This window comes from Gelidibacter salicanalis (assembly GCF_016469035.1).
GTDB classification, from domain to species: domain Bacteria; phylum Bacteroidota; class Bacteroidia; order Flavobacteriales; family Flavobacteriaceae; genus Gelidibacter; species Gelidibacter salicanalis_A.
In genome coordinates this window covers 1-57671 of the sequence record NZ_JAEHJZ010000042.1, presented here as the reverse complement: position 1 = coordinate 57671, position 57671 = coordinate 1, and the positions used below count along the sequence as shown (strand labels likewise).

At 36.8% G+C, this 57671-nt stretch carries 47 protein-coding genes; 27 read left to right on the top strand and 20 right to left on the bottom strand.

Annotated elements, in window-relative coordinates; translation table 11 throughout:
- Nucleotides 1-59 precede the first annotated feature (59 nt).
- Genes bioD through JEM65_RS16800 form a run of 3 tightly spaced genes read right to left on the bottom strand, consistent with a single transcriptional unit; the run spans nt 60 to nt 2223 of the window.
- On the bottom strand, nt 60-668 hold the full coding sequence (gene bioD / locus JEM65_RS16810; protein WP_199602128.1) for a dethiobiotin synthase: 609 nt from the start codon (nt 666-668) through the stop codon (nt 60-62).
- Nucleotides 665-1081, bottom strand: a complete 417-nt coding sequence (locus tag JEM65_RS16805; protein WP_199602126.1) for a DUF2007 domain-containing protein — start codon at nt 1079-1081, stop codon at nt 665-667. The genes bioD and JEM65_RS16805 overlap by 4 nt, the downstream gene beginning before the upstream one ends.
- Nucleotides 1078-2223 carry an aminotransferase class I/II-fold pyridoxal phosphate-dependent enzyme gene (locus JEM65_RS16800; RefSeq protein WP_199602124.1) on the bottom strand — a complete coding sequence of 382 codons (1146 nt, stop codon included), beginning with the start codon at nt 2221-2223 and terminating at the stop codon, nt 1078-1080. Before JEM65_RS16800 ends, JEM65_RS16805 begins: the two co-directional genes overlap by 4 nt.
- Nucleotides 2224-2350: 127 nt before the next feature.
- On the opposite strand from JEM65_RS16800, the gene JEM65_RS16795 reads away from it, so the two are divergent.
- Nucleotides 2351-4138: a M61 family metallopeptidase gene (locus tag JEM65_RS16795; protein WP_199602115.1), complete on the top strand. Its 1788-nt coding sequence runs from the start codon at nt 2351-2353 to the stop codon at nt 4136-4138.
- A gap of 59 nt (nt 4139-4197) precedes the next feature.
- On the opposite strand, the gene JEM65_RS16790 is transcribed toward JEM65_RS16795, so the two are convergent.
- The 7 genes from JEM65_RS16790 to JEM65_RS16760 all read right to left on the bottom strand — a co-directional run bounded on the left by JEM65_RS16790 (nt 4198) and on the right by JEM65_RS16760 (nt 15172).
- Complete coding sequence (locus tag JEM65_RS16790; protein WP_199602113.1) at nt 4198-4473, bottom strand: F0F1 ATP synthase subunit epsilon; 276 nt, start codon at nt 4471-4473, stop codon at nt 4198-4200.
- 95 nt (nt 4474-4568) lie between these two features.
- Nucleotides 4569-6077, bottom strand: a complete 1509-nt coding sequence (gene atpD / locus JEM65_RS16785; protein WP_199602111.1) for a F0F1 ATP synthase subunit beta — start codon at nt 6075-6077, stop codon at nt 4569-4571.
- Between the two features lie 189 nt (nt 6078-6266).
- Complete coding sequence (locus tag JEM65_RS16780) at nt 6267-7883, bottom strand: G-D-S-L family lipolytic protein (RefSeq protein WP_199602109.1); 1617 nt, start codon at nt 7881-7883, stop codon at nt 6267-6269.
- Nucleotides 7884-7894: 11 nt separating this feature from the next.
- Nucleotides 7895-10645, bottom strand: a complete 2751-nt coding sequence (locus tag JEM65_RS16775) for a TonB-dependent receptor (protein WP_199602107.1) — start codon at nt 10643-10645, stop codon at nt 7895-7897.
- A gap of 202 nt (nt 10646-10847) precedes the next feature.
- Complete coding sequence (gene glmS / locus JEM65_RS16770) at nt 10848-12695, bottom strand: glutamine--fructose-6-phosphate transaminase (isomerizing) (RefSeq protein WP_199602105.1); 1848 nt, start codon at nt 12693-12695, stop codon at nt 10848-10850.
- 4 nt (nt 12696-12699) lie between these two features.
- On the bottom strand, nt 12700-14313 hold the full coding sequence (locus JEM65_RS16765) for a DUF4270 domain-containing protein (protein ID WP_199602103.1): 1614 nt from the start codon (nt 14311-14313) through the stop codon (nt 12700-12702).
- A gap of 49 nt (nt 14314-14362) precedes the next feature.
- Complete coding sequence (locus JEM65_RS16760; RefSeq protein WP_199602101.1) at nt 14363-15172, bottom strand: glycogen/starch synthase; 810 nt, start codon at nt 15170-15172, stop codon at nt 14363-14365.
- 111 nt (nt 15173-15283) lie between these two features.
- Between JEM65_RS16760 and panC the strand changes: the two genes are divergently transcribed.
- From panC to JEM65_RS16710, 10 genes are all read left to right on the top strand, one after another.
- Nucleotides 15284-16132 (top strand): pantoate--beta-alanine ligase, encoded by an 849-nt coding sequence (gene panC / locus JEM65_RS16755; protein WP_199602099.1) that lies wholly within the window; start codon nt 15284-15286, stop codon nt 16130-16132.
- A 13-nt stretch (nt 16133-16145) separates the two neighbouring features.
- A complete protein-coding gene (panD, locus tag JEM65_RS16750; protein ID WP_066438671.1) occupies nt 16146-16496 on the top strand; it encodes an aspartate 1-decarboxylase in 351 nt (116 codons plus the stop codon).
- A 2-nt stretch (nt 16497-16498) separates the two neighbouring features.
- The gene (locus tag JEM65_RS16745; protein WP_199602097.1) at nt 16499-17464 is read left to right on the top strand and encodes a lysylphosphatidylglycerol synthase transmembrane domain-containing protein; all 966 of its coding nucleotides are present in this window, start codon (nt 16499-16501) and stop codon (nt 17462-17464) included.
- Nucleotides 17465-17550: 86 nt separating this feature from the next.
- Entirely contained in the window at nt 17551-18690 is a 1140-nt protein-coding gene (locus JEM65_RS16740) for an alpha/beta hydrolase (RefSeq protein WP_199602095.1), read from the top strand.
- 650 nt (nt 18691-19340) lie between these two features.
- Nucleotides 19341-20699 carry a DNA repair protein RadA gene (radA, locus tag JEM65_RS16735; protein WP_199602093.1) on the top strand — a complete coding sequence of 453 codons (1359 nt, stop codon included), beginning with the start codon at nt 19341-19343 and terminating at the stop codon, nt 20697-20699.
- A 908-nt stretch (nt 20700-21607) separates the two neighbouring features.
- Nucleotides 21608-25231, top strand: a complete 3624-nt coding sequence (locus JEM65_RS16730) for a LamG-like jellyroll fold domain-containing protein (protein WP_199602091.1) — start codon at nt 21608-21610, stop codon at nt 25229-25231.
- Nucleotides 25232-25305: 74 nt separating this feature from the next.
- Nucleotides 25306-25761, top strand: coding sequence for a hypothetical protein (locus JEM65_RS16725; protein ID WP_199602087.1), 456 nt, complete (start codon nt 25306-25308; stop codon nt 25759-25761).
- A 151-nt stretch (nt 25762-25912) separates the two neighbouring features.
- A complete protein-coding gene (gene ileS / locus JEM65_RS16720; protein WP_199602085.1) occupies nt 25913-29407 on the top strand; it encodes an isoleucine--tRNA ligase in 3495 nt (1164 codons plus the stop codon).
- 4 nt (nt 29408-29411) lie between these two features.
- Nucleotides 29412-29795, top strand: coding sequence for a TraR/DksA family transcriptional regulator (locus tag JEM65_RS16715; protein WP_199602079.1), 384 nt, complete (start codon nt 29412-29414; stop codon nt 29793-29795).
- 234 nt (nt 29796-30029) lie between these two features.
- Nucleotides 30030-30695, top strand: a complete 666-nt coding sequence (locus JEM65_RS16710; protein ID WP_199602077.1) for a lipoprotein signal peptidase — start codon at nt 30030-30032, stop codon at nt 30693-30695.
- On the opposite strand, the gene JEM65_RS16705 is transcribed toward JEM65_RS16710, so the two are convergent.
- From JEM65_RS16705 to JEM65_RS16690, 4 genes are all read right to left on the bottom strand, one after another.
- A complete protein-coding gene (locus tag JEM65_RS16705; RefSeq protein ID WP_199602075.1) occupies nt 30671-31240 on the bottom strand; it encodes a 5-formyltetrahydrofolate cyclo-ligase in 570 nt (189 codons plus the stop codon). The two genes, JEM65_RS16710 and JEM65_RS16705, sit on opposite strands and share 25 nt — an antisense overlap.
- Nucleotides 31241-31655: 415 nt before the next feature.
- Nucleotides 31656-32630 (bottom strand): succinylglutamate desuccinylase/aspartoacylase family protein, encoded by a 975-nt coding sequence (locus JEM65_RS16700; protein ID WP_199602073.1) that lies wholly within the window; start codon nt 32628-32630, stop codon nt 31656-31658.
- An 8-nt stretch (nt 32631-32638) separates the two neighbouring features.
- Nucleotides 32639-33511: a 30S ribosomal protein S6--L-glutamate ligase gene (rimK, locus tag JEM65_RS16695; protein WP_199602071.1), complete on the bottom strand. Its 873-nt coding sequence runs from the start codon at nt 33509-33511 to the stop codon at nt 32639-32641.
- Nucleotides 33512-33581: 70 nt separating this feature from the next.
- Complete coding sequence (locus tag JEM65_RS16690; protein ID WP_199602069.1) at nt 33582-34013, bottom strand: ATP-dependent zinc protease family protein; 432 nt, start codon at nt 34011-34013, stop codon at nt 33582-33584.
- A gap of 138 nt (nt 34014-34151) precedes the next feature.
- Between JEM65_RS16690 and uvrC the strand changes: the two genes are divergently transcribed.
- From uvrC to JEM65_RS16635, 11 genes are all read left to right on the top strand, one after another.
- A complete protein-coding gene (uvrC, locus tag JEM65_RS16685; protein WP_199602067.1) occupies nt 34152-35942 on the top strand; it encodes an excinuclease ABC subunit UvrC in 1791 nt (596 codons plus the stop codon).
- Between the two features lie 59 nt (nt 35943-36001).
- Nucleotides 36002-38245, top strand: coding sequence for a patatin-like phospholipase family protein (locus JEM65_RS16680; RefSeq protein WP_233530706.1), 2244 nt, complete (start codon nt 36002-36004; stop codon nt 38243-38245).
- Nucleotides 38246-38679: 434 nt separating this feature from the next.
- Nucleotides 38680-39834 carry a homogentisate 1,2-dioxygenase gene (locus tag JEM65_RS16675; protein WP_199602058.1) on the top strand — a complete coding sequence of 385 codons (1155 nt, stop codon included), beginning with the start codon at nt 38680-38682 and terminating at the stop codon, nt 39832-39834.
- Between the two features lie 539 nt (nt 39835-40373).
- Nucleotides 40374-40700 carry a four helix bundle protein gene (locus JEM65_RS16670; protein ID WP_199602056.1) on the top strand — a complete coding sequence of 109 codons (327 nt, stop codon included), beginning with the start codon at nt 40374-40376 and terminating at the stop codon, nt 40698-40700.
- Nucleotides 40701-41105: 405 nt separating this feature from the next.
- Nucleotides 41106-41465 carry a four helix bundle protein gene (locus JEM65_RS16665; protein WP_199602054.1) on the top strand — a complete coding sequence of 120 codons (360 nt, stop codon included), beginning with the start codon at nt 41106-41108 and terminating at the stop codon, nt 41463-41465.
- 369 nt (nt 41466-41834) lie between these two features.
- Nucleotides 41835-42995, top strand: a complete 1161-nt coding sequence (gene hppD / locus JEM65_RS16660) for a 4-hydroxyphenylpyruvate dioxygenase (RefSeq protein WP_199602052.1) — start codon at nt 41835-41837, stop codon at nt 42993-42995.
- A 160-nt stretch (nt 42996-43155) separates the two neighbouring features.
- Nucleotides 43156-43932 (top strand): DUF3108 domain-containing protein, encoded by a 777-nt coding sequence (locus tag JEM65_RS16655; protein ID WP_199602050.1) that lies wholly within the window; start codon nt 43156-43158, stop codon nt 43930-43932.
- A 3-nt stretch (nt 43933-43935) separates the two neighbouring features.
- Nucleotides 43936-44868: a tryptophan 2,3-dioxygenase family protein gene (locus tag JEM65_RS16650; protein ID WP_199602048.1), complete on the top strand. Its 933-nt coding sequence runs from the start codon at nt 43936-43938 to the stop codon at nt 44866-44868.
- 16 nt (nt 44869-44884) lie between these two features.
- Nucleotides 44885-46168 carry a peptidoglycan DD-metalloendopeptidase family protein gene (locus tag JEM65_RS16645; protein ID WP_199602046.1) on the top strand — a complete coding sequence of 428 codons (1284 nt, stop codon included), beginning with the start codon at nt 44885-44887 and terminating at the stop codon, nt 46166-46168.
- Between the two features lie 3 nt (nt 46169-46171).
- Nucleotides 46172-47818 (top strand): glucose-6-phosphate isomerase, encoded by a 1647-nt coding sequence (gene pgi / locus JEM65_RS16640; protein ID WP_199602044.1) that lies wholly within the window; start codon nt 46172-46174, stop codon nt 47816-47818.
- Nucleotides 47819-47982: 164 nt separating this feature from the next.
- A complete protein-coding gene (locus tag JEM65_RS16635) occupies nt 47983-50634 on the top strand; it encodes a TonB-dependent receptor (RefSeq protein ID WP_199602042.1) in 2652 nt (883 codons plus the stop codon).
- Nucleotides 50635-51001: 367 nt separating this feature from the next.
- Here the strand turns inward: JEM65_RS16635 and JEM65_RS16630 are convergent, their stop codons facing one another.
- The 5 genes from JEM65_RS16630 to rplM form a co-directional block, all read right to left on the bottom strand.
- The gene (locus JEM65_RS16630; RefSeq protein ID WP_199602038.1) at nt 51002-51292 is read right to left on the bottom strand and encodes a hypothetical protein; all 291 of its coding nucleotides are present in this window, start codon (nt 51290-51292) and stop codon (nt 51002-51004) included.
- Nucleotides 51293-51535: 243 nt separating this feature from the next.
- Complete coding sequence (gene tsf, locus JEM65_RS16625; protein ID WP_199602036.1) at nt 51536-52501, bottom strand: translation elongation factor Ts; 966 nt, start codon at nt 52499-52501, stop codon at nt 51536-51538.
- Between the two features lie 92 nt (nt 52502-52593).
- Entirely contained in the window at nt 52594-53439 is an 846-nt protein-coding gene (gene rpsB, locus JEM65_RS16620; RefSeq protein ID WP_199602034.1) for a 30S ribosomal protein S2, read from the bottom strand.
- A gap of 237 nt (nt 53440-53676) precedes the next feature.
- A complete protein-coding gene (rpsI, locus tag JEM65_RS16615; protein WP_199602032.1) occupies nt 53677-54063 on the bottom strand; it encodes a 30S ribosomal protein S9 in 387 nt (128 codons plus the stop codon).
- Entirely contained in the window at nt 54064-54519 is a 456-nt protein-coding gene (gene rplM / locus JEM65_RS16610; RefSeq protein ID WP_199602029.1) for a 50S ribosomal protein L13, read from the bottom strand.
- Nucleotides 54520-55112: 593 nt separating this feature from the next.
- On the opposite strand from rplM, the gene JEM65_RS16605 reads away from it, so the two are divergent.
- From JEM65_RS16605 to JEM65_RS16585, 5 genes are all read left to right on the top strand, one after another.
- Nucleotides 55113-55352, top strand: a complete 240-nt coding sequence (locus JEM65_RS16605; RefSeq protein ID WP_199602021.1) for a hypothetical protein — start codon at nt 55113-55115, stop codon at nt 55350-55352.
- 68 nt (nt 55353-55420) lie between these two features.
- Nucleotides 55421-55663, top strand: a complete 243-nt coding sequence (locus JEM65_RS16600; protein WP_199602019.1) for a hypothetical protein — start codon at nt 55421-55423, stop codon at nt 55661-55663.
- Nucleotides 55664-55811: 148 nt separating this feature from the next.
- Nucleotides 55812-56267, top strand: a complete 456-nt coding sequence (locus JEM65_RS16595; RefSeq protein WP_199602017.1) for a DNA cytosine methyltransferase — start codon at nt 55812-55814, stop codon at nt 56265-56267.
- Nucleotides 56267-57028, top strand: a complete 762-nt coding sequence (locus JEM65_RS16590) for an HNH endonuclease (protein WP_199602015.1) — start codon at nt 56267-56269, stop codon at nt 57026-57028. Before JEM65_RS16595 ends, JEM65_RS16590 begins: the two co-directional genes overlap by 1 nt.
- Nucleotides 57015-57464, top strand: a complete 450-nt coding sequence (locus JEM65_RS16585) for an HpaII family restriction endonuclease (protein ID WP_199602013.1) — start codon at nt 57015-57017, stop codon at nt 57462-57464. Before JEM65_RS16590 ends, JEM65_RS16585 begins: the two co-directional genes overlap by 14 nt.
- On the opposite strand, the gene JEM65_RS16580 is transcribed toward JEM65_RS16585, so the two are convergent.
- A partial coding sequence (locus JEM65_RS16580; RefSeq protein WP_199602004.1) for an IS66 family transposase occupies nt 57445-57671 on the bottom strand: 227 nt, incomplete at its 5' end. The genes JEM65_RS16585 and JEM65_RS16580 overlap by 20 nt on opposite strands.

The window sequence follows — 57671 nt, the reverse complement described above, 5'->3', positions numbered from 1 at the left end:
CATTGAGCGCAGTCGAACTGTTGTTGATTGTTTGACTTCTCAAGATATATTGCATAGAATTATAAATTCTCTTTAAATTTTTCAGCATATTCCAAAACCACATTCTTATCAAAGTACGGTTCTTCATCAATCCTTCCAATCACTGGAACTTGGGTCATTTTTTGAATAATTGATTCCGTTGAGGGGTGTCTCTCACCGCTAAAAATAAGCGCCACATCAAATCCTTTTGATTTTAAAAGGTTCACCGTTAAGAGCGTATGGTTGATACTTCCTAAATAATGTCTTGAAACCACAATAACTTTATAATCAGTTTTGATCAGATCCATAATGGTTTCAGAATCATTGATGGGCACCAAGAGGCCACCAGCACCTTCAATAACCAGATTCTTTTTGGTTTTTGGCGCTTTTATGGATTTAGCTGACAGGGCAATACTGTCAATTTCTGCGGCAGCATGCGGACTCATGGGCGTATTCAGTAAAAAACTGCTCTTATGAAACTTTGATTTTTTATGGGATACTAAGCGCTGCACTTTATGGGTGTCTGTATTATCCAGATCTCCTGCTTGGATTGGTTTCCAATAATCTGCACTGAGGGCTTCTACCAAAATAGCTGAAGCGATGGTTTTTCCAACATCTGTTGAAATTCCGGTAACGAAATATGTGTTCATTTTAAATCAAATTCGGTTCCACACACCTCGCACTTATAGTTATGTTTGGTATAAAATGGAAGTGATGAAAATAAGAACCCAAAAATAAACCAGAAAAAGGATTTTAGGTCTTTAATTGTAGAGAATAATTCGATATGGGTGCTCTGGCAAGTAGGACATTTAAGAGCATTTCCGTCATCGTCCATCGCATAGGGCTGAATGGAATCCAGAATCTGCTTGGCTTCAACAACTTGAGTAGAGCGTACCTTCAATTTTACACCACCAATAGCGTTGCTAACCAAGGGGTCGGTATCAATAGTAAGATTGTCAGCAAGAAAAACTTCAATGCCGTCAGATTCCAGTCTGCCTTTAATAATTTGTGCTTCCGAAGAATATTGAAATACCGCAACGGTGCTAAAAATTTCATTTTTCATTGTAGAAAGGTAGCTAAGAGTGTCAAGACTTTTAACATTTCGTCTTCTGTATTATAGGCATGAATACAAAACCGCAGGCGTTCTTCACCTTTTGGTACGGTGGGAGAAACGATCGGCTTCACATCAAAACCATGAGTCTTGAAATATTGGGCAGCGGTTTTAACCCTATCATTTCCTGGGAGAATGCAACATTGAATGGCAGAATCACTGTTTATAAAGCATTTTTGTAATTGGTGTTCAGCGGTCTGCTCTTTAAAATACTTGATATTTTCGTGTAAGATATCTATGGCATGGGTTTGTTGCAACGCTTTATAAGCTGCTTTTATCGTCATTAAGGAGTGGGGCGGAAGAGCCGTGGTGTAAATAAAGGGTCTTGAAAAATTAACAAGATAATCAGTGAGTTGCTGACTCCCTAAAATTGCGGCACCATGACAGCCTAGCGCTTTCCCGAACGTAATGAGGCGTGCAAAAACGGCGGTATCAATTCCTAAACTATGAATCAAACCAATCCCTTTTTGACCAAAAATACCAACAGCATGGGCTTCGTCAACTACTAATTTGAAGTGGTTTGCTGTACAAAATTCGGCTATGGCTTTTAAATCCGGCGTATCACCGTCCATAGAAAATACAGATTCCGTCACAATATAAACTTCATAATTTTCAGCATTTTTTTCAGTGTGGGACTGACTTTTGCGCTTTAAATCGTCCAGGTCATTGTGCTTAAATTTATACGCTTGGGCATGACCCATGGTAATTCCGTCACGGATTGACGCATGGATCAATTCATCATAAAAAACAACATCGCCACGTTGGGGTACACAGGAGAAAAACCCCAGGTTGGCATCATAACCTGAATTAAAAATCAGAGCACTTTCTGAATAATGTATTTTACAGATCAAGTCTTCCAGATCTTTGTAAAGTTCATGATTGCCGGTCAATAAACGCGACCCACGGGAACCGTTTTGAAAAATGAATGCTTCCTGTAGATAATGATGGGTATGATCAAAAATATCTTTCGACATGGAAAATCCCAAATAGTCGTTGGACGCAAAATCGACCAACTGATGGGGTTGGCTTAATTGGCGAAAGGTATTATCCACCTTTCGTGCCTCTATTTTGGCTTGGAGTTTTTTGGGAATCATCAGGTAAAGATACAAAGACCTCGTAGATTTCTACTCTTCCAACGAACCTTCGGCAAAGCAGGAAAACCTGTGAGGTCTAAGAAAGGAATTTAAAACATTGTATATTTGAGAATCAAAATTCCAAAATATGGTTCGTATTATTTTTTGTCTGACGTTTTTCTTGTCGTCATTCGTTTTTCAAGCGCAAATTTCTTCAAAGTATATCATTTCTTTTGAGAGCGCCATGCATCATGAAGCAACAATTCAAGCAACCTTTACAAATTTAAAATCTGATATTACAACGTTCCGGATGAGTCGGTCTTCGCCAGGACGCTATGCGCTGCATGAGTTTGCAAAAAACGTTTATAACGTGAAGGTTATTGATGGTCAGGGCAAGGCACTTGAAGCTACACGACCTGATCCATATTCTTGGGAAGTAAAAGGTCATGATGGCAGTATTACTGTGAGCTATACCTTATTTGCGAACCATGGTGATGGCACTTATGCGCAGGTTGATGAGACCCATGCACATTTAAATGCGCCCGCAACCTTTATGTACGTGTCTGAACTTGAAGCTCAAGAAATAGAGGTGACCTTTAAGGTTCGTGAAGATTTAGATTGGAAAATTGCTACTCAATTAAGGCATCAGCAAAACAATACTTACTACGCTAAAGACCTCCAATATTTTATGGATAGTCCTATAGAAATTGCCAATTTTAGAGAGCGTTCTTTTGACGTGAAAGGGCAAAAAATTATTTTGGTCCTGCATGATGATGCAGCTTCAGAAGCTCAATTAGATACCTATTTTGAAAAGGTAAAAAAAGTAGTTTTAGAACAGATGATGGTGTTTGGAGAACTGCCAAATTTTGATTATGCTGAATATAGGTTTCTGGCCTGCTACATGCCTAATGCTACCGGCGATGGGATGGAGCATCGAAACTCAACGTCTATTCCAAGTTCCAGAAGTTTGTCACAAGGTGGCTTGGAAGGTAATATTGGCACAGTAGCGCATGAGTTTTTCCATTGTTGGAATGTGGAGCGCATACGACCAAAATCTTTGGAACCATTTGATTTTTCAAAAGCCAATATGAGTGGCGAATTGTGGTTTGCCGAAGGATTTACTAGCTATTACGATGATTTGTCTTTAGTAAGATCAGGCATCATGAGTCAGGAAAACTATATTCAAGGACTCGTCAGAACGTTCAACTACGTGTGGACATCTCCTGGAAGACAGTTTTTCAATCCGATAGAAATGAGCTACCAGGCGCCTTTTGTGGATGCTGCGAAATCTGTTGATGAAACCAATAGAGGGAACACCTTTATTTCTTATTATTCTTATGGGAGCATGTTGGGCCTGACTTTAGATTTATCCTTAAGAGAACAGAATCTGACGCTTGATACGTATATGACTTTAGTTTGGAATACCTATGGAAAAACTGAGATGGGTTATACGGTGGAGAACTTACATCAAAGCCTGGTGAGCTTCGCTGGCAAACAATTTGCGGATGATTTTTTTGGAAATTACATTTATAAAAGTGGGATGCCAGATTATGAACGCTTACTAAAAAATGTAGGGGTGACTTTAGAAACGAAACATAATATTGACTTTGGTGCGATGGTCAGAAACCAAACCATAACAAACAATCCTAAGATTGGATCTTCAGCTTATAACGCCGGTTTTCAGAAAGGGGATAAGATACTTCAAATTGGCGACCTGGAGATTGAGGGCGGGGTCAGTGTCAATTCGGTTTTAAATAGCCTTAAAATAGGGCAGATGGTGCCCGTTAAGTTGGAGCGGTACGGGAATCAGAAAGAATTGGACTTAACCATTGGTACCGATGTATCTTATGACTTAAGGTTGATGGATGCGACATCAAAAGAATTCACTAAAAAGATAAAAGAGAAGCAATCAGGCTGGTTGGCTTCTAAAGTATGAACCAAAAAAAATCACGCTTTTTAGCGTGATTTTTTTTTCTCTAAGGATTGCTAAATTAGTTAGTCGACTAATACAATCACATTATTATCTTTCATTTCTACCGTTCCACTGTTAATTTGCATCACCCATTGGCCATCTTCCTTTGTAAAGTTTTTTTCCTGTCCATCAGCAATGGTAGCATCTCCTTTAAACTTTACTTTCCCTTTAACAAGGATAGCAACAATTGCGGCGTGATTATTCAACATTTGGAACTCTCCTTCTACACTTGGCACAGTCACACTTTCTACATTGCCACTTACTAAGGATGCTTCTGGGGATACGATTTCTAAATACATAGTAAAACTTGTTATACTTCTCCCTTAAAAAAAAGGGAATCTAATTGTTTTAACTGAGACCCTTCGACTGCGCTCAGGGTGACATTTGATTATTTTTAAGCTTCAGCAAGCATTTTCTCTCCAGACTCGATTGCTTCTTCAATGGTTCCTTTAAGGTTGAAAGCCGCTTCTGGTAAGTGATCTAATTCACCTTCCATAATCATGTTGAAACCTTTGATAGTTTCTTTAATGTCAACCAATACTCCTGGAATCCCTGTAAATTGCTCAGCAACATGGAATGGTTGAGATAAGAAACGTTGTACACGTCTTGCTCTATTTACAGCTAATTTATCTTCTTCAGATAATTCTTCCATACCTAATATGGCAATAATATCTTGTAGTTCTTTATAGCGTTGTAATAATTCTTTTACGCGAGTTGCGCAGTTGTAATGCTCACTACCTAAAATATCTGCCGATAAAATTCTTGATGTAGAATCTAATGGATCTACCGCAGGATAAATACCTAGCTCAGCAATTTTACGTGATAATACGGTTGTGGCATCTAAATGGGCAAATGTTGTTGCCGGTGCAGGATCCGTTAAATCATCGGCAGGTACGTAAACAGCTTGTACAGATGTAATAGAGCCTCTTTTTGTTGAGGTAATACGCTCCTGCATCGCACCCATTTCAGTTGCCAATGTTGGTTGGTAACCTACTGCAGAAGGCATACGGCCTAATAATGCAGATACTTCAGAACCCGCTTGTGTAAAACGGAATATATTGTCAACGAAGAATAAGACGTCTTTACCTTGGGCTTCACCAGCACCATCACGGAAATATTCTGCAATAGTTAAACCTGATAATGCGACACGAGCACGAGCTCCAGGAGGCTCATTCATTTGACCAAAAACGAAAGTCGCTTTTGATTCTTTCATCACAGATTTATCAACTTTAGATAAATCCCATCCGCCTTCTTCCATAGAGTGCATAAAGTCATCACCGTATCTGATAATTCCTGACTCTAGCATCTCTCTCAAAAGGTCATTTCCTTCACGAGTTCTTTCTCCAACTCCAGCAAATACTGAAAGTCCACCGTGACCTTTTGCAATATTGTTTATCAACTCCTGAATCAATACTGTTTTACCAACACCAGCACCACCAAATAAACCAATTTTACCACCTTTTGCGTAAGGCTCAATTAAATCGATTACTTTGATACCTGTAAATAAAACTTCTGTTGAAGTTGATAGATCTTCAAATTTAGGAGCTTGTCTGTGGATCGGTAAACCGGCATCGCCAGCTTTAGGCAAATCGCCCAGTCCATCAATGGCATCTCCGATAACATTAAATAATCGTCCGTAAACATCCACGCCAACTGGCATTTGAATAGGAGCGCCGGTTGCTACAACTTCAGTGCCTCTGCTGAGTCCATCAGAAGAATCCATAGCGATAGTACGAACGGTGTGTTCACCAATATGCGATTGAACTTCTAGTACCAATAAAGAACCGTCAGGTCTTATAATTTCTAAAGAATCATAGATTTTTGGAAGGCTTGAACCCGCTTTAAAGGCTACGTCGATAACTGGACCAACGATTTGTGCAACTTTACCTGTAACTTTTGACATTACTTATATGTTTAATGTTGAATTGAAATATTTTGCAAAAATATTGTCACCCAATCAAATTGGATACTTTGTTTTTCGCGCTGCAAAGATATAGTTTTTTACCTAATTATAAACCCCTTTTATTGGCTTTTTTAGCATAAAAAAACACCTTCTTCGCAAAGGTGTTTGGTATCTAAAGTTTAGTCTTAATTATCTTAAGTCTTTATTGTAATTTGTTGGATAATCTCCAGGGTTAGCCTTTACTCCGGCAGCAATAAAATTGGAGCCATACTGAGCATCAATAGCTTTCAAAAATTCATTTGCCATAAGCGCATAGCCTCTTGAGGTTAAATGTACGCCATCTAAACTAATTAATCCGCCAGATACTAGTTTGGTGGTAAAGATGAAATCGCCATCTGCAAATCCTGTCGATGAGGCTGTCTGTAAGATGCTCTTAAAATCAACCATAGCCAAATTGTATTGCGCCGCAACAGCTGCAATAGATTGGTTATAAGCATCTGTAGCAGTCTTAATGTTTTCTTGTTCACTCGGGATAAGAACCCATTTATCTTCTAAAGGTAAAGTAACGCCTTCAACAGAAAATTGACCAGCCAGAGCTTGCGATACCCCTTGCGCCATTAATGCTTGAACGACTGCCATATTAACTGTTCCTATGGTATTCATGCTTGGCAGCACTAATAAATCGTTTGCAGTAGCTTGTCTTGCCTGACCGTATGTGTTTGCTAAAAGTTTAGCAACTAACGGTGCAGCTTCAGCCGGTAAACCAAACTGTGCAATAAAGGCCGGGAATGTTGGACTTGCGTTTAATGCACCTTCAATTATAGGTGCAATGTTTGTTAAACTTTCATCGTGAATAACCACAGCACTTGCTGCTGTTGTAGAAAAAACAATTTGTCTACTCGGATCAACTTGGGCAAAAATTTGGTTTAAAGCTCCAAAAATGTTGTTCAATAATGGAATTTGAGGACCGAATGCTGGATTTGCTGGACTTAGCGGTTTGTGAGGTACTGTTGTAAAATGAGCTAGGTTGGTAATATAAGGCACATTGGCAACAGCGCCTTTAGCGCCATTACTTGTAAGCGCTTTAACTGTAGCTTCAAAAGATGCTGCAAACACATTAGGATCAGTAATATCATTACCGCCATAAGTAGCAGGGTTAAAGTTGCCTACTTGGTTCATGCCGATTCCACCAGAAGTGGCATAGGACAACACATCATTACCGCCAATTTCAGACAATGTAAAGAATGTGGCATTTTGAGCTACCGCATCACCAATAACTGATGCTGTCGCACTAGATGCCATACGTCCGAAATAAGGATTTAAAGAGCCATAGCCTTGAATCCCTAAATGGAAACTTTTAGCCCCAGGAATACCATAGTTATTAAAAGGTCCTGATAACACATCTGTAAGTTGCGTTGTTGGAGTTGCGTTCAATAATTTAGGTGCAGGGCTTGATCCAGATAAATCGAGATAGAGTCTTGGTGCCGCAACAACGGTTGAGCCTAAAATAAGCCCTCCAATATTATCTTTCATTAAAGGTTGTGAGAACGCACCACCACCTACTTTTGCAAATTGCTGCGCTAGAATATTAGGGAAAGAGTTTTCTTGCCCTTTAATAAAAAGAGCGTTATCCGTAAAACCAGCTGAAAATGACGCGCCTACAGCCACATATTTTGAGAAGTCTGCCGTGCCAGCGGTTAACTCGGGAAGTGGTTCTGGCGCGGGGTTATAATCGTAGTCATCTTCACTACACGCTGTAAAACCAACTAATATAGCAGACAGCAATAAATATTTTATAGTTTTCATTGTTTAATTTTTTATAAGTTGTTGATCGTCCAGGAGATGTAATACATTGATCCTATAGAACCTGTACCAATTGCAGTAAAGTATTCTTCACCAAGAACATTAGTTGCACCTGCTTTAAAAGTAGATTTCAAAGACGGTACTGTGTAATTGATTTGTGCGTCCAGGGCGTGATAAGCTGGGATTTGGCCGTCACCAAATGTGGCCTGCCAGAAGTAATTATCGCTCCATCTCCAAGCGGTGTTAAATCCAAAATTTTTGAATAAGTTGGCATTTCCGAAGTTGATTTTTGTTTTATGTTCTGGAGTGTTAAAACTCGTTTTGAAATCAGGAAATGCTGCTTGATCAAAATCCTGTTTAGTGTAGGTGTAACTACCACCTAAGTCAAAATCGCCGAATATTTTTGTGGATAATCCAATAGAGCCGCCATAAGAGTTAACATCAGCTTTACTATTGGTATATGTTTGATACGCTTTATAATCGCCGTTGGCAATAGCAGCTATAGACAATGCATTGTCGCCTACAGTTCCATAAAGTGGTGCTACCACAACTTCCCCAGAAATAAAATCTTGGTATTTATTGTAATATACACTCATATCAACAATCACTTTATTTAGTTTACCTCTATAGCCAACTTCTGCAGTTGTAATTTTTTCAGGAGTCACCAAGGCAGAGTTTCCAATCTCTAAATCGGCAGGATTTTCAGATTGTGCAAAGGCTCTAACGGAAGATGCTAAGTAAGAATTAGTATACGCAGCGCCACCCGTTTGGGTTATTTGTGCTGGTTGACCGAACCCAGCTTGTCCAGCGGCACTCACATTATAAGAACGGGAATATCGGTCTAGATTTGAAGGTGCTGAACCAACTAAAATTGCTCTCCCGGCATCAAGTCCAATAAATAAATCCTGTGTTGTAGGGTTTCTAAAACCTGTCTGTACAGAAGCTCTAATATTATGATTTTGGTTTACTGTAAACCCTGCAGAAATTCTTGGAGATAAGAATCCGTCAAAAAATTCTGATTTGTCATAACGTGCAGAAGCGGTCAATTTTAAGTTCATTGCTTCACCTAGGTCAAATACTTTTTGCATTTGTGTGTATACACCATACTCTGAATATGGGATGGATCCGTCATAATCGGTATAGATGGTACCAGAAGAATTTAAGTCATATTTTCTGTAAGAACCACCCAATTGGATATCGATGACGTCCCATAAGTGACTGAAATTATAATTCCCATCAACATGAGTGTATTTAGATTGATCCTTAAATTGAGAACCTTGAGAAAAGTCAGGATCTGAAATAATTCTATCGAAAGCATTCTTGAATTCAGGAGTGCCTGGTTGAAATCTGCCTGTTTCTGCTACTTGTCTTGCTGCAGCATGCGCTTGTGCATCTGTTGCTCCGCTGAACGTTGCCCCAGCATAGGTTTGAATATACTCACCAAACCACTGTGTGTCTGATTTCCAAGCACGGTTAATATTGATTCCAGTGAAAACCATATCATAAGAATCTCCAGCATTATCAGAAACTACATAACCCCTTAGGAAGAAATTGTTATTCTTAACCTCAATTTTATGTTGTTGCTGTGTGAAATCAGTAATGGCATATCTATTGGTGCCTTGGTAAATAGTAGAACCTGTACCAACTTTACCAACATATTGAATTTCAAAATCATTAGCCCACGGACGGAAATAGAGTCCCCAATCAGCTTTTATACTTTCTGCGTTATAATCAGTTAAATCGCGTTCTTCATATCCGGTTCTACTAACAACTACATCAGGAACAACTCCTAATCCGCCAGAAGCAGCTCTAATATTCGTGGATACTTCATCCCCGTATATATTGTAGCCGTCATAGTCTATACTCGCTCTAGTATTACCAGTGCCTGGTTTTCCATCATAATTATTGGCCGTCCAATCGGTTCCTTTCAACCAGCCAAAATTGACTTTTGCGGCAAAATGATCAGTAAATTTATAAGCCATTCTTAGTCCAGAATCTCTATAGGTATTATCTCCACTTGCATCCTGTGAGGTAATTCCTTGTTTGTGGTAGCCACTAATGCCCTGAAAATCGAAAGGATTCTTACTACGCATAAAGAGAATTCCGTTAAATGCATTAGCTCCGTACAAAGCGGAAGCGGCACCTGGTAATAACTCAACACTTAAGACATCTGTTTCATTCATACCCACTAAATTTCCGATTGGGAAGTTTAGTGCAGGTGAGGAGTTGTCCATACCATCTACCAATTGCATAAAACGCGTATTTGCAAACGTTGCGAAGCCTCTAGTGTTAATAGATTTAAAGGTTAAACTATTAGTGTTCACATCGACACCTTTAAGGTTCTCTAATCCGTCATAAAATCCCGCAGAGGCAGTGTTTTTAATTTCTTTAAGACCAAATCTTTCAACAGTTACGGGCGATTCAAAGACACGTTCCGGTGTTCTGGAAGCAGAAATAACCACTTCATCTAACGATGTTCCTTCGGTTAATTTGAAATCGATAGTCTGATTTGCTGAGGTAACTTCCTTGGTAACAGTATCAAAACCAACACTACTAACCCGAATAGAAAAAGGAGGCGTTTGAGAGGTGTTTAAAACGTAATTACCATCAAAATCCGATATTGTCCCAGTGCTTGTGCCTACAACAATGACGTTAGCGCCTGGCAGTGGTTGGCCATTTGCGTCGGTTACTTTTCCAGTGACTGTTGTTTGCGAATATGTAAGCGCCACGCAGAACAGCATCATAATCTTAAGAATTGTTTTCATTTTGGGAAATTAGTTAATTTGGATACCAATATAAATAATAAAATAATACTTTGAATTGATTTTTTCAAAAATTATGCATGCATAGTATTATTTCGCAACAAAACGTCTTAAAATATGAGGAATTCTTTAAAAAAAAGGCCAAAAACTAAAATTTAATAGTTTTTGGCCTTTTTACAAATGATATATTGTAAACCTAACAATCTTATTCCACTGTTACTGATTTAGCTAGGTTTCGCGGTTGGTCTACGTTTTTACCTAACATAACCGCAATGTGGTAGGAGAGAAGTTGTAAAGGGATAGTTGTTAATAACGGCGATAGATTTTCTAAAGTTTCCGGAATTTCTATCACGTGATCAGCAAGTTCTCTTACACTAACATCTCCTTGGGTAACAATACCGATAATTTTACCTTTTCTCGCCTTAATCTCTTGGATGTTACTGACTACTTTTTCGTAATGCCCCTTCTTAGTGGCAATAACTATAACCGGCATATTTTCATCAATTAATGCAATAGGCCCGTGTTTCATTTCTGCAGCAGGGTAACCTTCCGCATGGATATAGGAGATTTCCTTGAGTTTTAGAGCACCTTCTAAAGCCACAGGAAAATTGTAACCTCTACCAAGATAAAGCATGTTGCGCGAATCTTTGTATGTTTCAGCAATGGCCTGGATGTGCTTATCAGCTTTTAAAGCCTCGGTAACTTTTTCTGGAATTAATTCTAACTCTTGTAATTGTCTGCGATAGTCAGAGCTGGACATGGTGCCTTTAGCGCGGGCAAGACGTAGGGCTATTAAGGTTAAAATTGTAATTTGTGTGGTGAATGCTTTTGTGGAAGCTACACCAATTTCTGGTCCAGCGTGCGTATAAGCACCTGCATCTGTTTCTCTCGCTATCGAAGATCCAACAACGTTGCACACTCCAAATACAAAAGCGCCTTTCGATTTGGCTAATTTAATAGCAGCCAAAGTATCTGCAGTTTCACCCGATTGTGAGATGGCAATCACAACATCTTTTTCTGTAATAACTGGATTTCTATATCTAAATTCTGATGCGTATTCTACCTCAACAGGAATTCGGGCTAAGTCTTCAAAAATATATTCGGCAACCAATCCTGCATGCCATGAGGTACCACATGCCACAATGATAATACGATCAGCATTTAAAAATCGTTTCATATTGTCTTCAACACCAGACAATTTTATGATGGCTTCATTAACCAATAAACGGCCTCTGTAAGTATCTTTAATTGCTAAGGGTTGCTCGTAGATTTCTTTAAGCATGAAATGATCGTAACCACCTTTTTCTATCTGTTCAAGATTGAGTTGTAATTTTTGGATGTAAGGATTAACCAAAGAGTCATCTGCAATCTTTCTGATTTTAATGTCTTTATCAAGTCTGAGAATGGCCATTTCTTCATCTTCAAGATAGATGGCATTGTCAGTAAACTCTATAAAAGGAGATGCATCACTGGCCACAAAAAATTCACCATCACCAATACCAATGGCCAGCGGGCTACCCAGCTTAGCAACTACAACTTCTTTTGGTCTTGTTTTATCAAACACCGCAATAGCGTAAGCGCCAACAACTTGGTTTAATGCTATTTGAACCGCCTTTCCAAGTTTGACTTTTTCATTGATCATGACATCTTCAATCAAATTGATCAGTACTTCTGTATCCGTATCTGATTGAAAAGTGTAACCACGTTTAATTAATTCTTTTTTTAGAGCATCATAATTTTCTATAATACCATTATGGATGATGATCAAATTGCCGGAATTAGAATAATGCGGATGGGAGTTCACATCATTTGGTACTCCGTGGGTTGCCCAACGAGTATGTCCAATACCTAATTGGCCGCTAGTAGAGATCTTATTTTCTAAAAGTTCTTGTAAATCAGCAACCTTACCCTTGGTTTTGCACATATTTAGGTCTATACCATCGAATAGAGCAATACCGGCACTATCATAACCTCTGTATTCTAGACGTTTTAATCCTTTTAAAATAATTGGGTAAGCTTCTCTATGGCCTATATAGCCAACAATTCCGCACATAATATTAGTTATTAGGTTCAGTATAAAATATCTCCAAATATAACTTTTTATCTTCGTTTGTGGTGTTATTACCATATAGCACCGTGCCCTTTGGAGAAAGAATAGCGCTTACTGGTACTGTTTTAACGGGCTGATTGTCTGCTGATAAAATAGAGAGCGGGGTAGCTCCATCTTCAATATTAACGTTAGTTGACACGGCCAAACCGAGACTGACATTTGTAGAATCTCTTAGTAAAAGATTCTTGATGTGCTCTGTGATTCTGATTTTGTATTTAATGCCTTGAGCATTTTTATCGTCGCCATCACGCTTTAATTTTCCAAGGTGATTGGTTCTAGAGTCATTTGGCGACACCTTGTCGGCAGACTCAAAACCATAATCAAATAAAGTCGTGTTGTTTTTTATGTCGTAAATATAAATTCTGTCTGGCTCCTGGCCTTGTGTAAGCGTCGGATCTACAAAAAACACCAAGTTAGCTTCATTGATCATTCGTTTTGCTCTGACAAATTTCCCTTCTGTATCAGTTTCAACATACGCGTTTTTAAACTCTTCAAAAGGCGTTATGGTTCCTAAATCGTTGTCAATATCAGTACCGCCAAATAAATCGATCACCGCCATGGCGCCTTGTCCACCTTTAAGGTATAGTTTTTCATCACCAGTGGTTGGATTGCCCTGAGGGATTGCGAATGAGTAGTCGTTTTCAAAGAAATTCACCCGATTGCCCGCAAAATTCAATTTATAACTACCGTTGACACGTTCAGTTGCCGTTCCAGTGGGAGGTGAGCTATAATATAAGGTAATATTGGCGTTGGAGGATGCAAAGTTTAGAAGCATCATACTGCCATTATCATTTATGGCTTCAGCTTCAAAGTAAACGCCTCTGAAGTAATTTTGAAAGTTGTTCAAATTGCTTAATTCTGATCCACCTTCTTTTAGAATGATTTTATTATTCCAAAATTCTGTGTCCATTTTGCGGCGTAATGCCGGCGCTGTCCTTGTAACCTCTTCGCCTATTTTCTGCGCTATTTCTGAATTACTGGGTGTAAATTCCGTTATGCTTTCCAAAACCGTTCCTCTTAGAGAAGTTAAAGGAATTTGCGTTGAAGCTGACAATGAACGGTCAGAGAAATATTTTTGAGGACTATTAAATTGCGAGTTTGGATCAAAACTTCTCAAAAAGTAGGTGTTCTCATACACCTTCAAATTAATTGCGCTTGAACCATAAATGGAATCCAAAGCATAGGTTGTTACACCATCTGTAATGCCTGTAGCTTTACTAAAGTAAGGGATCGTAAGCACCACGGAGTCTACTCTGACCTCATCAGGAAATATGGGATCATATACGGTGGGGGCCAATTGTGTTACCACGTTTGCAGTGGTGCTGCCATAAACTAGATCTTTATAATAGCCTAATAAATTAGAGGGCAACCCATTGGTTTGAACGGGATTAAGTTTGTTGGTGTAGGCCGTAACTTCGTATTTGGTGTCAGACACACCAAAATTATTTTGACCAGAAATTTCTGAATCAAGAGATACATAATCTTTGTCGCATGCAATGAACAAGGTCATTAATGCTACAAGAAGAAACACGGGTGTATTGGCGATTTTTTTATTTTTCATTACTATCTTTAAATGGATTGAAGAGCGAATAGTATAGTCTTGCTAATGATTAGTTGAGTACTTTGGTGTTGTAGAACTCAGTGTAAGGTTCAGCAAAGTCTTCTTGGGAGAAATAGTCTAACACGGGTTTGTCTGATGCTTTTAAGTAGTCTTCCAGTTCTTGGGGCAGTTCAGCTGAACCTTTTATAAGAGCATCTGAATAATCAATTGCAATCTTCATAAGGTTATTATAATTTGGGGTTTCCAGAACCTTAATTGCAGCATCATCAATGTTATCAAATTTAACTTTGTTTATCATACCTTTGTCTAACGTCCCATCAAAGGTTTGATTGTATATAGAGGTCACAATTTTACTGTCAGTAAACAAAGGTTCGTTTTTATAGTACTCTTTCAAGTAGACAGGAAGTAAGGAAGCCAACCATCCATTAACATGGATAATGTCTGGTGCCCAATTGAGTTTTTTAACCGTTTCAATCACGCCTTTTGCGAAAAATATAGCACGCTCATCATTATCTGCAAACAGCTGGCCGTCTTCATCTGTTAAGGTTGCTTTTCTCTTAAAGTATTCTTCGTTATCAATAAAATAAACTTGGATTCTTTCTTTAGGAATTGAAGCCACTTTAATAATCAAAGGCATATCTAGATCGTTGATGACCAAGTTTATACCTGAAAGTCTTATCACTTCATGCAGTTGGTGTCTACGTTCATTTATGTTTCCATACTTTGGCATGAATATTCGTATTTGTCCACCTTGTTTATTTACCATTCTTGGAGCCTCAAATGACATCGAAGAAATTTCAGTCTCAGGTAAATAAGGAACAACCTCGGAAGACACGTACAATATCCTCTTATCTTTCATAAATCACGTAGTTTAAAAAAAGTTAAAATTTAAAACACGCAAAATTACAAAAATTTATGCAGATTGCGAGTAAAATCTTAAGTTTGCAGGCTGTTAATTTTTTGTTATACAATGATAATCTGCCATAAAAAAGAAGAGTTAAGACACGTGCTGGAAGGGTTGGTGCCCAAAAATCAAACCCTTGGTTTTGTGCCAACAATGGGTGCTCTGCACGAAGGTCATTTATCAATAATTGTTAAAGGATTGAAGGAAAACGCCAAAATGGTGGTGAGTATTTTTGTCAATCCAACCCAGTTTGACAATTCCTCTGATCTTAAAGAATACCCTCGAACTTTAGAGCATGATCTCGAATTATTGCGATCACTTTCAGAAGATATCGTGGTATATGCACCAACCGTCGAGGATATCTATGGAGAACTTATCAGCTCAGAAGCGTTTAGTTTTGATGGTTTGGAGCATCAAATGGAAGGGAAGTTTCGAAAAGGCCATTTTGATGGTGTAGGAACTATCGTGAAGCGTCTGTTTGAAATTGTAAGACCCGATTTCGCCTATTTTGGTGAGAAAGATTTTCAACAACTCAGAATCATTGAGAAGCTTGTAGAAAAACACCATCTTGGTGTAAAGGTTATTGGGTGCGATATATTTAGGGCTGAAGACGGGTTGGCCATGAGCTCAAGAAACCAACGCTTGTCAAAAACACACCGGGAAGCGGCGCCTTTTATTTACGAAACCCTAAAAGCTGCCAAAATACGATTTGGCACGGAAAGTGCAAATAAGGTTACGACATGGGTAGTAGAACAGTTTGAAAAGCAGGGGCTATTACAGTTGGAATACTTTACAATTGCTGACGAAGAAACCTTACTACCTGTAGAAACAAAACAAAACACAAAATCATATAGAGCGTTTATAGCAGTATTTGCAGGAGATATCCGGCTTATAGATAATATAGCGCTTAATTAATTACCTTTGCCCTATGCAAATACAAGTTGTAAAATCGAAAATACACCGTGTCAAATGTACCGGAGCTGAACTAAATTATATAGGCAGCATTACTATTGATGAAGATTTAATGGACGCCGCCAATATTATTCAAGGCGAAAAGGTCCAAATTGTCAACAATGATAACGGAGAACGTTTGGATACCTATGTGATTCCCGGTCCAAGAAATTCTGGTGAGATCACTTTAAATGGAGCCGCTGCTCGAAAGGTCGCTGTTGGAGACACTCTAATACTCATTACCTACGCATTTATGGAACTTGAAGAAGCTAAAACTTTTAAGCCTTCTTTGGTGTTTCCTGATGAAGCTACCAACTTACTCAAATAGCATTGCGCCCTAAGACCAAGAAAATAGTCAGAATTGCCCTTCCTCTTTTGTTGGCGGTCTTTTTTGGGTGGTACACCTTTTCAAAATTACCAATAGATAAAATCATACCGTATTTCAAATCGGCTAATTACAGTTGGATTGCTTTAGGAATGGGGCTTGGTTTACTCAGCAATTTATCCCGAGCGTACCGATGGAAGTATCTGTTGGAGCCCATGGGGTACAGTGTAAAGTTGCCCAACAGTATCATGGCAGTGTTCATCGCCTATTTGGCAAATTTTGGGATTCCAAGGTCTGGAGAAGTTTTAAGGGCTGCCGTGTTAACCAACTACGAAGAGGTGCCTTTTCAAAAAAGTTTCGGAACCATTATAGCCGAAAGAATGGCTGATTTTGTCATTCTGCTCAGCATCGTGGGCATCACATTTCTCATTCAGTTCGACTTTATTTTTAAAATTTTAGAAAATGCTTTTCAGCCCAAAAAATTAATCCTTATGGGGGTTATTGGGTTGGTGGTCGTTACCATTCTCTTTTTATACCTTAGAAAGAGTCAGTCTAAAGTTGCGCTAAAAGTACGAAATTTTGTGATGGGACTATTGGAAGGGATTTTAAGTATTTTTAAGATGGAGCATAAGTGGGCCTTTATCTTTCACACGCTTTTTATTTGGCTCATGTATCTCTTGATGTTTTATGTTACCACCTTGGGTGTAGAAGATTTAAATGGTGTGTCTATAGGCGCGCTTCTTATAGCGTTTATTGCAGGAAGTTTTACTATTGTGGCCACTAACGGCGGTATTTTTGTTTATCCCCTAGCTATTGGTGCTGCCTTTTCTGTGTTTGATATTCCCGAAAATCCGAGCATTGCTTTTGGTTGGATTATATGGGCTTCACAAACAATTATGATCATTGTTCTAGGGAGCTTATCATTTTTGTTTTTGCCAATTTATAACAGTAAAACTAAGAGTAAAAAGTAATCTTTAAGTTTTATTAAACATTAACCTGCATAGGTAATTGAATGGAATAATTCTTTAACTTGCGGTTACTTATAATCCCAAATTGTATGAGAAGATTAACCCTGCTACTGTTATTTTTAGTGAGTATACCTATAAGTGCTCAAGTAATATATGAACCTTTTTATTCCTCAAAATTAGGTGACACCAGAGAAATAAAAATTCAGCTACCGCGGAATTACAATCCTGAAGAGAAAAATAAATACCCCTTAATTATTGTATTGGATGGTGATTATCTGTTTGAACCTTTTGCGGGTAATTTAGATTATCAGACCTATTGGGGGGGAATACCTAAATGTGTGGTAGTAGGCATCAATCAAGTTGAAACTCGGGAAAAAGACCTTTTTTACGACAAAGATATTTATTTCCCTGCTCATGAAGGGGCTTCGTTCTTCGAGTTTATTGGTATGGAACTCATTCCTTTTATTGAAAACAAGTATAATGTTTCAAATTTCAGAATTCTCACTGGCCACGACTCAAGTGCCAATTTTCTAAATTATTACCTATTTAAAGATAATCCCCTTTTTAGAGCTTATATAGCCTTCAGTCCAGATCTAGCCCCAGAAATGGCAAATAGAGTTCAAGAACGTCTTACGTATATAAATACAGATACATTTTATTATTTGGCTACTGCCGACAATGATATTGCGCAGTTAAAAGATAAAATTCTGACGCATAATTCGCTATTGGCCTCCTTGGACAATCCTAAACTTCATTATAGATTTGATAATTTTACTGATGCAGACCATTACTCATTAGTAAGTCTCGGAATTCCAAGAGCACTAAATAACATCTTTGCGCTCTATAAACCTATCAGTAAACAAGAATATACTGATCAGGTGCTAACTTATGAAGGAGGTCCTTTTAAATATCTTGAAAAGAAATATAACGATATTAAGCTGTTTTACGGATTTGAGAAAAAAGTTGTTGAGAATGATATGAAAGCAATAGCCGCGGCTGCTATTAAAAAAGATGATTTGGACGCTTTAAAAGAATTGTCAAAATTGGCACGTAAAGAATACCCAGACTCAATGATTAGTGCCTATTTTACCGGGATGTATTATGAACAAGAAAATAACTTAAAAAAGGCCTTACAATATTACCAATCAGGTTTGCTTTTAAAAGCATCTGACTTTATTGATAAAGATGTTTTATTAGACAAAATTTATTCGCTCAAGGACGAAAATTAGTCAAAAAGCGGTTTCGTAAGGATTAACTCTAAGTATCGTCCCAAAGCTTAAATCTACTTAAGGATTAAAAAAGCCTTACTTTCTAATATTCATCGTAATGTATACTGTTACAATCAGTGCACAAACAGTATCTGAAGAGTGTGCATCCATAAAACTAAACGCCCTAAAATTTTAAAGTAGTCTTGCAAAAAATTATGATCTGAATTAAGATTTGAAATATCCTGTCATTTAAGTACCTGATGGCGATATCGTTTTGAGCCAATGGTTGAATACGTCTCCTATCAAACTGTTTTGGGTAAAATGCTAGAAGCTATTGATGTCGGCTTTGTTTGAGGAAAGGAACAGTTTTATGACAGCTATAAAGATCTGATAAGATTTCAAGGTTACCTATGGAGTTTGGAGCAGGATTTTTTAATTTATTACTTTAGAATTGATGCGTTATATGGATCGAAACTATAAAACCACCAAGTTTAAAGTGGTTGTAATTTACTGGTTATATCAATTAAGATTTGATTCTGTCAAAGGAAGAAGGGATTAGAATTGTTACTGCGGAGAATGAAAGTGAGATCGTCGATTTATAAAACATCAATTACTTTTAACTATAATAATTTATACCACAAATAGTTTTATTTTAGCCTAAACTTTCAAGCATGGCCAAAATAAAAACAACTTTTTTTTGTCAAAACTGTGGCAGCCAATATTCTAAATGGCAAGGGCAGTGTACGGCGTGTAAAGAGTGGAATACCATTGTGGAGGAAGTCATTCAAAAGGAAGAAAAATCTGATTGGAAAACCCCAACATCAGCCGTGAAACGCACTTCAAAACCCTTACGCATCAATGAAATTGACGTCACTAAGGAGGTGCGAATGAATACTCAAGATGAGGAGTTCAATCGGGTACTGGGTGGTGGTATTGTTCCTGGATCTTTAATTTTATTGGGAGGAGAGCCAGGTATTGGAAAGAGCACACTGTTGCTTCAAATTTCATTAAAATTGCCCTACAAAACACTCTATGTTTCTGGCGAAGAAAGCCAGCAACAAATTAGGATGCGTGCAGAACGCATCAATCCTAACAGCGCTAATTGCTATATTCTGACCGAAACAAAAACCCAAAACATTTTCAAGCAAATTGAAGCTTTGGAACCAGATATTGTGGTTATTGATTCTATCCAAACCTTACATAGTGACTATATTGAATCGTCATCAGGAAGTATTTCCCAAATTAAGGAATGTACGACGGAGCTCATAAAATTTGCTAAAGAAACAGCCACGCCAGTTATTTTAATCGGGCATATTACCAAGGATGGTAACATTGCGGGTCCAAAAATTTTGGAACACATGGTGGACACGGTGTTACAATTTGAAGGCGATAGGAATCACGTGTTCCGTATTTTACGTGCACATAAAAACCGTTTTGGCTCTACCAATGAATTGGGCATTTATGAAATGCAGGGTTCAGGTCTACGTGAAGTGTCCAATCCATCAGAAATTCTAATTTCTAAAAAAGACGAAGAGCTTTCAGGGAATGCGGTTGCGTCCACTTTAGAAGGGATGCGCCCACTGATGATTGAAGTGCAAGCATTGGTGAGTACAGCAGTTTATGGAACCCCACAACGGTCTGCCACTGGTTTTAATGCTAAACGGCTGAATATGCTCTTGGCGGTATTAGAAAAACGTGCCGGATTTAGGTTGGGGGCAAAAGATGTGTTTTTGAACATCACCGGCGGTATTTCTGTAGATGATCCTGCCATTGATTTGGCGGTTGTAGCCTCTGTGTTATCATCTAATGAAGATGTGGCCATTCCTAAAGATTACTGTTTTGCCGCTGAAGTTGGTCTCTCAGGAGAAATCAGACCTGTCCAAAGGGTCGAGCAACGCATTCTTGAAGCCGAGAAGTTAGGGTTTTCAAGTATTTTCGTTTCTAAATATAACAAAATAGCCCTTAAAAATACGGTCATCAAAATTCATCTCATCTCTAAAATCGAAGATTTGGTGAGTTTTCTTGTTTAAAAAATGGGGAGTGATAAAAGCGCTGTTTTAAGTAAAACAATCGTTTAATGAATTTCTTATTCGTATTTATTTGACGAGAATGATTTAATATTTAAATTATGATGAGTAGTTTACGGGGATATATCCCGATTTATATTCCGTTAATTGGAAATTTATTCATTTTACTAATATAAACGTAGCATATCGGTAATTTCACATACAATACGCTGATTGTATAAGATTTATACCATTACATAAATCGTCCCAAACTATTAAACCTACAACACTCAAAACTTTTCTTATTATTATCACTAGCCTTTTTGGTTAGTGGACTATCTGCTCAAACTAATGTGCCTGGTATAAAAATCGACGTTAGTTTTCAATGGAAGGACAATCAAACTTCCGCAAATCACCCAGCTACAATTAAAAACCTAACAATCAATAACACTGTATGATAACTATGGAAATCCTTCAAGTTGTGAGTTAAAAGTTGGACCCAATTGCCAAAGTTAAAATACTATTAAAAAAATGGAGGTTACACATAAACATCTAGTGCAAATGCAATAGGGAATGCTTCTGTATTAGCGGTATATCAAGATTTTAATTTGAATCATTATTTTGAAACTAACGGTAAAGGTCAAAATACTTGCAAAGATTAAGTACGTTAACGATTATATATTCCTTTAATCGATGGAGTAGATTATAGAACTAATATAAATACTGTTTATCGACTACTTTGTTGTTAAAGTGTTGCTTGTGTTAGTTTTACAGAGTTATTTACATAGACCCGTACTTAATAAATTAACATCCTTGCAATCTAATCCCTCAAGATTGCAACCTACCCCTCAAGTAGTATTAACATCCATTGTACTTCCAAGTAAAATAAAGTACATAAGTTTTTATGATTCTTAAGTTAAATATGTTCTACTATGAAACCTGCTTTTCAAATTTTAATTGGCCTATTAAGCCTATTTTATGTAAGTGTAAACCACGCCCAAACCTGTGGTGGTAATACCTTTATTGCCCCTGTCCAACCCACAACATGTACTTATACGTATACAGCTTTAGGATGGTTTAATGCGTCAGGGTCACAAACAAGCCCACCCCTTGCTTTAAAATCAGATGAATCTATATGTATCATGGCTAGCTATACTGGTAATTTCGATTTTGATGTTCAAGGGTCATTTTATGTAGCACCTGGTAAAAAATATACAGGTTGGGTTAAAAGCTTTACGAGCTCTTCAGTAATATTAGCGGCAGGAGAAATTAATTTCATAAGTGCACCAAGGAAAAAAGGTTTATTTTCAGGTTTAAAGGTAACTATAGGTACTAATGGTATCATGTCCATACCTGAGAATTTTGAACCTGGGGGTTCTGCAACAGTAAATAATGCAGGGCGGTTAAATGTTGGAGGTGATTTAATTTTTGGTGGAAATGGATCTATTAATAACTATCCAAGTGGTAAGGTCATTGTACAAGGAAACTCTTCAATGAATGGCCTTTTTAATAATTGTGGGTTGTTCGAATTATTTGGTTCTTTAACTTCAGGAGGAGGTAGTGGGTTGAAAAATTTATGTTCAATGTATATTCATACAAACATGAACTTAAATGCTGATTATACCAATGAAGGGTTACTTATTTTAGATGGCACGTTAAATTTTACCGGTTCAGTGTTAACTAATAATAATATTATGGTAGTTAAAAATATCATTTTGAACAATTATAGTCTAGTAGGTAATGATATTACATCATTGCTTATTGTGCGCCAAAATGCAGTGTTAAGTAGTAATGGAATTATCACTGGACATATGTATTATGACATGGATGATGGTGGTGGTTTTGATAGTGTTTGTAATAATTGTACACAGGATATTGATATAGTAATAAACATGTCATTACCAAGTACCTATGAAGAAATTCTTGCAAATTGTGGAGGTGATATTATTGTTAACCCATTTATAGAAAAGTCTAAATTAGATTTTGATGGGATAGATGATTATGTTACAACCCCCAATTTTATTAATGGTTTAAATAATGTAACCATCATGGCATGGGTATTGTCCGATGCTGGAAATTCAACTAATATGACCATTGCTGGTGAAGATGTGGGTTGCAGATTATGGCTTAAAAATGGTAATAAACCGACATTCACCTTAACCACAGCAGCTAACTCAAAAACTATTTCCGTAGCAAAACCTATTAAACACAATGAATGGCATCATATTACTGGAACATATGAAAGTTCCACAGGCGTTATGAGCCTATATATTGATGGAGTTTTAGCAAAAAGTTCAAATATTCGTGCAGGATCTGCTATTTCCAATTCTTCTTCCACAAATGGTAATTTTGAAATTGGCCGTAGATCAACAGGTACAGGGAGTGAATATTTTAAAGGTGATGTAGATGAAGTTCGTGTATTTAATACATCACTATCTGCTGATCAGATACAACCTATGGTGTATCAGGAAATTAAAAACGTTGATGGTTTTGTAAAAGGAAAAGTGATTGATAAAAGTATCGTTAACATAACATCAAAAGCTCCAATTGCCTGGTCAAATTTATTGGCATATTATCCATTTAGTAATTTAATTTCGAATTCTCGAACTACTGATTTTTCGTCCAAAAATAGAGTTACTAGGTTAAAAAACATTACTTCCTTTCAAGAGGAAACAGCCCCTATACCTTATGTAACTAAAGCGAATGGTGCTTGGACATCTGAAAACACTTGGTTGCATGGCGATGTGTGGGATATTGAAGATGTGCAAAATAATAAAGATTATAGCATTGTAAAGATTGAGCACAATATAACTACTGCCAATTCACATAAAAATTTAGGCTTACTAATTGATAGTGGCAAAACACTAACGGTTAATGGCGATAATTCAATAAGTAACAGTTGGTATTTAAAATTAGATGGTACGTTAAATTTGATGGACGATTCGCAACTGATACAAACGGAAAATTCTGATTTAGTGACTTCAGCTAATGGAAAGATATTAAGACGTCAGGAAGGAACTTCCAATGTGTTTTGGTATAACTATTGGGCTTCACCAGTAGGGGTCACAGGAGCGACCACATTAACCAACAACAACGCCTCCACCAATAATCCTAATAACACAACATTTAGCTTAAATCTACTTAAAGAAGGAAATTCTAATTCTGTGCAATTTACTTCTGCACATGATGCAGTTGGTAAAATAAGCACGCGATGGTTATATACATATAAAAACGGGTTGACTTATTGGGATTGGGCACGTTTGTCTCCCACTACCGCAATACCACCAGGTGTTGGTTATTCACAAAAAGGTACCGGAAATTCTGGGAATCATCAACAATATATTTTTGAAGGAAAACCTAATAATGGAACTATTCTAGTTCCTGTTACGGATGTTGGAGGCCTAGGATCTGTAGCTACAGTGTCCAAAACCGATTATTTATTAGGCAATCCATATCCTTCAGCACTAGATATCTCTAAATTTATAGATGACAACATAGGCATCATAAACGGATCAATACAATTATGGCAACAATGGAGTGGAAGTTCGCATTATTTAAATGAGTATGCTGGTGGCTATGCCACTGTCAATAAATTTGGTTCAGTAAGAGCTTTTCAATTTGTTGGAATAGAGGGTGCGACAAATGGAAATCAAGATGGGACAAAAATACCAACTAAATTTTTACCGGTAGGACAAGCATTTATGACAGAAATAATTGGAACTGGAAATGTGACGTTTAAAAATAGTCAACGTGTCTTTAAAAAAGAAGCAGATGCGGATGGTTATTTTAATAATGGTTCTACATTTTTCAGAAATGGTGAACAACTTGAAACAATTCCAGTTAAAAACATTAAAGAAGATAGCAATGTGATGAGTAAAATTCGCTTAGAATTAAATTCGGTTAATGGTCCTGCCACTAAAAAAGAATTGCTTCTCGGGTTTAGTAACATCACAACCGATGAATATGATTACGGTTATGATGCCAAAAACACAACAGAAAATGCTAATGATTTCAACTTGATTTTAGATAATCAAAATATGATGATGCAGGCTTACGCTCAAATCTCAAATGATAAAGTTGTACCATTAAATTTTAAATCAGCTGGTGATTATACATTTGAAATTAAAATGACTGAAATTGAGGCAATAGCTGCCGAGCAAGACATTTATTTAAAAGATAATTTTACAAATGTCTACCATAGTTTAAAATCTGATCAACCATATAATTTTACTACGACATCAGGTGAATTTAAAAATAGATTTGAGGTAGTGTTTCAAAATAATAATAAGTTGCTTGGTGTGAGTGAATTTGAGCGTTCATCCAATTTGACGTACTTTAATAGCACATCAGACAAATTATTCATTAAAGGATTAAAAAATGATGTTAGTAAATTGATGATCATTAATATGTATGGACAAACCGTTGTTCAGTATCAAAATTTATCATCAGAAACTCTAAACCATGGCTTGAATATTTCTAATGTTGCAAGCGGAGCATATATTGTGTATTTTGCTACAGCAACTACCACAAAATCTGAAAAAATTATCATTGACTAAATTCAATTAACGTATTAAAAGAAAAGCCCGAACATTTGTTTGGGTTTTTAAATTTGATTTAAATCAGGCACATTATGTATAAATATTTAAGCTTATTCGCCATTGCATTTATTATTGTTTCTTGCGGAGTTAATAAGGATACTACAAGTAAAAACTTGGAATCTCAAGCAATAAAAATTAATGCCAACAAAAATTTGATTGAAACCAGAACGGAAGGCGTTCTAACAGATAACGAGGGGTTTAAAGATATTGGATCTTTCAAATATTCTGTGTTTTATGATGCTACAACAAAGGATCTTTCTAAAATAATAAATATTGAAATTATAGATAAGTCAATCACAGAATCATACTATTTTGCTGATAATAAACTTTTTTTAATAGTTTCTGAAGCTGTACAAATTCCAGCTAAAAAAATATATGTACACAATAAAAAAATCATATCTAGTGAAAGTGTCGAGCCTGAAGAGCAACAACTACTTCTAGAAAAGGGTATAAGATTTCAAAAAGAATTTCAAAATAACTATAAATAATTGTTATTCGTTAAAACCAGAAACTAACAAATATAATCTCACGGCATTAGCTTATTCTATTCAAATTCCCTTGACTTCTTTTTAACCAATTTAGCCCCGCTAATTTATCAAAAATCGTTAATTTCGCACTTCGATAAGAATTAATGAGATAATGAGCAGTAGATTCACTGAATATAAAGGACTTGACTTGCCAAAAGTTGCTGAGGACATCGGTAATTATTGGAAAGAAAAAAGCATTTTCGATAAAAGTATCACCACAAGAGAAGGTAGTACGCCATTCGTTTTTTTTGAAGGGCCTCCTTCTGCAAATGGGTTGCCTGGAGTACACCACGTTTTGGCGCGTGCTATAAAAGATATTTTCCCTCGATATAAAACCATGAAAGGTTTCCAAGTTAAACGTAAAGCAGGCTGGGATACTCATGGTTTGCCTATAGAGCTTGGTGTTGAGAAAGAACTTGGCATTACCAAAGAAGATATTGGTAAAACCATTTCTGTGGAAGATTATAACGCTGCTTGCCGCAAAGCAGTTATGCGTTATACGGATGTGTGGAATGACCTTACTGAAAAGATGGGCTATTGGGTAGATATGGACAATCCATACATCACATATGAGCCTAAATATATGGAAAGTGTTTGGTGGTTGTTGAAGCAAATTTATGACAAACAACTCATTTATAAAGGGTATACCATCCAACCGTATTCTCCAAAAGCAGGTACTGGATTAAGTTCTCATGAGCTTAACCAACCCGGAACCTATCAAGATGTTACGGATACTACAGTTGTAGCACAGTTTAAGGCAAATGAGGCTTCACTTCCCGACTTTTTACAGAATGAAGGCGATATATATTTCTTAGCTTGGACCACTACGCCTTGGACCCTTCCCAGTAATACAGCGTTGACGGTAGGCTCTAAAATTGATTACGTGTTGGTGGAGACTTACAACCAATACACGTTTGAACCGCTCAATGTTGTTCTTGCGAAACCGTTGGTGAACAATCAATTTGATGGGAAATTTAAAAGAGTAGACACAAAAGCTGAATTATTAGAATACACTTCCGGTGATAACGTACCTTCCGGCAAGGCAGGAAAAATTCCGTATTTTGTTGTCAAAGAATTTAAAGGTAAAGATTTGGTAGGCATTACCTATGAGCAATTGTTGCCATACGCCTTGCCAAATGACCATCCGGAAAATGCCTTTAGGGTAATTTCTGGTGATTTCGTCACTACCGAGGATGGTACCGGAATTGTGCATACTGCCCCAACTTTTGGAGCGGATGATGCCTTGGTTGCTAAACAAGCTAGCCCTGAAGTGCCGCCACTTTTAGTAAAGGATGATAACGGTAATTTAGTGCCACTTGTAGACTTGCAAGGGCGGTTTAGAAAAGAGATTAAAGATGAGTTGTACGGCTTTGCTGGTGAATATGTAAAATCTGAATATCTAAACGACTCAGAATTAGTTTCAGAATACGAAAAGCAGAAGGAGAGTTTGAAATCTGTCATTTCAAATCTGAAGGAATATTTAAGTGTCGATGAACGTTTGGCACTTAAATTAAAGAACGAAAATAAGGCTTTTAAAGTTGAAAAATATAAACACAGTTACCCAAATTGCTGGCGTACTGACAAGCCAATTTTATATTATCCATTAGATTCTTGGTTCATTAAAGTCACGGATGTTAAAGATAAAATGGTGGCACTAAATGATACCATCAATTGGAAACCAAAATCTACAGGAACCGGACGTTTCGGCAACTGGTTGGCCAATGCTAACGATTGGAACTTGTCGCGTTCCCGTTATTGGGGAATTCCTTTGCCAATTTGGAGAACGGAAGATGGCAAGGAGGAAATCTTTATTGGATCTGTCACTGAATTGAAAGCTGAAATGCAGAAGTCTGTAGAACAAGGACACATGTCAGCTGATATTTTTGCCGATTTTGAAATCGGTAACAATTCAGAAGAAAACTACGCAAAAATAGATTTACATAAAAATATTGTTGATGGGATTGTGTTGGTGTCGCCATCAGGTAAACCAATGCAGCGTGAAGCCGATTTGATTGATGTGTGGTTCGATTCAGGATCTATGCCTTATGCACAATGGCACTATCCGTTTGAGAATAAAGAGTTGATAGATGATCATAAAGCCTATCCGGCCGATTTTATTGCGGAAGGCGTTGATCAAACACGGGGTTGGTTTTATACTTTGCACGCCATCGCAACGATGGTTTTCGACTCCGTAGCTTATAAAAACGTGGTGTCTAATGGATTGGTATTAGACAAAAACGGACAAAAAATGTCCAAACGTTTAGGCAATGCTGTAGACCCTTTTACAACATTGGATACCTACGGGGCGGACGCCACACGATGGTACATGATTGCTAATGCCAATCCGTGGGACAACCTGAAATTTGATCTTGAAGGGATTGAAGAAGTGAAACGTAAGTTTTTCGGCACACTTTATAACACCTATTCGTTCTTTACCTTGTATACAAATTTAGATAAATTCAACTATTCTGAAGCAGAGATGTCTTTGGAGAACCGTCCAGAAATCGACCGTTGGATTTTGTCTGAATTGCATACCTTGATTCAAAAGGTAGATGCCTATTACGCCGATTACGAGCCAACAAAAGCGGCCCGGGTGATATCAGACTTTACTCAAGATTATTTAAGTAACTGGTATGTGCGTTTAAGCAGAAGACGTTTTTGGAAAGGCGACTATCAGCAAGATAAAATTTCAGCTTACCAAACCTTGTACACCTGTCTGGTAACCATTGCAAAATTGGGCGCGCCAATTGCACCATTCTATATGGATCGATTGTATATGGATTTGAATGCAGTGACCAAAAAGGAATCGTTTGAAAGTGTCCATTTATCTGATTTCCCTGTATATGAAGAACGGTTTGTAGATAAGGAATTGGAGCGCAAAATGGAAGCTGCACAGACCATTTCATCTCTGGTGCTTTCGTTACGGGCAAAAGAGAAAATAAAGGTGCGTCAGCCGCTTCAAAAAATCATGATTCCGATTTCTAGCGAAGCTCAAAAAAATGAAATTTTGGCGGTTGCTGATTTGATCAAATCAGAGGTAAATGTTAAGCAAATTGAAGTGTTAGAAGACGCGTCCGATATCTTGGTGAAACAGATCAAACCTAACTTTAAAGTACTCGGCCCGCGTTTTGGAAAGGACATGAAAGCGGTAGCGCAAAGTATTAATAGCTTTATCGCTAAAGATATTGATACTTTTGAACAAAAGGGCTCTTTAGAGATAGAGATTAATGGAAAAAGTATTAATTTAGAGCTCTCAGATGTAGAAATTACCTCACAGGATATTGAAGGTTGGCTCGTAGCGAGCTCAGGACCATTAACGGTGGCTTTAGACGTAACTCTTACAGATGAATTAAAAAAAGAAGGTATTGCAAGAGAATTGGTAAACCGCATTCAAAATTTAAGAAAGGATTCGGGTTATGAGCTTACTGATAGGATTGTAGTGCAGTTTCAAAAGGATGAACAGATTATTAACGCAATAGACAGGAATTTAGAGTACATAAAAGCTGAAACCTTAACCGAAGAGTTGGAAATTGTGGAACATTTGAATAATGGTATAGAAGTTGCTTTTGATGATGTAAACACTAAGTTGTTTATTCAAAAATTTTAAAATTATGACTAACGATACGAACATTAGATATTCTGATAAAGATTTAGCAGAATTTAAAGTATTAATACAAGAGAAAATCAAAAAGGCAATTCATGATTTAGACCTGATCAAGAGTGCTTATATGAATGACCTGAACAATGGTACAGATGATACCTCACCAACGTTCAAAGCATTTGAAGAAGGTAGTGAAACCATGAGTAAGGAAGCAAACTCTCAATTGGCAATCCGTCAGGAGAAATTTATTCGCGATCTTAAGAACGCCTTGATACGCATAGAGAACAAAACCTTTGGTGTGTGTAGGGTAACCGGTAAATTGATCGGTAAAGAGCGTTTAAAACTCGTGCCTCACGCTACTTTGAGCATTGAAGCTAAAAACATGCAGCAATAATATCCTTTTGAAAAAAAGGATTTCGTGAAAAGAAGTTTAGATTGCTATTACATCTAAAAAACACTTCAAATTTTGAGGTGTTTTTTTGTTTGTCCTCTGTTGGAATAGAAGCTAGGTTTTCAATAATAACCCTATTTTTACATTTTATTTAGAATTAGATATCGCAATTAGAATTAAGAAGAATCTCAATTATAATCATCATTAAAAAAGATTCCCACTGTGGTGGGAAATGCTATGTCTCTCAAAAAAGCCACCTTACTAATTGTTGTCATCCTATTGATTGACCAAATCAGTAAATTTTATATTAAAACCCAATTTGCATTGCACCATAGAATAGAGGTGTTTGAATGGTTTCAGATCTTATTTGTAGAAAATGATGGAATGGCTTGGGGTACTAAACTAAGCGACTTTATTACAGGCATCTCAGACAGGACCGCTAAATTGAGCTTAACTATTTTCCGTATTGTTGCCGTTATTGGTATTGGGTATTGGTTGGTAACGTCTGTACGTAAAAAAGGTCCAAATATTCTAATTGTAGCTATTGCCCTGATTTTTGCTGGGGCATTGGGCAATATCATTGACTCTGTATTTTACGGTATTATATTTGACGATAGCTACAGTCAAGTAGCTACTTTTTTACCAGAAACGGGTTATGATACCTTGTTTCACGGCAAGGTTGTAGACATGCTGCATTTTCCACTCTGGGAAGGTGTTTTGCCTAATTGGATCCCCTTTGTTGGTGGCGATTATTTTACCTTTTTTGAACCGGTTTTTAATGTGGCTGATATGGCCATCAGTTCAGGCATTGGGATGTTGATTGTTTTTAATAGGAAAGCATTCCATCAGGAAGAAGAGGAAGATCACAAAGCGTCTGTTTATATAGAAAAAGAATACGTCTGATGGGGAGTTACGCAATAATCGAGCGCTACATCGCTTTCATGTACGCCGTTAATCGTTTCTTCAACCTCAAAAAGGGAAAGACCAATCTTAAGGGTTTCTGGTTTGCATGCTGATAAAAAAGAGTCATAGAACCCTTTACCGTAACCAACCCGATGGCCTTGTTGGTCAAATGCTAACAACGGTACAAAAACCACCTCTATCTTATCGACACTAATTTCAATACCATCTACAGGCTCTGGGATACCCCATTTATTTTTCTTGATCATAGTATTATCCATTAACAGATAATGTGTCAGTTTAACGCTCTCAAAATCGGTTTTAGAAATAATGATATTTTTATCTTTTCCAGATAAAATATTCAAGATATAGTCTGTGTTGATTTCTTTATGTTCTGCAATGCTTAGAAAAATATGGTAGAAGGATTTCTCCCAAATAGGTAGTTTTAGCAATTGGTTAGAAATATCTAAACTCCCGTTTTCAATAGCTTCTAATGATAGCTCCTGTCGTTTTTGCTTGTAGAGTCGTCTTAAGGCTACTTTATCCATAATGTAAACTTACTATTTTTTAGGCAATGAAAAACATGATACTCTTTTGTGAATTTGATAAATACCCGGTGTGATGAAACAAGTAAGCTTAAAATTAGCAAGAAGTTTTATAGTAAGTTTTAGCAATATTCGAAAAATGTGATCCTAAAAATTTGTAAATTGTTATAGATGAAGACCATCATAGGAAGATCGATCTTAAAGAACTGCTGCACGAATTGGACTCAGAATCTCCTGAATTTTTAACTATTGATGAACTTGATAAACTGTTAGAGATAGCTATAGAAACACATGTAGGTTAAAATCTTAAATCCGGGATCCCGTTTTTAAAGGCTACACAAGAGTCTCTAGAATAAAATCAAAATAACAAGTAATAGAGGTTTTTGGTTTTATAAAACTAAGATGTCCTTCTTTCTTTTTATGTGGTTACCAGCTTCGTAACATGAAAAAGCGCATCGCCCTGATAGACCAATGAGGCTTCATTCACATTAATTACATAACCTTCAATACTCGCTTTTACCTCGTGGTAAATTTTTCCATAGGGATCCGTAATTTGGCCCAAAACATCGTCTATTTCTACTTTGGTATTGACGGCCACTGCCGATTTGAACATACCAGATTGTTTCGCCCTAATCCATTTACTCTCTTCTATAAAAACAGTAGGCATTTTAGGTGGTGACGCTTTAATACGATGGTGTAGCATATCATAATGTGCCAAAATACGTTTCACGCCTTCCACACCAACTTTTGAGATGTTATTATCTACATAAAACGATTTTCCACCTTCATACAACAAAATAGGTTTCCCCAATTGAAAACAGGCATTTCTAAACGATTTTGCAATATGATTGGAATACAAAACAAATGGAGCTCCAAAAACACGTGCCAATGTATCCAACTCAGGATGGTTTCTGACAATACGTATTTGAGCAGCGTTAAATCTGCTTGCCCCACCGGTATGGAAATCCACAACCAAATCCACATCCGGAATGATCTCATGCATTAACCTATGCGCTACCCTACTGGCTAAAGAACCATTGGAGCTGCCAGGAAACTGTCGGTTAAGATCACGTCCGTCAGGAAATGCACGGTTACTGTTTAAAAATCCAAAAATATTCAGGATGGGCATGCAAATAATTGTGCCGCGTTTTGGACGATTGATACGTCGTGCAATCAATTGCCTTACAATATCCACTCCATTAATCTCATCGCCATGGATGCCTGCCGAAAATAAAATGGTAGGGCCAGGGATTTTGGAACGCTCAATAATAATTGGGATTTCAATTTTTGTAGAGGTATGGAGTTTGGCGATGTTGAAGTTGATTTCTCTTGATTCGCCTAATGCAATTTCTTCTCCTAAAATTGTAATCGTATGGTTACTGTCTTCCGGCATAATTGGGTTTAAACGTTACGTTCAATATATCTTATAATACTTTTTGCGATATCTTTTTTGGTAGCTGCTTCAATACCTTCTAGTCCTGGTGAAGAATTCACTTCTAAGATTAACGGCCCACGAGATGATTGCAACATATCCACCCCACAAACACCCAATCCGAGTGCTTTTGCAGCTTTTAGTGCAGCATTTTCCTCTTCATCCGTAAGTTGTATGATTTCTGCGCTGCCGCCTCTGTGAAGGTTCGATCTAAATTCACCTTCTTTACCTTGGCGTTTCATGGCGCCTACAATATTACCATCTACAATGAAGGCCCTGATATCTGCGCCTTTTGCTTCTTTAATAAACTCTTGAATGATAACACGGGCCTGTAACCCATGAAACGCTTCAATAACAGATTCTGCGGCATTATTGGTTTCTGCCAATACAACTCCCAAACCTTGGGTTCCTTCTAAAAGTTTAATTACCAATGGCGCACCGCCCACAGAAGCGATCACCTCAGACGCATCTTTAGTGTAGTTTGAAAACACTGTTTTTGGCATCCCTAAACCTGCTCGAGATAGCACCTGAAGACTCCTTAATTTGTCACGTGATCGTACTAAAGCCTGAGATTCAACCACTGAAAAGACTTTCATCATTTCAAATTGACGTACCACGGCAGTACCATAAAATGTTACGGAAGAACCAATACGAGGAATGATGGCATCCACATTTTCTAAAACTCGCCCTTTATATAAAATGGCAGGATTCTTTTTTTCAATTATAATGTCACATTTTAAAGGATCTATAACTTCGCAAGTGTGTTTGCGTTGTTTTGCGGCCTCTACTAGGCGTTGTGTAGAATATAAATGAGGGTTTCTGGATAGTACGATGATATTCATTGAGCTTGATGGCTTTAATTTTTAGTTTATAAGGATTAAAATAATTTTATAAAATGGGGTGTAAAAGTACCTATTTTTTTTTGCTGTTAAAAGATACATCTTTTTGAGTGACATCAACGATAAATTTTTTTGTCAGAAATTTTCGACCTATTAAAATGGGGTATTTCATATCTTCTCGTGTACTTAAGGTCAATGAAATACTGTATTTTTTGTCGAATAAGACTATGGGAGTTTTTACTTTGTATCGTTTTTGGACCACGCCATTACTACTTTTTACTTTAGCAAAGGTGTATTCCTTAAATTTAATTTCTTTTCCATTGTAATGCGGATGGCCTTCATCATAAAACAAACAGATTAATTCGTCAGTCTCAGCATCTACTAAAACCTTGTGGCAATGGATGGATGAAGTGTACGCGCCAGTGTCTATTTTAATGTCAATATCAAACAAATCAAGGGTTGGGAAGTCTGCCTTATCTATTCTGCCTATAATCTTTTTGGGCATCTTGGGAAATTATATTAGGCTTGCAAGGTAATAAAAAAACAAACGTTGACTTAAATCGTTCAAATTTTATTGAAATTACCATCTCATGAAGCCTGATTAATCAATGAAATATTTTTATATATATAGTATCTTTGAACTATGAGTAAGCCTACTTTAGAAATCCAATTGCAAACATTGCCGCATCAACCTGGAGTGTATCAGTATTTTGATGCCAATGATAAGATTTTGTATGTAGGTAAGGCAAAGGATTTGAAGAAGCGGGTCAGCTCTTATTTTACCAAAAACCATGATTATGGTAAGACAAGAGTGCTGGTAAAAAAAATTGTGACCATCAAACACATTGTGGTAGAAACGGAGACAGATGCGCTGCTCCTTGAAAATAATTTAATTAAAACCTACCAACCCCGTTATAACGTTCTACTTAAAGATGATAAATCGTATCCGTGGATTTGTATCAAAAAAGAACGTTTCCCAAGGGTGTTTTCCACACGACGCGTTTTTAAGGATGGGTCTGAATACTTCGGGCCTTATACCAGTATGAAAACGGTAAAAACACTGTTAGATTTAATCAAGGGATTGTATTTGTTGCGCACCTGCAATTATGATTTGGCGCAGGATAAGATAGATGCAGGAAAGTTTAAAGTGTGTCTAGAATACCATTTGGGCAATTGTAAAGGCCCGTGTGAAGGTTACCAGTCAGCAGAAGATTACCATCAGAACATTGCAGCCATTAGAGAGATTTTAAAAGGGAATTTTAAAGATTCCTTATCGCAATTTAAAAATCAAATGAGGGAGCATGCTGATGCTATGGAGTTTGAAGATGCCCAACGCATTAAAGAAAAAATTGATATTCTCGAAAATTATCAGGCCAAATCTACCGTGGTCAATCCAAAAATCAGCAATGTTGATGTGTTTTCAATTGTTTCTGATGAAGAGTATGGATATGTCAATTTTTTGCAACTGTCTTACGGTTCCATCATTCGATCCCATACTTTAGAAATTAAAAAGAAGTTGGATGAGACTGACGAGGTGCTTTTGCAACTTGCCATTACAGAAATAAGACAGCGTTTCCATTCTACCAGTAAGGAAGTGTATGTTCCTTTTAAAGTTGATTTGGGTGAAGATGTCAAAGTCAGCACTCCTAAATTGGGCGATAAAAAACGTCTTCTCGATCTGTCAGAACGCAACGCAAAATATTACCGGATGGAGCGTTTTAAACAAGTCAAAATCATTGATCCAGACCGTCATGCCAATAGGATCATGGCGCAAATGAAGATTGATTTACGCCTCAGTGAAGAACCACGGCATATTGAGTGTTTTGACAACTCCAATATCCAAGGCACCAATCCTGTTGCAGCTTGTGTGGTTTTTAAGGATGGTAAACCAAGCAAAAAAGACTACCGTCATTTCAATATTAAAACCGTTGTGGGTGCAGACGATTTTGCTTCTATGGAAGAAGTAGTGTACAGGCGCTACAAACGTTTGTTGGAAGAAGAGCAGCCATTGCCGCAACTCATTATTATTGATGGCGGAAAAGGCCAGTTATCTTCAGCCTTAAAAAGTTTGGACCTATTAAACTTAAGAGGAAAGATTGCCATTATAGGCATAGCAAAACGTTTGGAGGAATTATTCTATCCAGATGACCCGATTCCACTGTATTTAGACAAAAAAAGCGAAACCTTAAAAGTTATCCAGCAGCTGCGTAATGAGGCCCATCGATTTGGGATTGAACATCATCGCAACCGCCGCAGTAAAGGAGCGTTGACCACTGAGCTGGAATTGATTTCAGGTATTGGCGAACAATCTATTGTGGATTTAATGACGCATTTTAAAACGGTTAAACGGATCAGTAACGCTACCTTTGACGAGTTAACACCCGTAATAGGCGCCTCAAGAGCAAAAAAGATTCTTGAGTATTACAAAAAATAAAAGCGCATAAAAATTGCGTTTTGTAAGTCATGAAGGCTTGCAAGTTGAAAATACACACTTTGAAAACTAAATTTCACATCACGTTTCTTTTATTATGCATTGGTATATTGACGCAAGCACAGGACAACATTTTGCAAAAGTATCAAAAAGAGCCAAAAGTGGGGTTGGTGTTGAGTGGCGGTGGCGCTAAAGGGTTTGCCCATATTGGTGTTTTGAAGGTCATTGACAGCTTAAACATTAAGGTGGACTATATAGCGGGTACGAGTATGGGCGCCATTGTAGGTTCATTATATGCTTCAGGATATTCAGGTAAGCAATTGGATTCTATTTTTAGATCGCTCAATTTTGATGATGTTATTAGTGATAACTTACCAAGATCAGCTAAAACATTTTATGAGCGGGATAATTCTGAAAAGTACGCCGTAACCTTGCCGTTTACCAATTTTAAGTTAAAGTTGCCTTCGGCATTGTCTCGAGGTCAGAACATCTTTAACCTATTGTCAAAACTAACTTTGCACGTTACAGACATTACTGATTTTGAAAAGTTGCCCATTCCATTTTTTTGTGTGGCAACTGATATCGAAACTGGCAAAGCCATCATTTTAAATCACGGTAACCTAGCCCAAACCGTTACCGCTAGTGGCGCCTTTCCTTCTTTGTTTCAACCGGTCATTATTAATGATCAAGTGCTTATTGATGGCGGTGTGATCAATAATTATCCTATTGAAGAGTTGAAAGCTAAAGGGATGGATATTATTATTGGTGTGGATGTGCAAGATGGATTGGCCAGCCGGGAAGACTTGATTTCCGCACCTTCTATTTTGCTGCAAATTAACAACTATCGCACTATTAGTGATATGGTTGAGAAAGCCGAAAAAACAGATATCTACATAAAACCAGATATTACAGACTATACAGTAGTATCCTTTAGTGAAGGAAAAAGGATTATTGAAAATGGTGTCAAGGCGGCTAGATTGAAGGTGGATGATTTAAAAAAGCTTCCAAAATATAAAACCTCAAGAGAGGTTGAGTTAGATCTGATCTCTAAAGATAGCATTACTATTAATCAAGTAAAAATCCATGGGAACAACAGGTATACACGTGCCTATATTTTAGGAAAATTGAAGCTTTTGCAAGACACTAAAGTAAGTTATTCTGATTTTAATGAAGGGGTAAATAATTTGGTCGCCACCAATAATTTTACCACCTTTTATTTTGAATTTCAAAAAACCAAGACGCCAAACGTTTTTAATTTAACGGCTACGGTTGAAGAAACCAACATTACCAATTTCTTAAAATTCGGGGTGCATTATGATGATCTCTATAAAAGTGCGGTGTTATTAAATATTACGAGAAAACGTGCCTTATTAGATGATGATGTAGTGTCTCTGGATTTGATTTTGGGCGATCAAGTCCGCTATAATTTCGAATATTATATTGACAAAGGATTTTATTGGAGTATTGGGGTGCGTTCAAGGTTTAACCAGTTTAATAGAAATGTCAATGCCAAGTTGTTTTTAAATGATTATGAGCAATCCTTGGTAGGGCTAAATAAAATTGATATTGAACTTGAAGACCAAACCAACCAGATTTATTTTCAGACCTTGTTTAGAAAGGATTTTGCATTGAGTTTGGGTGGCGAGCATAAACGTTTAAAAATAAAATCAGAAACAGTGGTTTCTAATGGCCAGGATAAAAAGAAGTTTTTTGAAAACACAGATTATTTATCGGTTTTTGGAACCCTTAGGCTGGACCGATATGACAATAAATATTACCCGAAAAACGGTGTTTATTTTAGTGGTGACTTTCACCTTTTTCTCCATGCCTCACATTTTAATGCAGACTTTAATAAGTTCTCTATGACTAAAGCGGATATTGGCTATGCCTTCAGAATTACTGATAAACTGTCCGCCAATATCTTTACCCAGGGCGGCTTTAAAATTGGAGATGCCAATACGCAGTCGCTCGATTATGCATTAGGAGGTTATGGCAACAATTTTATCAATAATTTTATTTCTTTCTATGGGTATGATTATGTAGCGCTTACTGGAGATAGTTTTGTTAAAAGCACGTTGAGTCTGGATTATGAGATCTTCAAAAAGAATCACATCACGTTGGCTGCTAACTTTGCGAATATAGGTTATGGTATTTTTGAGTCAGGAGATTGGTTTAACTCTCCCTACTCAGGGTATGCCATTGGATATGGATTGGAAACCTTCTTAGGGCCAATTGAAGCAAAGTACACTTATACTCCAGAGCTTGGCAAAAGTATTTGGTTGTTTAATTTGGGGTTTTGGTTTTAGCGATCTCCTTGGCAAAATACGCGTTAGTTCATTAATATTTGTCAAAATTAAAGATACGGGGACTCAAAATCTTTTTTTCTATATTTGTAGTATGACCACACAGTTCTGGACCGGTTTATTGCTACATCTTCAATTCCTTATCAAAAGGAATCCAGAATAAGCGCGCACTATTTCTTGCCTACAGAGGCAGGAAACCTTTAGGTTCAGTACAATTAATCTTCTCAATTTCACTATCTTTATAATTAAACTTTTTATCACTGTTTAGTTTGCATGCCTGTTTGAAGCATTTGTGGAGGGAGGGAGCTGAATCCCGCTATCGGGAGAAATCGAAGTTGAAATAATTTTATATTTTGAACACTAAACTTTGAATATTGACAAGCGAAGGGAAGTACACACATTCTGAACTCACAACTCACAACTCATAACTCAAAAAAATGCCATTTTATCATAAACTCGGGAACATACCTCCCAAAAGACATACGCAATTCCGAAAACCGGATGGCAGCTTGTATTCAGAACAATTGTTTGGAACGGTTGGTTTTGATGGCATGTACACCAATTCGTATCATGAACAGCGCCCAACACAGGTTAAGGAAATTAGAAAGCAATATAACGTGGCGCCAAAAATTGCCAAAGCGAATCATATGCAATCGTATCGCTTCCGCGGATTTGAAGTAAAACCAGAAAACGATTATTTGGAAAGCCGTAAAACGGTACTCACCAATTCTGATTGCAGCATCATTTTAGCAGCACCAAAACAATCTACTGAAGATTATTTCTATAAAAATACCGATGCTGATGAATTGATATTCGTCCATAAAGGCAGCGGAAAGCTGCGTACACATCTCGGGAATCTCGATTTTAGATATGGCGATTATCTGCTCGTGCCAAGAGGTATCATCTATAAAATGGATTTTGATACAGAAGATAACCGCTTGTTTATCGTGGAGTCGCGCCGACCAATCTACACCCCAAAACGTTACAGAAATTGGTTTGGACAACTATTGGAGCATTCGCCGTATTGTGAACGCGATTTAAGGCGCCCCCAAGAATTGGAAACTCATAATGAAACTGGCGACTTTCTTATCAAGGTTAAGAAACAGAATGATATTTTTGAAATGGTCTATGCTTCACATCCTTTTGATGTGGTGGGTTATGATGGGTACAATTATCCGTATGCCTTTTCAATCCACGATTTTGAACCAATTACGGGACGCATCCACCAACCGCCTCCAGTCCATCAAACCTTTGAAACCGATGCGTTCGTGGTCTGTAGTTTTGTGCCGCGGTTGTATGATTACCATCCGTTGAGCATTCCAGCACCTTACAATCACAGTAATATTGATAGTGATGAGGTGTTGTATTATGTGGACGGCGATTTTATGAGCCGTAATGATGTGGATGCCGGGCATATTTCTTTGCATCCCGCAGGCATTCCCCACGGACCGCATCCGGGAGCCGTAGAACGCAGTATCGGGAAAACCAAAACAGATGAATTGGCGGTAATGGTCGATACGTTTAAACCCTTGAAAATAACGGAAGAGGCTTTAAAAATTGCTGATGAGGATTATTTTAAGTCGTGGGTTTGATGGTATTGAGTAGTTAGTATTAAGAATTAAGTACAAAGAATCGAGAAAATAGAACATAGAATAGAGAGAAGAGAGAAGAGAGAAGAGAGAAGAGAAATGTTGAAGTGTGAAGCACGGTGACGTTGACCGTTATGTTGTTGCTTTATATTAATATTTAACTACCTTCTTAAATTCTCCTCCTCGTAAAGGAGGAGTGGATTCTGCTTCAGTAGAGAAGCAGAAGACGAGGTGGTCTTAGTTTGATTATTTAATTATAAGTAGGATTGAATGTTGGATAGGGAGTAGAGAGAAGAGAATAACTGCTTGCATTTTAAATTTGAAATAAAACATAACAAAAGGAAAATTCGAAAAGCAAGACTAGGACATGAGAAATTAGAGAATCAAAAGTCTCTGTTCTCTACTCTCTTTTCTTTTTTCTAAAAAAAAAACATAAATTCAAAAGAAAGACTAGGATGCGAGGATTTCGAGAATACAAAGTCTCTACTCTCTATTCTCTTTTCTTTCATCTTAAAATAAGTATAGAAAAGAGATAGGAGAAAATGACTACTAAGCATCGACATAATTATAAAAATTTAAGGATTTGGTCCTTGGGGTTAGATATTGTAAATGATGTATTTGATGTGATTGGAGAGTTTTCATCTGACGAAAAATTTGGATTAAAATCTCAGCTTAGTAGATGTTCAATATCCATACCAAGTAATATAGCAGAAGGCTCTTCAAGAACTGATAAATCTTTTTCCCATTTCATTGATATCGCTCTTGGCTCTTCGTTCGAATTAGAAACGCAATTGATTATTGCATGCAATAGAAAATATTTAACCATAGAAAAATTAAATCAAATTCAAGAAAAAATTGCAGAATTTTAAAAAATGACAATGAGCTTTCAGAATAAGCTTTAGTAGGGTTGATCTTCATTGTAGACGAAATTATTCAATGGATAAGAGATATGAGAGAAGAGAGAAGAGAGAAGAGAGAAGAGAGAAGAGAGAAGAGAGAAGAGATATGAGAGATGAGAGTGATTCTTTTTTTAGCGAAATTCTAATATAAGTCGTGTTAATGATGATTAAAAAAGGACGAGAAGGATGAAGTGTAATTGAGAACATAAAAAGTCTCTGTTCTCTGTTCTCTGCTCTCTTTTCTTTTTTCTAAAAAAAAACATAAAAAAAACATAAATTCAAAAGAAAGACTAGGATGCGAGGATTTCGAGAATACAAAGTCTCTATTCTCTTTTCTTTCATCTTAAAATAAGTATAGATAAGAGATAGGAGAAAATGACTACTAAGCATAGACATAATTATAAAAATTTAAAGATTTGGTCCTTGGGGTTAGATATTGTAAATGATGTATTTGATGTGATTGGAGAGTTTCCGTCTGACGAAAAATTTGGATTAAAATCTCAGCTTAGTAGATGTTCAATATCCATACCAAGTAATATAGCAGAAGGCTCTTCAAGAACTGATAAATCTTTTTCCCATTTCATTGATATCGCTCTTGGCTCTTCGTTCGAATTAGAAACGCAATTGATTATTGCATGCAATAGAAAATATTTAACCATAGAAAAATTAAATCAAATTCAAGAAAAAATTGCAGAATTTCAAAAAATGACAATGAGCTTTCAGAATAAGCTTTAGTAGGGTTGATCTTCATTGTAGACGAAATTATTCAATGGATAAGAGATATGAGATATGAGAGAAGAGAGAAGAGAGAAGAGAGTGATTCTTTTTTTAGCGAAATTCTAATATAAGTCATGTTAATAGATGATTAAAAAAAGCAAGACTAGGACATGAGAAATTAGAGAATCAAAAGTCTCTGTTCTCTACTCTCTTTTCTTTTTTCTAAAAACAAAACGTAAATTCAAAAGAAAGACTAGGATGCGAGGATTTCGAGAATACAAAGTCTCTACTCTCTATTCTCTTCTCTCTTTTCTAAAAAAAACAGATGAGAGAAAATAGATTGATTCTGCATCATCTAAATCATAACATAAAATAAAATCACAAATAATGAGTAAAGACATAAAATCCGTTGAATACGGGCTAGAGAAAATTTTTGAAGGGGCAGCAGATTTTTTGCCACTTTTGGGAACCGATTACGTGGAGTTTTACGTTGGGAACGCCAAGCAAGCTGCACATTTTTATAAAACCGCTTTCGGATTTCAAAGTTACGCCTATAAAGGTCTGGAAACAGGATCTCGAGATGAGGTGAGTTATGTGTTGAAACAGGATAAAATCCGATTGGTATTGACCACACCCTTAAATAGCAAGTCGCCAATTAATGATCATATTGTCAAACATGGCGATGGGGTTAAGGTGATTGCGCTTTGGGTGGAGGATGCACGAAGTGCTTATGAAGAAACTACCACCCGGGGTGCAAAATCATATATGGAACCAACGGTGGAGACTGATGAGCATGGCGAAGTCGTCAGAGCAGGAATCTATACCTATGGCGAAACCGTGCACATGTTTGTGGAGCGAAAAAATTATAACGGCACGTTTATGCCTGGATTTAAAAAATGGACATCGGATTACAATCCGGAACCAGTTGGTTTGAAATTTATTGACCATATGGTCGGTAATGTGGGCTGGGGCGAAATGAATACCTGGGTTAAATGGTATGAGGACGTGATGGGTTTTGTGAATTTCCTGTCTTTTGACGATAAACAAATCCATACGGAATACTCAGCGTTGATGAGTAAGGTAATGAGCAATGGTAATGGCCGTATCAAATTCCCTATCAATGAACCTGCGGAAGGTAAAAAACGTTCGCAAATTGAAGAATACCTCGATTTTTATGAAAGTCCAGGCGTGCAACATATTGCCGTAGCCACCGATGATATTATTAACACTGTGTCTCAATTGAGATCTCGAGGCGTTGAGTTTTTATCGACACCACCCGAAGCTTATTATAATGCCGTCCCAGGACGTTTGGAAGCCTATAGTCATGAATTACGCGAAGACATTGAAAAGCTGAAAAGTTTGGGCATTATGATTGATGCGGATGAGGAAGGCTACCTATTGCAAATCTTTACTAAACCTGTAGAAGATCGGCCAACCTTATTTTTTGAAATCATTCAGCGGATGGGCGCCAAAGGTTTTGGTGCCGGTAATTTTAAAGCGCTTTTTGAATCTATAGAAAGAGAGCAAGCTTTGCGAGGCACACTCTAACTAAAACGCTAACAAATATTTAACTTTTGGGTTGCTTAAAAACTCCGCATTAATTTGACGGAGTTTTTTTGTTTTAATACTTTTGGAACGCTAATTGTAATTATTGAGGATACATACGAAAGTGTCGTATAAGAAGTTATATTTACAATTATTCAGAAATATGAAAAAACTCACACTGATCATAGCGTTATTTTTCGTCATCCTCAGCGCCTCAGCTCAAGAAAAATATGCTTTTCAAGAAGGCGAATGGTTCAAATTTAAAATGAGCTATAGCGGATTCTTGAAAGCGGGTAATGCCACTTTAGAAGTTAAGGAGTCTAAACTGAACGGAAAGGAAGTGTTTCACGTGGTAGGAAAAGGTTGGACTTCTGGAGCAATACGATGGTTTTTTAAGGTAAAGGACCGGTATGAATCCTATTTTGATAAACATACGGGCATGCCCTATAAATTTATCAGAGAAATTGATGAAGGTGGCCACACCAAGGATATTGAAATAGAGTTTGACCATAAAGCGTCTTTGGCGCACGTTAACAACAAAAAGGAGAAAAAGAAAGAAACATTTACCATAGAGAAAAACGTGCAAGACATGGTCTCAGCGTTTTATTATCTCAGAAATAATTATAATACCAATGCTATCAAGGAAGGCGATGTTGTAAGCCTAAATATGTTTTTTGATGAAGAAAATTATAATTTCCGACTCAAATTTCTAGGAAGGGAAGATCTCAATACGACATTTGGAACTATAAAAACGCTAAAATTCAGACCCTATGTTATGGCGGGTCGCGTATTTAAGGAGAAGGAAAGCTTAACCTTGTGGGTCAGTGCAGATGACAACAAGATTCCCTTACGTATTCAGGCCGATTTGGCTGTAGGTTCTTTACGGGCTGATTTAGAAGCTTTTAAAGGCTTAAAACATTCATTTAAAGTACAATTTTAACTAATGTCCAATCCAGAAGATTTCGATCCAATTTTAAAAGAACTGCAGCAAAAGTATGCTGCTATAAACCAAGATACGCATACCTATTTAGAAGGCTTACTCCATAGTAAGCCTATTACGTATTGGGATTATATACAAACTGATGCGCTCTTGAACCTGCAGGTTCAAAGAACAACCCTGCCTGATGAGATGGTATTTATTGGCTATCATCAAATTAATGAACTGTTGTTTAAGATGATACTTTGGGAGATATCACAAGTATCTGAGAACGACGCCATAACCATCACCTTTTTCGAATCAAAATTAATGCGTGTCAGCAGGTATTTTGATATGTTGACCACTTCGTTCAATATCATGAGAGAGGGTATGGATGTTGAACAATACATGAAATTTAGAAGCACCTTAACGCCTGCAAGTGGCTTTCAGAGTGCGCAGTACAGGTTGATAGAATTTGCATCTACAGAGTTGATCAATCTCATCGATTATCGCTATAGAAAAAACATTGATCGCAATACTTCTTACACCCATGCGTTTGAACACTTGTATTGGCAAGCGGCGGGCAAAGATTATGAAACTGGTACTAAATCCATATTGTTGATCAATTTTGAAAAGCGTTATAAAGACGAGTTTTTAAGATTTATGGAAGCCCACAATACCAAAAACTTGTGGACCAAATTTAAAGAGCTTCCTGAAGCCGATCAAAAAGATGACGATTTGGTAAAAGCCATGAGGCATTATGATTATACCGTAAATGTAACCTGGGTCATGGCGCACTATAATGCCGCCAAGCATTATATTGAAAGCGGTAGTGGAGACGGTGAAGCCACAGGAGGGAGTGATTGGAAAAAATATATGCATCCCAAATACCAAAGACGCATATTTTTTCCTGAACTTTGGAGCGAAAACGAACTGGAAAACTGGGGGATGGACCTATAAAAAAATGGAATAGTTAATGTATCAAAGAAACATAGTAGTAGCAATAGTATTGGGAATGGTGATGTGGTCGTGTAAAAACGAGAAGGAAAACATTAATAAAACACCTCTTCAAGCCTATATAGAACCTGTTGAACTTAGAGAGTTTGGATTTAATCTTAATGATTATGTGGTAAAGAAAGATACCATCAGATCAGGAGATAGCTTTGGCTCTATCATGCAACGTCATAATGTGGACTATTCTAAAATCTATGAAATTGCGGAAAGCGCCAAGAAATCCTATGATATCAGAAAGCTGAGGGCAGGAAATCCATACACCTTACTATTGGCAAAAGATAGCTTGCAAACCCCGCAATGCTTTATTTATCAAGAAAATAATGTAGATTATGTGGTCATCCATTTTGCGGATTCCATTGTTACCTATAAAGAGAAAAAACCAATTACTATTGTCACTAAAGAAGCCTCAGGCGTTATTAATAATAGTTTGTCCGTCACTATGGATTCTCAAGGATTACCGCAGTCGCTAATTGGTGAGATGGCAGATATTTATGCTTGGACCATCAACTTCTGGAAACTTCAAAAAGGCGATAAGTTTAAAATTATTTACAAACAACGGTTTATTGAGGACTCTATTTATGCAGGTTTGGAGGGAATTGAAGCCGCTTATTTTCAACATAAAGATGAAGATTTCTATGCCTTTAAATATGCTACTGATTCCACTTCTACCAAGTCTGATTTTTATGATGAAAAGGCAAAAAGTTTAAAACGTGCGTTTTTGAAAGCACCGGTTAACTTTGGGCGCATTTCCTCACGCTACAATTTAAACCGAAGAATAGCCTATTACGGCTATGCCTTAAGACCTCATAAAGGGACTGATTTTGCAGCGCCAATTGGTACTGAGATTTTAGCAACTGCCAACGGCACAGTGGTCGAATCTACCCAAAGAGGAGGGAATGGTAAATATGTAAAAATAAAGCATAGTGATACCTATAGTACACAATACCTCCATATGAAAGCCCAAAAAGTAAAAAAAGGACAATTTGTTAAACAAGGTGATGTTATAGGGTGGGTTGGAATGACCGGAAATACTGGTGGCCCGCACGTGTGTTATCGTTTTTGGAAGAACGGGAAACAAGTCGATCCGTTTAAGGAAAAATTACCAACATCTGAATCTATCCCGAACCATCTTGTGGTTCAGTATAAAGACTTTATTAAGCCTTTGAGAACGCAATTGGACAATATTCCTTATCAATATCTCAATGAAACGACTATAGAACAAGGCTATTCAATCACTAAAAACTAAACCATGGCATTACCTAAAATCAATCCTACGCATACTAAAGCTTGGACAAAACTTCAAGAACATTTTAAAAGTATTAAGGATGTGCACATGACGCAATGGTTTTCTGAAAATGAGAATCGTGCGTCTGACATGACCATTCATTGGGAAGATTTTTATTTAGACTATTCTAAAAATAGAATGGATGCCAAAACCATGGCGCTGTTGTTGGAGCTTGCTGAAGAAATACAGTTAAAATCGGCTATCGATAAACAATTTCAAGGCGATGTTATTAATGAAACAGAGGGTAGAGAAGTGTTGCATACGGCTTTAAGAAACCCGAAGTCGGCAAAAATCATGGTAGAAGGTCAGGACATTATGCCTGAAATTCACGAGGCAAAAGCAAAAATAAAAGCCTTTACGGCCAGTGTAGTTGAAGGCACAAAAAAAGGGTACACCAACAAAGCTTTTACAGATGTTGTCAACATTGGTATTGGCGGATCAGATTTGGGCCCAGCTATGGTAGTTGATGCGCTTCAATATTACAAGAATCAATTGACCACGCATTTTGTGAGCAATGTGGATGGTGACCATGTTAATGAAGTGCTGAAAAAACTAAACCCTGAAACCACACTGTTTGTCATTGTCTCAAAAACATTTACGACGCAGGAAACCTTATCTAATGCCAATACCATAAAAGAATGGTTTTTAAAATCGGCGTCAGAAAACGACATTGCCAAGCATTTTGTTGCGGTTTCTACCAATATTGAAAACGTGAAGGGGTTTGGTATTGATGAAAGCAATATTTTTCCCATGTGGAATTGGGTTGGCGGACGTTTTTCATTGTGGAGCGCCGTAGGCCTGTCAATCAGTTTGGCCGTAGGTTATGAGCATTTCGATAAACTGTTGGCAGGAGCGCATGACATGGACGAACATTTTAAATCTGAAGATTTTAAAACCAATATTCCAGTGGTTCTGGCCTTGATTGGCATTTGGTACACCAATTTTTTTGAATCAGAAAGTGAAGCTGTTATTGGCTATTCGCAATATTTAAACCAGTTTGCTACCTATTTGCAACAGGCCAATATGGAAAGCAACGGCAAAAGCGTGGATAGAAATGGAGACAGGGTTACCTACCAAACCGGAAACATTGTATGGGGAGAACCGGGCACCAATTCGCAACATGCCTTTTTTCAGCTGATCCATCAGGGTACCAAACTTATTCCTGCAGATTTTATTGGTTTTGCAAAATCACTTCACGGCAATACAGACCATCAGGACAAATTGATGTCCAATTATATAGCACAAACCGAGGCGCTTTTAAATGGCAAGTCTATAAAAGAAGTGAACACGGAGTTTGAATCTCAAGGTGTTACTAAAAAAGTAAGAGAGCAACTTGCGCCGTTCAAAGTTTTTGAAGGCAACAAGCCCACCAATACACTATTAATTGATCAGTTAACGCCTACAAGTTTGGGTAAATTGATTGCGCTTTATGAGCACAAAATCTTCGTGCAGGGCGTTATTTGGAATGTATACAGTTATGATCAGTTTGGGGTTGAGCTCGGAAAACAGCTTGCCACCACAATTTTAAAAGAATTCAATACCCATGATCAAATTACAGGTCATGACAGCTCTACGTTGAATTTAGTGTCATATTATAAAAATTTAAGATAATTTTTGTTAAAAACTTTTGTAAAGCTTCATTTGAAAGCGAAGTTTCCAACGGTGATAATCGTTAATTTCGTGGTGTTAAAAATTTCTTAACGTTTAAGTAAAATTAAATCATAATAATGCTTTAATTTTGCGCGAAATTTAAAATCTAATTTTAAACATTACAAATGAAAAAAATTACTCAATTCTTAATGATGTCTGTTGCGATGTTATGTGCTACAGCAGCTTTTTCACAAAGCACGGTAAAGGGGAAGATTATGGATGCGGACATGAACGCACCACTTCCAGGAGCCAACGTTGTTGAAAAAGGTACAACAAACGGAACCACTACAAACTTTGATGGAGAGTTTACGTTAACTACTCAAGCAAGCTCAGGTAGTTTGGTTATTTCTTATGTAGGTTTTGGTTCAAAAACCATTACGTTTACGGGGTCGCAAGATTTAGGCACGATCAACTTGTTAACAGACAATTCTCTTGATGAGATTGTTATTGTTGGATCAGGACTTATTGATTTGGCAGACGACAGAAGAACGCCTATTGCAGTATCTACGGTAAGAGCTTCTGAAATTCAGGCTAAAGTTGGTACCAGTGATGTTACTGCTACCTTGGTAAACACACCTTCTGTATATGTTGCAGGACAATCAAGCGGATTTGGAGATTCAAGAATCTCAGTTCGTGGTTTTGAGCAAGATAACACAGCATTCTTATTAAACGGTCAACCTATCAACGGCATGGAAGATGGTAAAATGTACTGGTCTAACTGGTCAGGAATGTCTGATATAGCGAATGCAATTCAAATTCAACGTGGGTTAGGATCTTCTAAATTGGCTATTTCATCTGTTGGTGGAACGGTTAACTTTGTAACCAAAGCAACTGATAGAAGACAAGGCGGATTTATTTCTACGGGTGTTGCAAATAATGATTATTTGAAATCAACTGTAGGTTATAGCAGCGGAATGACAGAATCTGGATGGGGCGTTACTGCTATGTTGACACACTGGCAAGGCGATGGTTACAACTTAGGAACTTCTGGTGAAGGTCAAAACTATTTTGTGTCTGTTGGGTACAAAGCCAATGACAACCATAACTTCAACTTTTTGATTACAGGCGCACCACAAACACATGATCAAAATTTTAGTAAAAGCATTTCAACGTATTTAGAGCGTGGAAGAAAATATAACGATAACTACGGGTCTTACAAGGGACAGTATTTAACTGAAAGAACAAACTATTACCACAAGCCAGTTGCTAACTTAAACTGGGACTGGAACATCAACGACAACTCTTCGTTATCTACTGTACTTTACGCTTCTTGGGGCCGTGGTGGTGGAACAGGTAACTACGGTAGTAGTAGAAATAGAGTAAGAGATGCAGAAACAGGGTTAATTGATTTTGATGCTATTGCTGCAAACAATAAAGAAAAAGGTGAAGGTGCTTTTGCAAATGGCGGATATTTACTGCGTGCTTCTGCAAACAACCATAACTGGTACGGTGCAGTTTCTAACTTTGAAACCAAACTTTCTGAAAATGTAACTTTAAATGCAGGTCTTGATTTAAGAACATACTACGGAACCCATTACAGACAAGTTGTTAACTTTTTAGGATTAAATAGCTGGAAAGATCAAGTAAAATTAAACGGTCAAAATCATAGAGCTAGCGGTGTAGAAGTAGATAGAATTATTGATCAAGATTATTCAATTAATCCATGGTATGCAACATTTAATGCTGCCGATGAAGATCAAAGAATTGATTATGACTACAGTGAGCGTATCAACTACGGTGGTGCTTTTACCCAAGTAGAGTATGCAAATGATGCTTTTTCAGTATTCTTCCAAGGTTCTGTTTCTAACCAAACTCATGAGCGTGAAGATCGTTATGATTACTTAACTGAGTTTAAAGACGCTGAAAAAGTAACTAATTTTGGATACAACCTTAAAACAGGTGGTAGTTTCTTAATCAATGATGATAATTCTGTATATGTAAATGCAGGTTATTATTCTCGTCAACCTTACCATGACAATATTTATCTAAACTATACCAACGAAGTTAATCCATTAACCGAGAATGAAAAAATCTTAGGATTAGAAGCGGGTTATGCGTTTAAGAGTCAATTTTTTACAGCTAATTTGAACTTATATAGAACTTCATGGAAAGATAGAGTTACAACAAATTCTAGTGTTTTATCTAAAGATAAAGAAATCGGTGGAAATGTTATTCCTGCAGGAACAGTAGTATTTGAAACAAATGAGGGTGTTGAACAATTACATTCAGGTGTTGAGTTAGATGTAGTTGCAAAAATTGGTGACAAATTAAAATTGAAAGGATTTACTTCAATCGGAGATTGGAAATATGTTGGTGATGTATTTACAACAAGTAGAGATGAAAGCCGTAATGTTTTAGATCGAGAAGCTAAGGATGTAGATGGTGGTAAAGTTGGAGATGCTGCACAATTTACTGTTGGTTTAGGATTGGATTATGAGATCTTCGAGCGTTTTTCTATTGATGCTGATTGGAGAAGCTATGATAAGTTATACGCTAACGTTAGCCCTGATAAAGACAACTTAGAGTTACCAGCCTTTGATATTATGGATATGGGTCTTTCTTATAAAATGCTTGTAGGTAAAGAACAATCAAACTCAGTTAATCTAAGGTTGAACGTAAATAACGTTTTTGGTGAAGTTTATTTATCTGAAATAAGAGGAAGAACTTTATACAGAGCAGAAGCTGGTGATGAAACTTATAAGGGAATCAATGTTAAAAATGAAGCGTATTTCGGTTACGGAAGAACTTGGAACTTCAGCGTACGTTACAACTTCTAAGCATAAATTTTAAATATAAATAACATTCTGAGAAGCGTGTTATAACTTAAGAAAACGTTCATCAATTTGATGGACGTTTTTTTTATGGGTTATTTTTGAGAATTAATAGCGTGTTAGTGGGATGTACATACGAAGATTTTATGACTTGCCGTCTGAAACGTAGTAAGCTTCACTTTAAGCGTCGCTGGAAGCATTTATTCAGAATAGGCGGGTGAATGTTTATGAAGAGAAGTTAAAGCGATTGTGGGCTTGTTATGGTGTGGTGGCAATGATTGATTTCAATACCATCTATCCAGCGTTTGGAATACATATCACTTTCGTTTTAAGACAGCAGGCTTCACCGGAATAGAGTCGTCATGTCATAATCCTAAATGCCTAACGAAGTGTGCTTATAAGTCCATTGAAAGTCTTGGTCGGTTTGGCAACTTTCAAATGATTGCCAAAACGTGCTTAAAAGGGGATATCCATGTTGGTGTTTGAATGCCATGGTTGGTGTTGATGCCATTGTTGGTGTTTTCCACCAACAATTCCCGCTGCCTTGGTTGATATTTTCCACCAACAATTTAAAGTGTCTTACTGGTGTTTTCCTCCGCCATTGTTGGTGTTTTCCACCAACAATTCGCTGCCATTGTTGGTGTTTTTCACCAACAATTTGCACTCAGCGTTAAAGTTCCAATAGTGTTCTGATGTGATATATATGACCAAGATTTCCGTCGCGATCGAAATGTTGCCTTTATGCCATTAAATGTAAGAAGGAGACTGATGCCATCGTTGGTGTTTTCCACCAATAATTCAATACTTATTAAACGCTAAACAAAGAATAAAAAAAACCACTATACTTTTAGAAAAGTGTAGTGGTTTAATTTTAAAAGATATGGTATCTGCCTGCGCGGCTACTTGACTATCCTAAAGACACACGTTTAAAGTCTGTAACTTTAACATCGCCGTAAGACGCAACATATTTCTCAACGTTCATTTTTTCATCTTTGATGAAGGTTTGGTCCAACAAACATTTTTCTTGGTCTAAGGTTGTGTTGTCAGCGATAAAACGCTCCATTTTACCAGGAAGGATTCTGTCCCAGATTTGCTCTGGCTTACCTTCAGCTTTCAATTCAGCTTTTGCATCCTCTTCGGCTTTTGCTAATACATCAGGAGTAATTTGAGACATAGAGATGTATTGAGGTACGTTTTTAAGAGTTTTTCCTAAACGCACAAATTCTTCATTGTCTTTTTCAATAACAGCAATTCTTGCTTCAGTTTCTGATGCCACAAATGTAGGATCAAAATCTTTGTAAGATAGCGTAGTTGCGCCCATTGAAGCAACTTGCATAGCGACATCTTTCGCTAAGGTTTCAGCGTTGTCAACTTTTGCAGAAAAACCTACAATAGCAGCAATTTTGTTAATATGAACGTAAGCGCCAACATAAGGAGCTTCCAATCTTTCAAAAGCATTCAACTCAATTTTCTCACCGATAACACCTGTTTGCTCAATTAATTTTTCAGCAACGGTCATCCCACCAAAATCAGAAGCTAATACTTCTTCTTTAGTAGTACAGTTGATCGCAATGTCAGCAATAGAATTAGCCAAGGCGATAAACGAATCGTTTTTACCAACAAAGTCCGTTTCACATCCTACAACAATGGCAATACCAACAGTGTTGTTATCATTTAATTTTGCAACAGCAGCACCTTCAGAAGATTCTCTGTCCGCTCTTTTTTCAGCAACTTTTTGGCCTTTTTTACGCAATACATCAATTGCTTTATCAAAATCACCTTCGGCTTCAACCAAAGCTTTTTTACAGTCCATCATTCCTGCGCCTGTACTTTGTCTTAGTTTGTTAACTTCTGCAGCTGTTATTTTTGTCATAATTTCTAAGTGTATTTATTAAAAAAAGTCGTTCAATTTAATTTCAATAAAGAAAAGAAACAAACGACTTTAAGATATTATATAATAGTTAATTATTCTTCTTCGTCAGCGGCTACCTTCTTTGTAGCTGCTTTCGTTTCTGTTTTCTCTACGTTCTCTGTCTTGTCAACTTTCTCAGTTTTCTCAGTTTTCTCAACTTTGTCAGTTTTCTCAACTTTATCTTCTTTGCCTTCTTTTTCAGTTTTGTCAGACTTACGTTCAGACAAACCATCAGCGATAGCAGATGTTACGATAGATAAAACTTTATCAATAGATTTTGAAGCATCGTCATTTGCAGGAATTACATATTCTACTTGACGCGGATCAGAATTCGTATCCACCATTGCAAAGATTGGAATGTTTAATTTCTGGGCTTCTCTAATAGCAATGTGTTCACGTTTAATGTCCACTACAAATAAAGCACCTGGCAAACGGGTCATGTCAGAAATTGAACCTAAGTTTTTCTCTAACTTAGCTCTTAAACGGTCAACTTGTAAACGTTCTTTTTTAGACAATGTTAAGAATGTACCATCTTTTTTCATTCTATCAATAGAAGCCATTTTCTTAACGGCTTTTCTGATAGTTACAAAGTTAGTCAACATTCCACCTGGCCATCTTTCAGTGATGTAAGGCATTGTTACAGCACCAGCTTTTTCAGCTACGATGTCTTTAGCTTGTTTTTTTGTAGCTACAAATAAAATTTTCTTTCCTGAAGCTGCAATTTTTTTAAGGGCTTCTGAAGTTTCCTCAATTTTAGCAGCTGTTTTGTAAAGATTGATGATATGGATGCCATTACGCTCCATATAAATGTAAGGAGCCATGTTTGGATCCCATTTTCTTGTCAAGTGACCAAAGTGTACACCTGCTTCAAGCAATTCTTTTACTTCTACTTTTTCCATTTTGTAATAGTTTACGTTCTGTTGAATTAGCAATGATAAAGTGGTTGCTTATGGCGCGCCTTTACCATTTAGATGCTAAACTAAACCCTCACGCCGTAACGTGATAGACAACATTAACTGGGTTAAATTTTGATGTTGGGTATGAGCCAACGGGTTTTTAAAGGTTTAAAACACAACAAGATTGAGAGGCCTCTGATGAGATTCCCAATCGATCCCGATAGCCATCGGGAGGGGATGTTAACGTTTAGAGAATTGAAATTTCTTACGAGCTTTCTTCTGACCGAATTTCTTACGTTCAACCATTCTTGGGTCTCTAGTCAACAATCCTTCTGGTTTCAAAATGCCTCTGTTTTCAGCATCAAGCTCACACATTGCGCGAGATAATGCCAAACGGATTGCTTCTGCCTGACCAGTAATACCACCTCCATATACATTTACTGTAATATCAAAGTTGCCTTCATTGTTAGTCATGACTAAAGGTTGGTTTACTTTGTACTGCAACGTTGCAGTAGGAAAATAGACCGCCATGTCTTTTTTATTAATGGTGATGTTCCCAGAACCTTGGGCAACATACGCACGAGCAACAGCCGTCTTTCTACGGCCAATTTTGTGAATTACTTCCATTTACTTGAATTCGTTTAAGTTAATTGTTTTTGGTTTTTGAGCAGCATGTGTGTGCTCAGCACCAACAACAACGTTTAGGTTACGGAATAAATCTGCACCTAATTTGTTTTTAGGGAGCATTCCCTTTACTGATTTTTCTACTACTCTAGCCGGATCCTTTCCGAATAGTTCTGTAGCAGTTAAACTTTTTTGACCACCTGGATACCCTGTGTGACGAATGTAAGTTTTATCGTTCCACTTGTTTCCTGATAAGTTGATTTTTTCAGAGTTGATAACAATAACGTTATCGCCGCAATCAACGTGTGGTGTGAAGTTAGGTTTGTGTTTGCCTCTTAAAAGTTTTGCAACTTTAGAAGCTAAACGACCTAGTGTTTGCCCTTCAGCGTCAACCAAAACCCACTGCTTATCAACAGTAGCTTTGTTAGCTGAAATCGTTTTGTAGCTTAATGTATTCACACTAATTAATTTTTATAAGTCACGCCATAAGCGCAACAGGTTAAACATTCCTCTCTTAAAAAGAGTTTGCAAATGTACGATAATCTATGTGATTACCAAATAGTATGCGCCGAATTTTGTTGATAAAATTACTGAGGCTCAGATTCTTTCGGTTTCTGATATGCTTTTTAACAGTTTTATACTGTTTGCGTAGGGCGAACGCCTAAAAATCAAAATTTTAGGGATTTATTGGTTTTTGCGGTTTCAATCCGTTATTGAGGTGGGATTTTTGAAATGGGATTCAGGTTATTAACATTTATTTGGGGTGGGGAGGTGATAAATCTATGCCTAAACAATACAATTATCCAACTGAAAGTTTAGCCGCATCTTTCCATAAATAATGAGGCATAGGTTCTTTAGGTTCCCAATTGATGCTCATGGGTTTTGCTCCTTTATAATCTTTTAGCTCACCTTCTAAAGTTTAATAATCATATTATTGAATAGGAAATTTATCATCAAATTTAGTTCGGTTTTATGTATATAAACAACTTTAAATCAGGTTTTTAACGTTTTAATTTATTATCTTTAGTAGTGGAATCTTAATACTATATTATATGACTTTTAGTGCAACAGAAGAAGAAAAACTTAGACATCCGAATTACAAAATAATGGACTTGAGTCCTGATAGTCTTAAAGTTGAATTGAATTCTTGGTATCGTGAGGATTTAATAGAGTGGTTAGTATGGAATGATAAAAATGGTGTTTATAGAGATGAAGAATCCTTAAGTGAAATAGGGAATATTTTAGGAAAGGATGAAGCTATTTCTATTATTATAAGACAGATTTTTGATTAGAAAGTGCTACTTATTGTATGTTGACAATCATTGGTTTAATATATAAATTTGATTAAAATTAATATATTATGAAGCCAATTAAGAAAGGTCAAATCGTAAGATTTCATACTCCGAATGAAGATGAAGATCCGAACCAAACTTATGTAGTTCTAGAGGTTTTTGAGGATAAAGATAGATCAAGAGCCAAGTTGTATACGTTGGACACTGGATTGTCTTTTCCGCCCGTTATGGTAATTTATATAAAAGATTTAGTAGTTGATGAGCTTTTGACGAATCAATTACATCGATTTATTAATGTCGAGCATCATTGATATTCCTTAGTTCTTTCTGAAATAATTTATTCTTGTTTTATTATTCACTGTTTTATATGGTGAATAGGATTGAACTTGTGGATAAATTTTATATTATTGGTCGAATTCACCAACAAGATTTACTAACTTGGGCGGTCAAATAGAGACCATGATAAAAGAGGGAATTAAAATAGAAAACATTGATGGACAGCTTTTTGAGATAAGAACATTTGATCCTGATGATTCTAGACCTGCATCTTTTACACATTATTTGCATAATCATAAGAATGGTGTTGCTAAATTTTACAAGGAAAATGCTCTTTCTTATGTAAAATCAGTTCTTGAAAGAGAATTTCCAAATGAAGATATTACCGACAAAGTTTCTGAGGAGGCTCTGCAATATTTACTCTTCGATTTTAATAATTTCATTCCATTTCCGGCACCTTTAAAACCAAAATTCAAGTTTATCGATTTATTCGCTGGTATTGGTGGATTTCGTTTAGCATTACAGAATCTTAAGGGAAAATGCGTATTTACCAGTGAATGGGATAAATATTCTCAACAAACTTATAATAATTATTTGTTCCACAAAAAATTCCCATTTCAATCCCAAATTAAAGCCTAATGACAAATAATAATTGGTCGAGAGAAGAGACCATCGTTGCTTTTAATGTATATTGTAAAATTCCATTCAAGAATAGTAGTAAAACGCATCCCACTGTTATTAAATACGCTCATATAATAGGCCGATCACCATCAGCTTTGAATATGAAAATCGGAAATTTTGGAAGACTAGACCCAGAATTAAAGAAAAGAGGAATTTCAGGCCTAGTTAACGGTAGTAAATTAGAAGAAATTGTTTGGAATGAGTTTCACGGTAATTGGGATGATTTAGCCTTTGAAAGTGAAAAAATAATTGCTGAATTTCAGGGGAATAGTATTGAGGGTATAATAAACATAGAAGATTTCCCCGAGGGTAAGGATAAATTGAGATTAGTAAAAACAAGAGTTAATCAGTCATTTTTCAGAAGTTCGGTTCTATCAGCTTATAATTTAACTTGCTGTATTACAGGTCTTAAAATACCTGAATTATTGATTGCTAGTCATATCATCCCGTGGAGGGACGATAAAGAAAGAACCAATCCTCAAAATGGAGTGTGTTTGAATAGCCTTCACGACAAAGCTTTTGACAAAGGTTTATTAAGTATTAGTCCAGATTATACAATAGCAATCTCGAGATACATTTTAGATTATGAAATGAAAGAGGATAAATTATATTTTTCTCACTTCAACAACAAAAAAATGAGCCTGCCTGATAAGTTTTTTCCAAAACGGGAGTTTCTCGAACATCACTATTCAAATTATATAAAAAATGGATATAATTAAGAATATATATAGAGGCTATTCATTTGATAAGGCTTCAAATATAGGCGACGGAATTGTATATAAATACGATTCAACTAATGAAATAAATAAACAAAAAGTTAGTATTAAGTCTTTTTTGGATAGAAGTTTCTCATTTCTCAATGCCAACAAATCGACGAGCATAGTATACAAAATTACTAGTATAAATAATGCTGCGTTACTTAAAAAGGATTATGAGGAAATAAATTCAATAATGTCTCGTCATAAATATATTGATCGGGTCACTAAACTTATTGAACTGGGTTATAATATCGAATTCTATGCATATGATGATAGCACCTTCAAATTAAATCTTCAAGTAATAGATAGTGAGTTGCCAAAAATAATAGCACATATTGTCAAAGATATTTACGTCAGTAGAATATCTAAATTGGTAACTATTCAGGCTTCAATATAGCAATAGTTTTAAAAGCGCCGAATATGTTTTGTCCGTTTTTAATACAGGTGTCAGTTACTGATCGTATGACCGCATAGACTTGTGCACCATTTTCAGTTTTGAACTGACCGGATACTTTTTGTTTCACTTTCACATTCCTAATTGCTCTTTCCGATGCGTTATTGTCAGCAGGCACATGGAAATGACAGAGAAAAGTAAGAATATATT

What these genes read in the sequence shown, in the direction of transcription:
- JEM65_RS16795 (WP_199602115.1), top strand. Translation starts at nt 2,351, where the DNA reads ATGGTTCGTATTATTTTTTGTCTGACGTTTTTCTTGTCGTCATTCGTT.
- JEM65_RS16725 (WP_199602087.1), top strand. Translation starts at nt 25,306, where the DNA reads ATGTATAAATATTTAAGCTTATTCGCCATTGCATTTATTATTGTTTCT.
- JEM65_RS16635 (WP_199602042.1), top strand. Translation starts at nt 47,983, where the DNA reads ATGAAAAAAATTACTCAATTCTTAATGATGTCTGTTGCGATGTTATGT.
- ileS (WP_199602085.1), top strand. Translation starts at nt 25,913, where the DNA reads ATGAGCAGTAGATTCACTGAATATAAAGGACTTGACTTGCCAAAAGTT.
- hppD (WP_199602052.1), top strand. Translation starts at nt 41,835, where the DNA reads ATGAGTAAAGACATAAAATCCGTTGAATACGGGCTAGAGAAAATTTTT.
- tsf (WP_199602036.1), bottom strand. Translation starts at nt 52,501, where the DNA reads ATGACAAAAATAACAGCTGCAGAAGTTAACAAACTAAGACAAAGTACA.
- JEM65_RS16600 (WP_199602019.1), top strand. Translation starts at nt 55,421, where the DNA reads ATGAAGCCAATTAAGAAAGGTCAAATCGTAAGATTTCATACTCCGAAT.
- JEM65_RS16805 (WP_199602126.1), bottom strand. Translation starts at nt 1,081, where the DNA reads ATGAAAAATGAAATTTTTAGCACCGTTGCGGTATTTCAATATTCTTCG.
- JEM65_RS16605 (WP_199602021.1), top strand. Translation starts at nt 55,113, where the DNA reads ATGACTTTTAGTGCAACAGAAGAAGAAAAACTTAGACATCCGAATTAC.
- uvrC (WP_199602067.1), top strand. Translation starts at nt 34,152, where the DNA reads ATGAGTAAGCCTACTTTAGAAATCCAATTGCAAACATTGCCGCATCAA.
- JEM65_RS16705 (WP_199602075.1), bottom strand. Translation starts at nt 31,240, where the DNA reads ATGGATAAAGTAGCCTTAAGACGACTCTACAAGCAAAAACGACAGGAG.
- JEM65_RS16675 (WP_199602058.1), top strand. Translation starts at nt 38,680, where the DNA reads ATGCCATTTTATCATAAACTCGGGAACATACCTCCCAAAAGACATACG.
- JEM65_RS16710 (WP_199602077.1), top strand. Translation starts at nt 30,030, where the DNA reads ATGTCTCTCAAAAAAGCCACCTTACTAATTGTTGTCATCCTATTGATT.
- JEM65_RS16655 (WP_199602050.1), top strand. Translation starts at nt 43,156, where the DNA reads ATGAAAAAACTCACACTGATCATAGCGTTATTTTTCGTCATCCTCAGC.
- rpsB (WP_199602034.1), bottom strand. Translation starts at nt 53,439, where the DNA reads ATGGAAAAAGTAGAAGTAAAAGAATTGCTTGAAGCAGGTGTACACTTT.
- panD (WP_066438671.1), top strand. Translation starts at nt 16,146, where the DNA reads ATGCAAATACAAGTTGTAAAATCGAAAATACACCGTGTCAAATGTACC.
- JEM65_RS16740 (WP_199602095.1), top strand. Translation starts at nt 17,551, where the DNA reads ATGAGAAGATTAACCCTGCTACTGTTATTTTTAGTGAGTATACCTATA.
- JEM65_RS16590 (WP_199602015.1), top strand. Translation starts at nt 56,267, where the DNA reads ATGACAAATAATAATTGGTCGAGAGAAGAGACCATCGTTGCTTTTAAT.
- panC (WP_199602099.1), top strand. Translation starts at nt 15,284, where the DNA reads ATGATAATCTGCCATAAAAAAGAAGAGTTAAGACACGTGCTGGAAGGG.
- JEM65_RS16665 (WP_199602054.1), top strand. Translation starts at nt 41,106, where the DNA reads ATGACTACTAAGCATAGACATAATTATAAAAATTTAAAGATTTGGTCC.
- rimK (WP_199602071.1), bottom strand. Translation starts at nt 33,511, where the DNA reads ATGAATATCATCGTACTATCCAGAAACCCTCATTTATATTCTACACAA.
- JEM65_RS16650 (WP_199602048.1), top strand. Translation starts at nt 43,936, where the DNA reads ATGTCCAATCCAGAAGATTTCGATCCAATTTTAAAAGAACTGCAGCAA.
- JEM65_RS16700 (WP_199602073.1), bottom strand. Translation starts at nt 32,630, where the DNA reads ATGCCGGAAGACAGTAACCATACGATTACAATTTTAGGAGAAGAAATT.
- JEM65_RS16585 (WP_199602013.1), top strand. Translation starts at nt 57,015, where the DNA reads ATGGATATAATTAAGAATATATATAGAGGCTATTCATTTGATAAGGCT.
- JEM65_RS16715 (WP_199602079.1), top strand. Translation starts at nt 29,412, where the DNA reads ATGACTAACGATACGAACATTAGATATTCTGATAAAGATTTAGCAGAA.
- JEM65_RS16730 (WP_199602091.1), top strand. Translation starts at nt 21,608, where the DNA reads ATGAAACCTGCTTTTCAAATTTTAATTGGCCTATTAAGCCTATTTTAT.
- JEM65_RS16790 (WP_199602113.1), bottom strand. Translation starts at nt 4,473, where the DNA reads ATGTATTTAGAAATCGTATCCCCAGAAGCATCCTTAGTAAGTGGCAAT.
- JEM65_RS16780 (WP_199602109.1), bottom strand. Translation starts at nt 7,883, where the DNA reads ATGAAAACTATAAAATATTTATTGCTGTCTGCTATATTAGTTGGTTTT.
- rpsI (WP_199602032.1), bottom strand. Translation starts at nt 54,063, where the DNA reads ATGGAAGTAATTCACAAAATTGGCCGTAGAAAGACGGCTGTTGCTCGT.
- radA (WP_199602093.1), top strand. Translation starts at nt 19,341, where the DNA reads ATGGCCAAAATAAAAACAACTTTTTTTTGTCAAAACTGTGGCAGCCAA.
- JEM65_RS16670 (WP_199602056.1), top strand. Translation starts at nt 40,374, where the DNA reads ATGACTACTAAGCATCGACATAATTATAAAAATTTAAGGATTTGGTCC.
- JEM65_RS16645 (WP_199602046.1), top strand. Translation starts at nt 44,885, where the DNA reads ATGTATCAAAGAAACATAGTAGTAGCAATAGTATTGGGAATGGTGATG.
- pgi (WP_199602044.1), top strand. Translation starts at nt 46,172, where the DNA reads ATGGCATTACCTAAAATCAATCCTACGCATACTAAAGCTTGGACAAAA.
- JEM65_RS16775 (WP_199602107.1), bottom strand. Translation starts at nt 10,645, where the DNA reads ATGAAAACAATTCTTAAGATTATGATGCTGTTCTGCGTGGCGCTTACA.
- JEM65_RS16595 (WP_199602017.1), top strand. Translation starts at nt 55,812, where the DNA reads ATGATAAAAGAGGGAATTAAAATAGAAAACATTGATGGACAGCTTTTT.
- JEM65_RS16690 (WP_199602069.1), bottom strand. Translation starts at nt 34,013, where the DNA reads ATGCCCAAAAAGATTATAGGCAGAATAGATAAGGCAGACTTCCCAACC.
- bioD (WP_199602128.1), bottom strand. Translation starts at nt 668, where the DNA reads ATGAACACATATTTCGTTACCGGAATTTCAACAGATGTTGGAAAAACC.
- JEM65_RS16760 (WP_199602101.1), bottom strand. Translation starts at nt 15,172, where the DNA reads ATGAAAGATAAGAGGATATTGTACGTGTCTTCCGAGGTTGTTCCTTAT.
- JEM65_RS16800 (WP_199602124.1), bottom strand. Translation starts at nt 2,223, where the DNA reads ATGATTCCCAAAAAACTCCAAGCCAAAATAGAGGCACGAAAGGTGGAT.
- JEM65_RS16765 (WP_199602103.1), bottom strand. Translation starts at nt 14,313, where the DNA reads ATGAAAAATAAAAAAATCGCCAATACACCCGTGTTTCTTCTTGTAGCA.
- atpD (WP_199602111.1), bottom strand. Translation starts at nt 6,077, where the DNA reads ATGTCAAAAGTTACAGGTAAAGTTGCACAAATCGTTGGTCCAGTTATC.
- glmS (WP_199602105.1), bottom strand. Translation starts at nt 12,695, where the DNA reads ATGTGCGGAATTGTTGGCTATATAGGCCATAGAGAAGCTTACCCAATT.